Here is a 57,671-nt window from a genome sequence, read left to right on the forward strand (position 1 = left end):
TACAGCAATTGCTTAGCCACCGCTGCTATTTATCAAGCTATTACTAAAAACTATTGATCGTTCATTTCACTTTATGTTACTTTCCCGCGCAATCTCGGAATGAAAATGTTCAAGAAGAGCAACGATTGCTTCTGGGGGATACGCGTAGTGACCATTCTTGCTGATTGGGACATTACGTAGGGTAGGTATTGGCTAGTCCTTTAGCTGATAGACGGGATACTTATGGCGCAGTTCGTCATGTTAATGGGAAACCCAACATTGAACACACTAATTACAACATTGCTAATCAGCTCTGCATTTCCAAAGGGACCAGCTCCTCATAGCTGCCCGATCCTGCAAAAATGTCCAATTCTTCAAAACAGTAGCATTACTGAACCTTGAGCTCACGCTAACAATTTATCGCTGTCTTAAGACGGCTTAATTTCGTATTCGTCATTTGACTTATGCGAGCGTACAGCTATATCTCATTTCTAGACAATACGTGTACTTCACTATGAACTCTCTCCAAATTTAACGAGAGTTGGTGGGTAATTGCGTCTGATGGAGGTGAGTATGAACACATTCAAGGGGACTTTTATGACTACCGCCTTTGAAGTCGATATCAATACTATCGCAAATTCATTTTCAACTATGGTTCCTATCTTAGAGGGAACGTACGACCTAACACCTGACGCTATTTTGCTAGAGCAAGAACAGCATGAGTCGGATGTTCGCTCTTACCCAAGACGCCTGCCTATTGCTATTAAACGAGCATGTGGCGCTTTAGTTGAAGATACTCGTGGCCAACTCTTTCTCGATTGCTTAGCCGGTGCAGGTACACTTTCTCTGGGTTACAACCACCCTGAGATTAACCAAGCACTTAAAGACCAACTCGATTCTGGTTTGCCATACCAAACACTTGATATCACGACTCAAGCAAAAGAGACGTTTATCAAGCGAGTTAAAGCTTTTCTTCCTCAAGACTTTTCAAATAACTCGGTTCTTCAATTCTGTGGCCCATCTGGCGCTGACGCTGTGGAAGCGGCGATCAAGCTCGCCAAGCAAACCACAGGTCGCAACACCATGTTTGCTTTCCGTGGTGCTTACCATGGTATGACGAACGGCACCATGGGTATGATGGGTAACCTCGGCACTAAAGAGCGTCGTAGCGGCTTGATGTCTGATGTGCACTTCATGCCTTTCCCATACAACCTACGCTGCCCGTTTGGTATTGGTGGTGAAGCGGGTGCTAACGCGAGCATTCGTTACATCGAACGTATGTTGAATGATGACGAGTCTGGCATAATGAAACCGGCGGCGATGATCGTTGAGCCTGTGCAAGGTGAGGGCGGTGTGATTCCTGCTCCAGCATCTTGGTTACAAGGCCTACGTCGCATCTGTGATGAGCACGGCATCCTACTGATTTTTGATGAGATTCAGTGTGGTGTGGGCAAAACTGGCCATCGATTTGCGTTTGAAGAGTCTGGTGTTAATCCAGATATCTTATGTTTATCTAAAGCGATTGGTGGCGGACTGCCTATGTCGCTGCTTGTGTTCGATAAGAGCATTGATACATGGAAAGCGGGTGAGCACACCGGTACATTCCGTGGTAACCAATTAGCAATGGTCTCTGGCGCTAAGGCGTTGGAGATCATCGAACGAGATGGCTTAGTTGAGCACGCGAACATCGCAGGCCAATATTTACGTCACGGGCTTGAGAAGATTCAATCACGCGTTAGCTGTATTGCTGAAGTTCGTGGTAAAGGCCTGATGCTCGGTGCTGAGATCAAACAACCAAATGGTGAGCTTAACAAGTTTGGCGAACCACAATCAGACGGCGAACTAACCCTAGCGATTCAACGAGCAGCGTTAGAGCGTGGCTTGATGGTTGAAAAGGGTGGTCGTGATGGCTCGGTAATTCGTTTCCTTCCGCCAATGATTATCTCTTTTGAGCAGATTGACTTTGCACTCCGCGTAATGGAAGAAGCGATCATCGCAGCTGGTGGTGGCTTACAACAAGACCCAGCTTCAAGCGAACAAGCAAACCAAGAATGGAACAAGCATTTCATCCATACAGGTTTAGGCGGTAGCGACGAATTTGCTAACGTGATGAACCAAACCACTCAAGCGATGAAAGCGGTTTTTGAACAGGTTGAAACCCCTTATTCGGGTTTAGATCCAAAAGTGCTAGAAGCAGCTATCAATGCTGTCGACCTTGATAACAATCAACACGCTTTGGTTGATGTTGTAGATAGTACTGCAGACCTTGTCGCTGCAAACTCCATCTTCGTGCAACACCCAGATTGCATTGCACACCTTCACACTCCTCCTCTTATGGCTTCGGTAGCAGCGGAATCGATTATCGCGGCGTTGAATCAATCAATGGATTCATGGGACCAAGCATCGGCTGCGACTTATGTTGAGCAGCGCGTTGTGGATTGGATGTGTGACAAATACCAACTTGGCGCACAAGCTGACGGTGTTTTCACTAGCGGAGGCACGCAAAGTAACCTAATGGGTTTATTGCTTGCGAGAGACTGGGTTGCGGATAAGCACAATGGTCATTCTATCCAAAAGCTTGGCTTACCAGAATACGCGAGCAAGCTGCGTATCTTATGTTCAAAGAAATCTCACTTCACGGTTCAAAAGTCAGCCTCTCTACTAGGGCTAGGCGAAGCGGCAGTGTGCTGTGTTGATACCAATGCAAACGGCACTATCAAGCCTGACTTGCTAGACGCAGAAGTGAAAGCACTGAAAGCACAAGGTCTGATTCCTTTTGCTGTGATTGGTACTGCGGGCACAACCGATCATGGTGCTATCGATGACCTTGATGCGATTGCAGAAATCGCAAGTCAGCAAGGCCTTTGGTTCCATGTCGACAGTGCATACGGTGGCGCGCTTATCTTGAGTAGCCACAAGGCTCGCTTACAAGGCATCGAAAAAGCGGACTCTGTGAGTGTCGATTTCCACAAATTGTTCTATCAAACAATCAGCTGCGGCGCGGTATTGTTGAAAGACAAAGCGAACTTTAAGTACCTTCTACATCACGCAGATTACCTAAACCGCGAACACGATGAACTGCCAAATCTAGTCGATAAGTCTATTGCGACCACCAAGCGTTTCGATGCATTGAAAGTCTTCATGACGATGCAAAGCGTTGGACCAAAGCAGTTGGGTGATATGTACGACCATCTTCTTGAGCAAACGCTAGAAGTGGCAGACCTGATTCAAAACCAAGCTGACTTAGAGCTACTCGCAGAGCCGTCACTATCAACAGTGCTGTTCCGATCTAAGCCGTCAGCAAACGGCGAGCTAGATTTAGACAAATTGAATCAAACGCTAAGACTGGAAGCGCTGACTCGTGGTGTTGCAGTACTCGGTGAAACGGTCGTGGATGGTAAGAGTGCGCTTAAATTCACTATCTTGAATCCGTGCCTAAAGACATCAGATTTCAAATCTCTAATTAACAAAATTCAAACTCTAGCCACTGAGCTAGCAGAACAACAAGGGTAATTAATACTATGGCTATTCTACAAATTGGTGCAGGCGGCGTTGGTTGGGTTATTGCACACAAAGCAGCACAAAATAACGAAGTACTGGGTGATATCACAATCGCTTCTCGCACAATCGCGAAGTGTGAAAAAATCATCGAATCTATCAAGGGCAAAAACAACCTTAAAGATTCAACTAAGAAACTAGAAGCACGTTCAGTAGACGCTGATGATGTTGATGCGCTTGTTGCTTTGATTAAAGAAGTTCAGCCGGATCTAGTGATCAACGCTGGTCCTCCTTGGGTAAACATGGCAATCATGGAAGCATGTTACCAATCTAAAGTTTCTTATTTAGATACATCGGTAGCGGTTGACCTATGTTCTGAAGGCCAACAAGTACCACAAGCTTACGATTGGCAGTGGGGCTACCGTGAGAAGTTCGCTGAAGCAGGCATCACAGGTATTCTTGGTGCTGGTTTCGATCCAGGTGTGGTATCAATCTTTGCTGCATACGCGGTTAAGCACTTGTTCGATGAGATTGACTCAATTGATGTAATGGATGTGAATGCTGGTGACCACGGCAAGAAGTTTGCGACAAACTTTGACCCAGAAACCAACATGCTTGAGATCCAAGGCGATTCTTTCTACTGGGAAAATGAAGAGTGGAAACAAGTACCTTGTCACTCTCGTATGCTTGAGTTTGAATTCCCGAACTGTGGTTCTCACAAAGTTTACTCAATGGCGCACGATGAAGTTCGTTCAATGAAAGAGTTCATCCCAGCTAAGCGTATCGAATTTTGGATGGGCTTTGGTGATGCATACTTGAACTACTTCAACTGCATGCGTGATATCGGTCTTCTTAGCCCAGATCCGCTAACACTGCACGATGGTACTGTGGTTCAGCCTCTGCATGTTCTTAAAGCACTACTACCGGATCCAACATCTCTAGCTCCGGGTTACACTGGTTTAACGTGTATCGGTACTTGGGTTCAAGGTAAGAAAGATGGTAAAGAGCGTAGCGTATTCATCTACAATAACGCAGACCACGAAGTGGCTTACGAAGACGTAGAGCACCAAGCGATCTCTTACACAACTGGTGTTCCAGCGATTACCGCTGCACTTCAGTTCTTCCGTGGCGAATGGGCTGATAAAGGCGTGTTCAACATGGAACAGTTAAATCCAGATCCGTTCCTAGCAACTATGCCGGAAATTGGTCTAGATTGGCATGTTCAAGAGCTTGAAGCAGGCCAAGGTCTTCCAGTGATTCATGAGCTGAAAAAATAAGAACTGATTTCTTGTTTTGATTGCTAATTAAAGGGGACATGGATTGTTCCCTTTTCGATGATGATAGCCTTGAAGCTTTGGTATCATTTATTTTGATTTTGTAACTCACTGCGCTCGGACAGGACAAAATTAAAATAAATCACACCAAAATTGTTAATTTACCTTTCCATCTATAGATGCTGCTTGAGTGTTTACAAAAATGACGTTTAAGAAAGAAGAACTAAAAACCCCATATTTCATGATCAACGAAGACAAGTTGATTGCGAACTTAGAAAAAGCCAAGCAACTGAAAGAGATTTCAGGTGTGAAATTGGTACTTGCGCTTAAGTGCTTCTCGACTTGGGGCGTGTTTGACATCATCAAACCGTACCTAGACGGTACTACTAGTTCTGGCCCTTATGAAGTGAAATTAGGTCACGAAACTTTTGGCGGTGAAACTCATGCTTACAGTGTGGGCTACAGTGAAGATGACGTGAGAGAGGTTGCTGACATCTGCGACAAGATGATCTTCAACTCTCAAAGCCAACTTGTTGCTTACCGTCATATTGTTGAAGGTAAAGCTTCACTGGGTTTACGTTTAAATCCGGGCGTGAGCTACGCAGGGCAAGACTTGGCGAATCCAGCACGTCAATTCTCGCGTTTGGGCGTGCAAGCTGACCACATCAAACCAGAAATTTTCGATGAGATTAATGGTGTGATGTTCCACATGAACTGTGAGAACAAAGACGTCGATGCGTTTATCGGCCTGCTTGATTCAATCTCAGAACAGTTTGGTGAGCACTTAGATAAGTTGGACTGGGTGAGCATGGGCGGAGGTGTGTTCTTCACATGGCCTGGCTATGACATCGAAAAACTCGGTCTTGCGCTGAAAGCCTTCTCTGAAAAGCACGGTGTGCAGATGTATCTTGAGCCGGGTGAAGCGATCATCACTAAAACAACCGACCTAGTTGTGACAGTGGTCGATATTGTTGAGAACGTGAAGAAAACAGCGATTGTGGATTCAGCGACTGAGGCGCACCGCCTTGACACGCTTATCTACAATGAGCCCGCATCAGTATTGGAAGCATCAGAAACAGGCAGCCATGACTACGTGATTGGTTCGTGTTCATGTCTTGCGGGCGATCAGTTCTGCGAAGCGAGCTTTGATGAGCCACTTAAGATTGGTCAAAAGCTGCATCTGTTAGACAGCGCGGGTTACACAATGGTGAAATTGAACTGGTTCAATGGCCTTAAAATGCCTTCAATCTACTGTGAACGTAGCAGTGGTGAAGTTCAGAAGCTAAATGAATTCGGCTATGAAGACTTCAAACGCTCATTATCACAATGGTCAGTTAAGTAACTGAATCACAAGTTCAGAGCAATACAAAGAGCAGCTAATGAGCTGCTCTTTTTTGTTCTTTAATTTTGTTTATTTAGCTTTCAATCATCACACGAGTATCTTCACTGAGCGTTTCGAGTTCATTAACTACGTCGTCGATCTGTACTTCGATTGGCAGCTTAACGGCGATTTTTGATGTGAATAGACTTGAGCTAACACCGCCGCCACCAGCGATAAAGACGCGGTGACAATCCATATCGAGAATACTGATTCCTTGTCTATCCAATACATGAGTCACTTCGTTGACGATACCTGCTCGGTCGTTAGAGTCGAGTCTCAAGTGATGGACCGTGTCTTGAACATTGTGTGTATGATCGGAATCGACAAACTGCACGATGAGATCTGGATTGGCGCTGAACGCTTCTTTTACAATCGATTCGTTGATGGCTGGAAGTTGAACCTTTAGTACGCCTGCGACTTGGTCTTCAATAAAGTTCACTTTACTGATGAGCCATTTGCCGTCGTTTTCGTGAGTAACCGCAGCAAGCTGTTTGATTGTTGCTGGTGATGCTTTTCCGATAAAGTTTACGATAAATGTACTGTTCATATCAGCCCCCAAGGTTTCAATTATTCTTTGCTAATTAAATGTTTGATATCACGCGATAAAGTTCTTTAATTTCAGTGTAGAAGGTTACATCGAACAATGTTTGACCTAGGTCAATTTTTGAAACTAAGCTTCGATGCAAAAAAAAGAGAATGAAGAGTAGGGCACAAAAAAAGCGGCTAGAGAGCCGCTTTTTAGAAGAGTTGTCACTGTGATTGATGATTCAGCAACTTATATTCAATAACTTATATTGAGTAGTACTAGAGACGAATTAGAACGTTACTTTGAAGTTCATACCAACAAACTGAGAGTCGTATGGTGCGCCAGCATCGTAAGCAAAACGTGCAGCGTCTTGGTTATCCCACCAAGGGTTAGTATTCAGGTTAACTTCTGCATCACCGCCCCATGCGTCACTTACCCAGTAGTGAATGTGTCCAACAGGGTTAAGGAAAAATAGCGACACATCACCCATGGTTTGAGAGCCCATCACTTCGCCACCTGAAGCAATGATATCCTGCTCTGCTTCTAGCATCATTTCACCGACAACCGCACCGAAGAAAGGTGTGATGAAGAGATCTTGCCATGAAGGTACTTCTGCAAACGCTTCTACGCCGTATTCCCAGAAGAACGTCGACATAGTCCAAGAGTATAAGAATGACTCAAACTCGTCGTAACCTGCGTGTCGAGCTGCGGTGTAGTAAACACCACCGAAATATGGGTGCATTACGTAGTTTAGGAAGTGTTCGTCACGGTCCCATGTTGGACCAGCAGAAACGTTATCTTTCCACTTTTTACCTAATGAGCTGATATCACGTTGGTCATCATCCCACTTAGTAATACTTTCAGGGAGCAGAGTCATTAGACCCACTGTCGCGACACTCAAGCCAAGAATGGTGTAGGTTTGACCCATTAGGTAATCCCAATCTTTCTCCTGACTCACCAACATGTGTTTTGGTTGTTGGATTGAGAAGTCGTACTCATCACTCGATTCGCTCAGTGCGTAATTGGTACTAGGCTTGTAGGTGTACAAGTTGTCATTAAAACAGTAATCTTGAGCACATTCATCCGAGTAAGAAAGGTTGATTGGCTGGTCGAAGTCGTATTGGCTTGCAACCGAGTTAACTGACATTAGCATTGAAAATGCGGCAGTAACCTTTGCTAGTAACGGTGATTTGGCCACAAGGGTCTCCATGAGAAAGTTTGGAATTGATCAGGATCACAATTATCTATTAAATGCCTGATTTAGGGAACTAATAATTTATAGCTTTTCCTAAGAAAACCTTAGGTTTAACATTATTAATATTAGTGAAAAGGCGAATTGCTCCAAATTCAACCATAGACCAGTTTGTAAATAATGCAGTGTCTTTTTATGACAACAAGGGATAGAAATATGACGAAAATCGCAATGTTAAGCACAGGTGAAGAAGTTCTTCATGGAGACATTGTAGATACAAACGCAGCTTGGATGTCTGCTGAGTTTTATCAGCATGGTTTTGCGCTTGCTAAGCGCTCAACTGTGGGTGATCAAATGAATGCTCTTGTTGAAGAATTGCTGATGCTGAGCTTTAACTATGATGTGGTTATCGTTAATGGTGGTTTAGGCCCGACAACCGATGATATGAGTGCTGCTGCCGCTGCAGCTGCTTCCGAGCAGAAACTCGTCATGTTCCCTGAATGGCTTGCTCGTATGGAAGAGATGTTCTCTGGACGTGGCATGCCAATGCCAGACAGCAACCTTAAACAAGCTTTGTTACCTGCGAGTTCAGAGATTGTCGATAACCCTGTGGGGACGGCTTGTGGCTTCAAACTGAAAATTAACGATGCGACTTTCTATTTCACGCCGGGTGTACCAAGTGAATTCAAGCGCATGGTGACGTTTGAGATTCTTCCTGACTTGTCGTGTACCTACCCTCAAGTGGTTGCCTCTGAATGCAGTCGACTGTTTACGTTTGGTTTGTCTGAGTCCGGTATCTCTGATGTTTTGGATCAACTAAAGCTGCCAGAAGGTTATGAACTTGGTTATCGCTCTTATCTGCCGTTCATTGAGGTCAAACTGTTTGGTCCTAAGGCAGACTTAGAAACTCGCGTTAAGCTTCTGCAGATGGTTTACAAGCTGCTAGAGAGTAATGTCGTTAGTGTTGATGAGCCGATGATTGACCATATTGGACACATCATGGCGGAAAAAAAGAAGACGTTATCTGTGTCTGAAGTGTCGACCAAAGGTTCACTGTCAGCGTGGCTGCAATTGAATGAGCAGATAGAAGATTGCTTCGGACACTCATGGGTGATGGCTGAGCCAAAAGAGAGCGAACTTGAAAAGAGCGATCCATTAGCCGCGACCTTTGCGCTGGCTGGAGCAACAAGAGATAAGTGCGGAACTGAATTGGCTTTGGTGACTGGTAAGCTGGAAGGCAACACATTCAGCGTTGCATTGTCGACTGAAGCAGGCGAGTGGGGGCAGGTACTTGAGTTTTATCGTCAGTACTCGCGTGAAGACCAACGCAACGTGATTAAGACCGTTGCCGCCGATATGCTGAGAAGGCATTTAGATAACAAACCGATGTTTGGTATTTATTCTTCGGTTAAGCGATTAAAAGACATGTTTATTCCAGCGGCTATCATTAAGTAGCTATGTAAGCTAACGATGTAAGCGAACTCGCTAAGTCTGTATTAAAAACGCTAGAAAAAACGAAATAAAAAGGCCCAACATCTAAATAGGTGTTGGGCCTTTTGTTTATCTAGCCTTCTAGATAACCAAACAAGCAGCGATGTTTACACGCAACTCATGTCTGTAAGAACTCGATTACAAACCGCTTGTCATATGTAGGCTGTAGAACAAACCACGGCCGATTAACTCTGAAGCCAAGAACAATACTAGTGCTAAGCCAAGGTTAACTGGGTTCACTTTTGCTTTGTTCAGCATAGGTAGAATCCAAATCAACAAGCTTGCCATTAGCAGTGCCACTTGAAGAATCACATAGCTACCTAAACCATCGACTAACTCAGACGCTTTTGCCGCTGAAGTTTGGATGTCTCCGATTAGGTTCAGTTTTCCTACTGTCACAAGCAAGCTGATAGCAACAGCGATAACAGCCAACATGGTGATGTTACGGTCAACCGTAAAGCGGCTGTCGTTTGCGAATACAATCACGAACTGAGATAACAGCAAGCCACCCACAACCATCGTCATGATGAAGCTCAGTGGTGTGTAGATGTTGTCCCACGTCGGTACTGTGTTGATCATGTATACGTTGATCATCGCGTACATGAAGATAACACCCAGTACCATCGCGCCAACCATCAGTGCTTTCTGGATAGCAACGCCACCTTTCTTGACTACCGACAGTAACCATTGCAGGCCACCGACAGCGAAGAATGCCGCACCGAAGAACACTTCGTTAGACAACCAAGCCGAACCTAGCTGATTAAAAGCGTTAAACGCGCGCAGTGGAGAGCCAAGGTGCGTTGTCGAGAACATGAAGCCAAGACCCATCAGTACCCATAGGATAAACATTGGAACCTTGTAGCTGTTCAGCTTCTCTTCGTCATGACCAAGTACCAGTGCACGTGCGCCAATCAGTAAGTAACCACCAACCGCAGTTTGCGCCAGCACCGTAAAGAAGATTAAAGACCACTCATGAAAAATCATCTTACACCTCCTTCGGGTTTGCTAGGTGACCGCTGGTATCGCCAGTCGGCTTCGCGTTTTTGTTCAGCTTAATCACGATGTTTGGTAGCGTTTCTGTTGAAGATGGCAGTGGAGCCACATCCGCACCAGAGCCGTACTTCTCGCGAAGTGTATTGATTTCACCAAACTCCAATGCACGAAGTGGGCAAGACTCAACACAGATAGGCTGTTTGCCTTCAGAAACACGTTGGTAACAACCATCGCATTTCGTCATATGACCTTTCTTAGCATTGTATTGTGGTGCGCCGTAAGGACACGCATTGCTACAGTGCTGACAACCAATACATACGCTCTCATCAACCACAACCAAACCGTCTTCATCACGTTTGTGCATTGCGCCCGAAGGACACACTTTCACACACGCTGGGTTAGTACAGTGGTTACAAGCGATAGATAGGTAGTAAGAAAAGACATCTTTCTGAACCCAGGTATCACCATCTTGAGTGAAGCCACCACCGGCATATTCGTATACGCGACGGTAGTTCGTTTTGATGTCTAGATCGTTATAATCTTTACAAGCAAGCTGACAGGTTTTACAACCCGTGCATTTACTTGAATCAATGTAAAAGCCGTATTGTTTCATTCCAACCTACCTTATGCTTTCTTTAGCGCTTTGATTTGAACTAGGTTTGTATGCTGAGGGTTACCCTTAGCAAGTGGGCTCGGGCGCTGAGTCGTCAGCACGTTGATAGAGCCTGCATGGTCGATCTTCTGACCATCTGGTGCGTACCATGCACCTTCGCCTAGTGCCACAACTCGAGGAAGAATCCTAGGTGTCACTTTCGCTGGAATATGTACTTCGCCACGGTCGTTGAAAATACTCACCATGTCGCCGCTATCAATACCACGTTCTTTTGCATCGATTGGGTTGATCCACAACTCTTGCGGTGCTGCTGCTTTGATTTCTGCAACGTTGCCGTAAGTCGAGTGAGTACGAGCCTTGTAGTGGAAACCGGTTAGCTGAAGTGGGTACTTCTCTGCTAGTGGGTCGTTATGACCTTCGAAAGAGTCCGCGTAAATCGGAAGTGGGTGAATCACTTCGTCTTCTTTCAGCTTCCAAGTCTTCGCGATATCAGCCAGTTGCTCTGAGTAGATCTCGATCTTGCCACTTGGTGTGGTCAGTGGGTTCGCTTCAGGATCTTTACGGAAATCTTCATAAGCGATGTAGTGGTGGTCGTAGCTACGTTTGTAGATACCCAGCTCTTTCATCTCTTCGAAGGTTGGCAGTGTTGGATCGTTCTTACGAGTTTCTGCGTAAAGGTGCTCAATCCATTGCTCTTGAGTACGGCCTTCGGTGAACTCTTGTTCTACGCCCATTCGTTTCGCAAGCTGAGTACACATCTCGTAGATAGATTTTGCTTCAAACTGAGGCTCAATCGCTTTCTGCGCGTAGATGAAGTAAGGCATGTTCGCCGCTTTACCGTCCATACACCAGTCGTCTTGCTCAGACGTTGTTAAGTCTGGCAGGATGATATCGGCGTACTTCGCTGAAGACGTCATATGGTTATCAACCACGACAATCATTTCACACGCACTTTCATCTTGAAGAATCGCGTGAGTCTTGTTGATGTCTGAGTGTTGGTTAATGATGCAGTTACCTGCGTAGTTCCAGATCATCTTGATTGGGTTCTTAAGGCGCTCTGCACCGCGAACACCATCAGTGATGTCGGTCATTTCATGGTGACGGTAAATCGCGTCTGTCCACATGAACATTGAAATAGACGTTTCAACTGGGTTTGGCACAGTAGGGAAGCGCACAAATGGAATGTTGATGTCGCTTTCACGAGCGCCTGTTGAACCGCCTGATACGCCCACAGAACCAGTGAGCAGTGACAGCATCGCGATTGCACGACACGCTAGTTCACCGTTCGCAGTGCGTTGTAAGCCCCAACCTTGGTGAATCGCACATGGTTTCGCTGTGCCCATTTCACGGCCAAGCTTAACGATGGTGTCAACTGGAATACCCGTGATCTTAGAAGCCCATTCTGGTGTCTTCTCTACGCCATCTTCACCTAAACCTAGGATGTAAGATTTGTAGTCGCTGTTTTTAGGCGCTGATGCAGGAAGGGTCTTCTCATCGTAACCGACACAGTATTTGTCTAGGAACGGTTGGTCGACAAGGTCTTCAGTGATCATCACGTGTGCAAGACCCGCTACCAATGCCGCATCTGTAGAAGGACGAATTGGGATCCATTGATCTTCACGGCCACCGGCAGTATCGGTGTAGCGCGGGTCGATGATGATCGTTCTTGCGTTTGATTTGTTTTTGCTTTCAACGTAGTGGTGGATCTGGCCGCCACCAGACATACGCGTCTCAGCAGGGTTGTTACCAAACTGAATATTAAGTTTAGTGTTCTCTAAATCAGAGAAAGAGTTGTTGTTTGCCCAACCGCCGTAGGTGTAGCTCAAGCCTTTCGTGATTTGCGCTGTTGAGTAGTCACCGTAATGGTTTAAGTAACCACCACTTAGGTTCATTAGACGAGCAATCAGCGTTTGAGCTGGTGGCCAAGATTTAGTAACCGTGCCGCCCAGCGTACCTGTACCGTAGTTTAGGTAGATAGTGTCGTTACCGTAGTCTTTGATAAGGCGTTGCATGGTGCCAGCGACTTCATCATAAGCCTCTTCCCAGCTAATACGCTTAAACTTACCTTCACCACGTTTACCCACACGTTTCATTGGGTACTTTAGGCGATCTGGGTTATAAACACGGCGGCGCATCGAGCGACCACGTAGACACGCACGAACTTGGTGATGACCGTATTCGTCAGTGCCTGTGTTGTCTGTTTCTACGTATTTGATTTCACCGTTTTGTACATGCATACGCAGTGGGCAGCGAGAGCCACAGTTTACTGTACATGCACTCCATACGATTTTCTCATCCACATTTTCAGCAACTGCAGCCGCTACTGGTTTGGATTTGAAAGGTAATGCAATACCGCCCGCAAGTGCAGCTGCACTACCTACTGCAGAGGAAGCTTTCATGAAGCCTCTTCGAGTAAGATTCATTACCCCAGATTCTTTCTTATTCGTCATTCTAAGATGCCTTTTGCTATTGATAGCTAGCACTTTATAGGTAGTTTGTTCTTTATGTATTTATTTCGAATTATTGATTGATTGGCATCAAATAAGTGTGGAATTTAAAGTTTATGAATTGAATGTATAAAATAGATCAAAGAATGAAATGAGTTAATTAATATAATTATCTTTAAACCTATAACGGTATAAATAATAATGATTATCGATACGCATAAATTGTTGGGTTCGCTATTTTATCAAGCGACAAGTAAAGAACAGTTAATCACCATTGTCGAAGCTTTGGTTGAGAGCGAAGTACTCTCTGAAGAATGCTTGCAGGCATTAAGAAGCGAAGACGAAGATGCGCTCGCAGCAGAGTTCAGCCGCCTGTTTGAAGGCGTTGGAGACATGCCAGCTCCGCCTTGGGGTTCTGTGTACCTAGATAAAGACCGCGTTGTGTTTGGTGCTTCTACGGTTGAGTATCGCCAGTTTTTAGAATTGAATCAGATTGAATTAGACACTGGGTTAAGAGAGCCGGAAGATCAATTTGGTTTAATGTTATTCGCTCATGCGTATTTGTTAGAAAATAATAATATTAATTCAGCCGGTGAATTACTTGAGGGTCACTTATTAACTTGGTCTTCTGTTTATTTAGAAAAACTAAATAAAGCATCAGAGTTATCTTTTTATAAAAAGCTATCGGTTGATGTAATAGATTGGTTTAAGTACTTAATATCTGAATATAATTTAAACGTTGCTACTAAAAAGTTATATATCGACTAATGTCTGAACAAATAAATTCAAATAGACGCGGTTTCTTAACTCGACTTTCTAAACCGGTTAAAGCAGCCGCGAATTATGAAGAGATATCACAGCGCTTGCATGCAAGACCGCCAAGAGCGGTCGATGAGGTGCTGTTTGAGCGTCTTTGCGACGGTTGTGGATTGTGTGAACAATCGTGTCCAAATAGCGTTATTGAGATGCTAGAGGGCAGTGCGCTGCTGAATTTGGATTACAACAGTTGTTCTATGTGTAACAAATGCACTGAAGTGTGTCCGACCGGCGCACTTCATCCAACGGTCACGCCTTATATCGACCTCAAGCCGAGCTTTGCGGATAGCTGCAATAATTACATGCAAATGGACTGTTCAGCATGCCAAACGGCGTGTTCAGCTGGTGCAATACACATCGAAGTAGGAGAGTTGCCTACAGTGGACAAAGATAAGTGTAACGGCTGTGGAGAGTGCCGAAGCGCTTGTTATATTGGCTCTGTGACTCTTAACCTGACTCAGCAATAAACGTTTGGCTTTGTATGACACAAGCCAACAGGAAGATTTGGTTGAGTGATAGACGAGTCGCTTTAGATACCTAAAGACATAAATAGAAAAGGGTCCGCATTCCTAAAGGAAGCGGACCCTTTTTTGATTCTTATTGACGATATTCGAACAAAGTGACCTAAAGCCAGCTGGCTTATGCGCGTTTTTGCTTGTTTCTATGAATAACGTTACTCAGCGATAGCTCAGTCTTTGCTTTACAGATACAAGGCAATATCTCATTACCTTGCGTGTAAGCCATAGCAAAACCAACGTACTCGACCTCACCAGAATCCAACGTGCAGCGGCAAGCGCCACAGTGACCATCTCGGCAGTTGTATTCTGGCTCTAACCCAGCTTGTTCCATTGTTTCCAACAGAGTGTTTGAAGGGTTAGATTCAATTGAAGTCAGTTTGTTGATTTTGATTGTTGGCATTACAGCTCAAATCCTTCAAAGTCGTCAGCTTTTACTTCGTTGTCGATTTGGCCAACTAGGTAAGAACTGATTTCTGCTTCTTGTGGAGCAACTTGAACGTTATCTGAAGACAACCAAGCGTTGATCCATGGAATTGGGTTCGACGTTGCTGCTGGGTAAGCCGTACCTAGGCCAACAGCCTGCATACGGATGTTGGTAATGTACTCAACGTATTGGCAAAGAATGTCTTTGTTCAGACCAATCATAGAGCCATCTTTGAATAGGTATTCTGCCCACTCTTTCTCTTGCTCAGCCGCTTCTTTGAATAGGTCGAAACACTCTTGCTTACACTCTTCAGCGATCTGCATGAATTCAAAATCATCTTGACCATTGCGTAGCAAGTTGATCATGTGCTGTGTACCAGTAAGGTGAAGGGCTTCATCACGAGCGATTAGCTTGATGATCTTCGCGTTACCTTCCATTAGCTCACGCTCAGCGAATGCAAATGAACATGCGAAACTTACGTAGAAACGAATCGCTTCTAGTGCGTTTACAGACATTAGACATAGGTAAAGTTTCTTCTTCAGGTCGTGAAGTGAAATCTTGACGTCTTCGCCGTTGATGCTGTGGTTGCCTTCACCGTAGCGGTGGTAGTCAGCCGTTAGCTTGATTAGGTCGTCGTAGTAGAAAGCGATGTCTTTAGCACGCTTCAGAATCTCTTCATTTTCAACGATGTCGTCGAATACTACGCCTGGATCATTCACGATGTTACGGATGATGTGCGTGTAAGAACGAGAGTGAATCGTTTCAGAGAAAGACCAAGTTTCAATCCAAGTTTCAACTTCTGGTAGAGATACCAATGGAAGTAGGGCAACGTTAGGGCTGCGGCCTTGGATTGAATCTAGAAGCGTTTGGTACTTCAAGTTAGAGATGAAGATGTGCTTTTCATGCTCAGGAAGCTTGTTGTAGTCGATACGGTCGCTAGACACGTCTACTTCTTCTGGACGCCAGAAGAAAGAAAGCTGCTTCTCGATAAGCTTTTCGAAGATTTCGAATTTTTGTTGGTCGTAACGTGCAACGTTTACCGACTGACCCAAGAACATTGGTTCTTTTAGTTGGTCATTTTTTTGCTGAGAAAAAGTACTGTAAGCCATAAATGCCTCAAATCCTTTAAAGACCCGTAATAAAACGGACCCTGTTAATGCTTTAAACCCAGAGAAGATAACTCTTCTCTGGGGTCTTAATGTTTATTGCGGTTTAGATCTTACAACCGCCGCCTTCACAATCTTCTTCCGGCACTTGAACTGCATCTCCTTGGTCGTCTTTAGCACCATCACGAGTGTTATGGTAGTAAAGCGTCTTAACACCGTACTTGTACGCTGTTAGTAGGTCTTGAAGTAGCTGCTTCATTGGTACTTTACCGCTGTCGTAAACACTTGGGTCATAGTTAGTGTTTGCAGAGATAGCTTGGTCAACGAATTTTTGCATGATACCCACTAGGTGTAGGTAACCGTCGTTAGAACCAATGTTCCAAAGTAGCTCGTAGTTCTCTTTAAGATTTAGGAAATCTGGAACCACTTGCTTAAGGATGCCGTCTTTCGATGCTTTCACTGATACGTAACCACGTGGTGGCTCGATACCGTTAGTCGCGTTCGAGATTTGAGACGATGTCTCAGAAGGCATAAGCGCTGTTAGCGTAGAGTTACGCAGACCGTGCTCCATGATCTCTTCACGTAGAGAATCCCAATCGTAGTGCAGTGGCTCTTCACATACTAAGTCGATATCTTTTTTGTAAGTATCGATTGGCAGTAGGCCTTTCGCGTAGTTGGTCTCGTGGAAAGATGGGCAACGGCCTTGCTCTTTCGCTAGTTCAACAGATGCTTTTAGCAAGTGGTATTGAATTGCTTCAAAAGTACGGTGAGTCAGGCCATTCGCGCTGCCATCAGAGTACTTAACACCATTCTTCGCTAGGTAGTATGCGTAGTTGATTACACCTACACCTAAAGTACGACGGTTCATTGTCGACTTGTATGCAGCTGGAAGCGGGTAGTCTTGGTAATCAAGCAGTGCATCTAGGGCACGAACAACCAGCTCAGAAAGCTCTGCTAGGTCGTCCAGTTCATTGATTGCGCCAAGGTTGAATGCTGAAAGCGTACATAGTGCAATTTCGCCTTCGTCATCTTCTACGTTAGAAAGTGGCTTAGTAGGAAGCGCGATTTCTAGACATAGGTTCGATTGACGAACAGGTGCTACTTCAGAATCAAACGGGCTGTGTGTATTACAGTGGTCAACGTTCTGAATGTAGATACGACCAGTAGAAGCACGCTCTTGCATTAGCAGAGAGAAAAGCTCAACGGCTTTAACCGTTTCACGCTTCACTGAAGGATCGTTTTCGTACTTAACGTATAGCTCTTCAAAACGGTCTTGGTTTTCGAAGAACGCATCGTAAAGGCCAGGTACGTCTGAAGGTGAGAACAGGCTGATGTTGCCACCCTGAACTAGGCGAGAGTACATAAGCTTGTTCAGCTGTACGCCGTAATCCATGTGACGAACTCGGTTCTCTTCAACGCCGCGGTTGTTTTTCAGTACTAATAGAGACTGAACTTCACCGTGCCATAGTGGGTAGAATACCGTTGCTGCACCGCCACGAACACCACCTTGAGAACAACATTTTACTGCTGTTTGGAAGTATTTGTAGAAAGGGATACAGCCCGTGTGGAACGCTTCACCATTACGGATTTCAGAACCAAGCGCACGGATACGACCTGCGTTGATACCAATACCAGCACGTTGAGATACGTAACGAACAATTGAGCTTGCTGTCGCGTTGATAGAATCAAGGCTGTCACCACACTCGATCAGTACACAAGAACTGAATTGACGAGTAGGCGTACGTACACCAGACATGATCGGTGTAGGTAGAGAAATCTTAAACGTAGACGATGCGTCGTAAAAACGTTTGATGTAGTCAAGACGAGTCGATTTCGGGTATTTAGCGAATAGACACGCAGCAACTAAAATGTAAAGGAACTGAGCACTCTCGTAGATTTCTTTCGTTACACGGTTTTGCACGAAGTATTTACCTTCGAGCTGCTTAACCGCTGCGTAAGAGAAGTCTAAGTCACGTTTGTGGTCGATGTACTCGTCAAGCTCTTCGAATTCAGCTTTCGTGTAATCTTCCATAAGGTGGCTGTCGTATTTACCCATATCAACCAGTTTTGCAACGTGGTCATACAGTGCAGGCGGCTCGTATTCGCCGTACGCTTTTTTACGTAGGTGGAATACAGACAGACGTGCTGCTAGATATTGGTAATCAGGAGTCTCTTCAGAGATTAAATCCGCTGCTGACTTGATGATAGTTTCATGAATGTCAGTAGTGGTGATGCCATCGTAAAACTGAATGTGAGCTTTCAATTCTACTTGTGATACAGAAACATTGTGCAAGCCTTCAGCTGCCCATGTAATCACGCGATGGATCTTCTCTAGATCGATCGTTTCTTTGCGCCCGTTACGCTTGGTAACAGTAAGTTGTTGGTTCATTCTGCTTAATTTCCCTAACAAAACTGAACAAGGCCGTGTTTTTGTGTATTTCTGTGTAATTTTTGTAAATTACGTTTCGGCTTTGTGATCTTGGTCTACCCATACATTGTAGTTCAAACACAACATATAGGGGTCATTTGTTTGTTGGGTTACAAGATAGTGCTACAACTGATATTTTTCAAGGTAAAGAAATGGGGTTGCTTGTGGATAAGTGGTGGATTGAAAAAAAACTGTAAGTGACCACTAACTGATGAGGTTATATGTGACTTGATTGTATAAAAGTCGGCTTTTAATGATGCTTTATTTTTGCACGCCCATAAAAAAAAATTCCTTGATCTTTGGCCAAAATGGGCGATTGATTTTAGGCGATTAAATTTAAATCGAGGTGGTCAAAATGGAAGCTAGCGCACGAAATTTAGACTGAAAAAAGTCGCAAAGTTATGGTAATTGCAACTCTTTTCATTCGTCTTTTTTACAAAAGGTTTTACGGTAGGGCTACCGATATTTTTTAGCCAAAGTTTTGCGTGTGGACGATGTAGTTTACGTCTACATTTGTGCCTAAACGATAAGTGTCCGTAAGAGGATTGTAGTGCAGCCCTGTAATCCCTAGTTCTTGCAGCGGAGTGTTATCGACCATCTTGATAAGTTCTGCAGGGCGAATGAACTTCTCGTGCTCATGAGTGCCCTCAGGAACAATCTTAAGTAGCTTTTCTGCACCAACAATAGCGAACAGGTAAGATTTGAAGTTACGGTTCAAGGTAGAGAAGAACACGTGACCACCCGGTTTCACTAATTTTGAACATGCACTAATCACAGATTGTGGATCAGGAACGTGCTCTAGCATTTCCATACATGTCACCACATCGTAAGTTTGTGGATTCTGTTCTGCATGGTCTTCGATGGTGCTCTGGATGTAATCGAGCTTGGTGCCAGTTTCCAATGCGTGAAGACGTGCCACTTCTAGCGGTTCTTTACCCATATCTAGGCCAGTGACTACTGCGCCCTCAACCGCCATGCTTTCTGCAAGAATACCGCCGCCGCAGCCAACATCGAGGACTTTCTTACCAAATAGGCCTTCAGTCTTCTCTAATACGTAATTTAGTCGCAGTGGGTTGATTTGATGTAGTGGCTTAAATTCGCCTTCTAGATCCCACCAGCGTGACGCCATGTCTTCGAATTTCTTGATTTCTGCTGGGTCTACGTTCTGTGATTTAGTCATAATCGGCATTTCCAAGTTAAATAATGCATCCATGAAATTGCAGGCATTATAACTTGCCTTTTCGCGCTGACCAGAAGATCTACAATTTTGCTAGTTTATTGGATGTAAAGTGACCATGTTTCAGCAAGATATGATGCGGAGGTGCAATTTCTCATCAATTGATTGGCTACAAGGGTCACAAGATGGTAAAAGGAGAGGGAAAGTGATGCCTCCGTAGGTAAATTTGTGTTATATTTTTCGGTCTTATACGTATTCAAAAATACGATCTGACTATAGAGGGAAAATGGCTCTATGAGCGATCTAGCGAAAGAGATCACGCCCGTAAATATTGAAGATGAGCTTAGAGGTTCATACCTAGACTACGCGATGTCCGTCATCGTTGGTCGTGCCCTTCCAGATGTGCGTGATGGCCTAAAACCTGTACACCGCCGCGTTTTGTTCGCGATGAATGTACTAGGTAATGATTGGAACAAACCATATAAAAAGTCTGCTCGTGTAGTAGGTGATGTAATCGGTAAATACCACCCACATGGTGATAGTGCTGTATACGATACTATTGTTCGTATGGCGCAACCGTTCTCACTGCGTTACATGCTAGTTGATGGCCAAGGTAACTTTGGTTCTATCGATGGCGACTCCGCGGCTGCAATGCGTTATACCGAAGTTCGTATGGCGAAAATTGCTCACGAGCTCCTGGCTGACCTTGATAAGGAAACTGTGGATTACGTACCGAACTACGATGGTACAGAACAAATTCCAGCAGTACTTCCTACAAAAATTCCTAACCTATTGGTAAACGGTGCTTCTGGTATCGCAGTAGGTATGGCTACCAACATCCCACCACATAACCTTGGTGAAGTTGTTGATGGCTGTTTAGCATTTATCAATAATGAAGATATCACTATTGATGAGCTAATGGACTATATCCCTGGTCCTGACTTCCCAACAGCAGCACTTATCAGTGGTCGTAAAGGCATCGTAGATGCTTACAAGACTGGCCGCGGTAAGGTTTACATGCGTTCAAAAGCGGATATCGAAGTAGAGAAGAATGGTAAAGAAACCATTATCGTTACTGAGATCCCTTACCAAGTAAACAAAGCTCGTTTGATCGAGAAGATTGCTGAACTGGTTAAAGATAAGAAAGTAGAAGGCATCAGTGCACTGCGTGACGAGTCTGATAAAGACGGTATGCGTATTGTTATTGAATGTAAGCGTGATGCAGTAGGCGAAGTGGTTCTTAACAACCTATACGCTCAAACTCAACTGCAAACGACTTTCGGTATCAACATGGTTGCGTTGAATAACGGTCAACCACAGTTGTTCAACATCAAAGACATGCTTAAGTGCTTCGTAGACCACCGTCGCGAAGTTGTGACTCGTCGTACTATCTTCGAATTGAAGAAAGCACGCGACCGTGCACACATCCTTGAAGCATTGTCTCTAGCACTTGCTAACATTGATGAAATCATTGAACTGATCAAGAGCGCGCCAACACCAGCAGAAGCTAAAGTTGGTTTAGTGTCTCGTGGTTGGGATCTTGGTAACGTTGCTTCAATGCTTGAGCGTGCAGGTACTGACGCAGCTCGTCCTGATTGGTTAGAAGACCAATACGGCATCCGCGATGGTCAATACTTCCTAACGGAAACACAAGCACAAGCAATTCTAGAACTTCGTCTTCACCGCCTAACAGGCCTTGAGCACGAGAAGATTCTAGACGAGTACAAAGCCCTTCTAGAAGAAATCGCTGAGCTAATGCACATTCTTGCAAGCACTGAGCGTTTGATGGAAGTTATCCGTGAAGAACTTGAAGCAGTACGTGAAATCTATGGCGACGAGCGTCGTACAGAAATCACAGCGGCAGTTCATGACATCGACATGGAAGAGCTGATTGCTCAAGAAGACGTTGTAGTAACGCTTTCTAACGCAGGTTACGTTAAGTACCAAATCCTAAGCGACTACGAAGCTCAGCGTCGTGGTGGTAAAGGTAAGAGTGCAACTAAGATGAAAGATGAGGATTACATTGAGCGTCTGCTTGTTGCTAATACTCACGATAACATCCTATGTTTCTCTACTCGTGGTAAGACATACCGTCTGAAAGTTTACCAACTGCCATTAGCAAGTCGTACTGCTCGTGGTAAGCCTATCGTTAACATTCTTCCTCTAGAAGAAGGTGAGCGTATCACGGCTATCCTGCCTGTTTCTGAGTTCTCTAACGAGAAATTCATCTTCATGGCAACGGGTGACGGTACTGTTAAGAAGACATCACTGGATCAGTTCGCAAACGTACGTGCTAACGGCCTAATTGCAGTTAACCTACGTGACGATGATTCACTGATTGGCGTTGACATCACTAACGGTGATAGCGACATCATGCTGTTCTCTAAATCGGGCAAAGTTGTTCGCTTTAACGAGGACAAAGTACGTGCAATGGGCCGTACTGCCTCTGGTGTTCGTGGTATGAAGCTTCCAGAAGACGATCAAGTAGTATCGTTGATTGTTCCTTCTAACGAAGGCGATATCCTAACTGTGACTCAAAACGGTTACGGTAAGCGTACTGAACTAGCTGAATACCCAACGAAAGGCCGTGCAACGCAAGGTGTGGTTTCTATCAAAGTCTCTGAACGTAATGGCCCAGTTGTTGGCGCTGTTCAAGTTGAAGAAGGCGACGAAATGATGATGATCACCGACGCAGGTACGCTAGTACGTACTCGCGTTGCGGAAGTGAGCCAAGTTGGTCGTAACACTCAAGGTGTAACACTGATTCGTACTGCTGAAGACGAGAACGTTGTAGGTCTACAACGTATCGACGAAGTAGAAGAAGCTGAGATTGTAGAAGGCGAAGCTGAAGAGGCTGGTGCTGAAACTATTAACGCTGACGTTGCTGAATCAAGCGAAGAGCAAGCATCAGATGCTTCTGACTCTGAAAGTGATAGCGAGCAAGACACTGAGTAATCTCGATTACGCTAAGTAATTAAGCTTATCATTGAAAAAACCGAGCCTAAGTGCTCGGTTTTTTATTGCCTGTGGTTTGTGGAAAATCGTTAAATGCCAATAGCTATAACTTGATCAAGTTTGCTTTGTGGTGAAAGAGGTAGAGTGAATGGGCGGATAAAAAGGGAGAGTAAAATGGATATCTGGTTACTGGTTGCTTTGTTATTGATGAGCCTATTTTTGGTGGTGATTGTCGTTGCATCAAACAAAAACAGTCGTAGCCTTAAGGGGAACCTTCTTATATCACTCACCGCAGTGCTACTCAGTGGTATTATCTGGTTTCAAATGAAGCAAGAGCTGCCTCAGCCTCCTTCCAATGACAACGAAAATTACACCACAACAGATTTCGAAGATGAGCTGCAGCAAAGACTCAAGCAAGATCCGAATCAATCCGACTTGTGGTTTAAGCTTGGTGGTGTGTATATGCAGAAAGGGGAGTTTGATGCTGCATTTACCTGTTACGACTATGCGATTCGTTTAGACCCACAGGCGCCTTCAGGGCTTTATGCAGCTAAAGCGAGCGCCTTGTATTACCTAAGTTCACAGGCGATGAGTGATGATGTGAAAGTGCTCTTAAATCAATCCATGGAGCTTGATCCCAACGATCGTACGGCATTGATGTTGATAGCGACCGATCACTTCATCAGTATGCGCTACCAACAAGCGATCGATGCTTGGACTCAAATTCTCGATTCTAACCAGAAAGGCATTGATCGTGTCTCTATCATCCATTCGATCAACCAAGCTAAGCAAATGATCCGTTAAACGGGCACTATCTGTAATTTCGAGATTATTTGCTTTCTTGCATCTCAATTAAACCGCCAGCGTTGTGGATCTGTGTAAACCCTTGAGCTTTCAAATACTGGTAAGCTTGTCCTGAGCGGTTACCACTGCGGCAATACAAAACGATAGGTTGAGCTTTGTCTATGCTGGCAAAGTGCGTAGCGACTTCAGAAAGAGGGTAGTTAATCGCATTGTCCAGATGACCTTGCTTGAACTCTCCTGGTGTCCTGACATCAACGACCAGCGCACCTTCCTCAATCATTTCCCACCCTGTTTCTGCTCGTTCTGAGGCGTGAAGTCCTGAACTTGTTAATGCGATGCATAATGCCGAAAGCGAAAGTAAGTGCTTCATTCTTTGTTCCTTGAATTAGCTAAAAGGTAATGTGAAATTGGGACGGTTGAGTGCGCCCAAATCTAAAAAACCAGCCACACCTTTACAGTGTGACTGGTTTTATCTTATTGGTCTATTTGAAGGAACTAGTATTCGTAGTTAGCTTCACGCTTTTCAGCTTGCTCTTCCCACTTAGGAACCACGGTGTCTAAGAAGTGTTGCTTCTCAGCATTCATCTTATCCATGTCCATTCCTAGCGCTTTCTGAGCGGCTTCTTTGGTTGAGATATCTGGAATCTCGATTGGATCGGTAATGCCTTTCTTCGCAAGTAGACGAACAATCTTAGTTCGCGCGTCTGCTGCGCGGTCAACCGCCGTTCCAAGAACCTCTAGGGCTACTTCAGGCGCGTGCATATGAACACCATGAGATGCGATAGCGTAGTCCCAACGCCATTGCGCATGACGAATATCTTGTAAGATAGGTGCCATCTCTTGTTCTGTTGCGCCTGCTTCCCATGCTGCGCCTGCTTCAAAGTGAGCGGCTACGATTTGTTTCTCAGCGGTCAGCTTCATGTTTAGTACTTGAGCTTTGCGGCTTGAAACGATGTTACGCATGGTCTCTTTAGATTGAGTATGGCAGTTAGCACAAGTGTCTTCGAAGCGGTCAAACGGGTTACCTACTTTATGGTCGGTGTAAACGGTACCGTCTTCTTTCGTCACTTTAGGCATGTGGCAGTCAACACAAGCGACGTTGTTCTTACCGTGAATACCTTCACGCCAAGTTTCGTAACCTGGGTGCTGAGCCTTTAGCATTGGTGCTTTAGAGACTTTATGTGTCCAATCTTTAAAACCAATCTGATCGTAGTACTCTTCCATCTGTTCAACACGCGTCCCTTTATCCCAAGGGAATTTCACACCTTTTGTTGGACCCGTGAAGTAGTATTCCACGTGACACTGAGCACACACAGAGGCTTGCTGATCAAAGCGACCTTGCTCTTCGAAGTTCTTCCCAATCGCATCGAACGCACGTTCAACATAAGGACGCGTCACCTTCAGTGCTGGCTCACCATTTTTAAAGCCTTCGCTTTGGGTATCGTGACAGTCTGCACAGCCAATAGGATTCACAATCTCGTTGCCAAGACGTGCCCATTTACCTTCAAAGTAACCGTCTTCGCCACGCTCTTCGATAACACGTGCTACGTCTGGGCTTTTACAGCTCCAACACGCCATTGGCATAGGGCCTGAACTTTCGTCCGTTGGGCCGCCAGTACGAAGTGTTTGTCGCACATCGTCAATCGCATAAAAGTGACCACGTGCCTTGTTGTAATCTTTTGCGAAGCCGTAGCCAGCCCACATGATAACCATGTTGGGATCTTCTTTTAGTGCGTCTTCAATGGTTTCGCTTTCTGAAGTTTGTCTCCATGAATGATATTGATCTGGGTGGTTTTGCTCGAACTGATCGTTACGAGGATCGCCAATTTCTTTTTGTTCAGACGCAGCAAAACTGGTCGCGCTTGCTAATGACGCGCTAACCATTAATAGTGCTGTGACCGAATTACGTATCCAATGCTTTTTCACAGTGATATCTCCAATATACTGATTTTTATACCAAGCGTTGTGAGTTTGCTATTCAAATTAAGAACTGGAGAATTCCTGTTTATATTAATTCATAAACAAACACATTTTGTTACGTGTTGGATATAGATTGTCCCAGATCAATTAATGGCAGTGACCTTAGTCACGTTGAAGTTTATATACCCCTAAAGGGGTATTGGTGGTTAGTTTAATTAGAATTTAACTGAGAATTATTATCATATATAACAATCAATTACCTAAATTGACCATGATATAAATAGGGTGATTGCGTTCACAGATTAACCTATCGAAATTTCGTATTACCCAATTAGAGGTATATTCTAACTATAGAAAGCGTTGTGGCTTATCCAAAATAAGAATTGATATCATTTAAACGGTAATAATATCGTTTAAGGGTACTTTTGTTTAACCGGAATATTATTTAGTTGAGAGTTAAATAATGCCGGTATAAGGAAAGGATAAAATGGGCAATATTAAATTGGCCATAGTCATAATGCTTAAATCCCTTCTAGCATTCTGCCTCTATGGTTATTCCATTCATGCTGTTGCTGAGCCTGCTGTTACGCCAGTAGGGGAATCAACAAGACATGAAGTCGAATTAATCCGTGACAAAGACTACAAGTGTGTTCAGTGCCATAAAGATTCAAAAGAAACGGTATTGGGTTCACATGGTGAAAGTGCACACGCTTTGCTTGGCCGTGAAGTAAATTGTACCGACTGTCATAGTTCTATTAGCCCCGACCACCGCGAAGGCGCGCCTAAAGTGGTGAAGTATCGTGAGGCTCAATCACAACCAGGTACCGACAAGGTTTACCTAGATCCTAGCTTAATTTTAGATGCCAATAGCCAGTGTATCGATTGTCACAAGCCTGATGATCTGCGCGAAGCGAGCTGGACCCACGACGTTCATGCGCAAAACTTAACGTGTTCAAACTGCCATGATGTTCATGCGACAGAAGCAAAGGTGTTGGGCTTAGATAAAAAGCAAACCATCAAGCTGTGTGTGGATTGCCATTCAGACTTCAACCAGAAGAAAGAAGGGGAGTAATCTATGAGCTGCTCAAGAAGAAACTTTTTAGCTGGCGCGGGTGCCGTTATTTTTACTACAGGTGTTGCGGGAACCGCAGCGGTGACAAGTCGTAAAACGTTGGCCAATGTTCAAGAGGATGGGGCTAAACGTTATGGAATGATTCATGACGAAACCGCGTGTATTGGTTGCACAGCTTGTACAGAAGCTTGTCGTGAAGTGAACAAAGTGCCTGAAGGCGTATCGCGCTTAGAGATTATTAAGAGCGAACCCCAAGGCGAATATCCCAATGTTGATTACCGTTTTACTCGTAACTCTTGCCAACATTGTGATAACGCGCCCTGCGTGATGGTTTGCCCAACAGGGGCGGCCTACAAAGATGAAAAAACCGGCATTGTCGATGTTCATCAAGAGAAGTGTGTTGGTTGTGGTTATTGCTTATTAGCTTGTCCGTATCAAGTGCGCTTTTTCCATCCAGAGAACAAATCCGCAGATAAATGTAACTTCTGCCGTGATACCAATCTTGCACAAGGGAAGTTACCGGCTTGTGTCGAATCTTGCCCGACCAATGCGTTAGTATTTGGCGATCTAAATGACCCTAAGAGTGAGATAAATCTGGTGCTTAAATCTGAGGTGGTTTACAGAGATAAAGCTTATCTCGGTACTCAGCCAAAACTCTATAAAGTGCCACACCAAAAAGGGGAGATCTGATTATGAGTGCATGGGACACAGCTTTTCAGTCTGGTACCGTGGTATGGGACTGGATTATAGCTATCTATCTATTTCTCGCGGGGATGTCGGCGGGTGCCGTAATGATCTCCATTTACCTAAAACGTAAGGTCATTGAAGGCGATCCTGCTCATAATGGTGTGTTAAAGGCGACCGCTTTTCTTGCGCCATTTGGGATCATTTCAGGCCTACTGATCTTGGTTTTCCACCTGACAAAACCGTTATCTTTTTGGAAGATCATGATCTTCTATAATCCGACGTCTGTGATGTCGATGGGTGTGATCTTATTCCAAGTGTATATGGTGATCTTATTTCTTTGGATCGGCATTATATTTAGAGATCAAATCGTCGTATTTTTAAATGACCAAACATGGTTAAAAGGACGACTCGATTTCGTCAGTAACTGGATTGGCAAATTAGAAGTGTTTGAGAATGCTTTGGAAATATTCTTAGCTGTTCTTGCTCTAATGCTTGCCGCTTATACCGGATTCTTGCTTTCAGCTTTAAATACCTTCCCACTGTTGAATAACCCAGTGTTGCCGATTTTGTTCTTATTCTCGAGCTTATCTTCGGGAGCGGCGGCGTGTATTTTATTTGGTGTGTTGGTCTTTAAAGAATCACCTCATAGCCCGAGTATTTCATGGATCCACGGGTTCGAACGTCCGGTCGTGATGTTTGAGTTGTTTGTTCTGATTACTTTCTTTACTGGGCTTATCTTCGCTGGTGGCCAAAGTGAGCAAGCCGTATGGAACGCAATCGGCAGTGGTTTCTGGGCGAGTTGGTTCTGGTATGGCGTAATCGGTGTTGGCATGGTTCTACCGTTGTTGCTGAATGCCGTTACACCAACCTCAATCCGCCATAGCTCGGTGTATATTTTCTCGGTGACTTCACTAAGCCTAATGGGCGTATTAATGCTGCGAACTTTTGTCCTTTATGCAGGGCAGTTAACGATAGCTTAATTTCGCTCAAGTTTATTAGTGAGCAGATGTTGGATACTAAATATCTGCTTATTAATGAACATGTTCTTAATAAACATGAGATGCGTGTTTAGATCGGCTCTGCTCAGGTAGAGCCTTATTGAGGTGATATGGTCGGTTCTTTGGGGCTGTTTAGTTTGGTTTTTGTTGCTGTACTCAGCAGCGTTATTGGTGTGCATTCGTTTTACCAAATGCTAAATAAACGGACGCAAAATCTAGGTTTAATCCGCAGTTTCTCTCTTTTAAGTGCGCTGTTTTCTCTCACTTCTGTCGCATTGCTTGGCTATGCCTTTGTCAGTGATGACTTCTCTATCTTATACGTCGCTGATCATTCAAATACTCAATTACCCTCATTTTTTAAGCTCGCAGCCGTATGGGCAGGTCATGAAGGTTCCTTGTTATTTTGGGTACTGACGATCAGCGTCTGGTCTGGCGTTATCGCCTTACAAAAACACTATTCGGATGAATACCAAAGTCGTGTGTTGTGGGTCATGAACCTACTGCTCGCGATATTTGCTTGGTTCACCTTGTTCGCATCAAACCCATTTGAAATGAACACGACATTGCCGCTAGAAGGGCGTGACCTTAACCCAATGCTGCAAGACGTTGGTTTGATATTCCATCCGCCTCTGTTGTATTTGGGTTATGTTGGTTTCTCTGTGGTCTTGGCATTTGCTGTGGCCGCTTTGCTGGTGGATCCGATTGAGTTCGATTGGGTCGCTCATTGTCGCAGTTGTTGTTTGGTCGCTTGGATCTTTTTAACCGCAGGGATCATTCTTGGTTCTTGGTGGGCATACTACGAGTTAGGGTGGGGTGGTTGGTGGTTCTGGGACCCGGTAGAAAATGCCAGCCTATTACCTTGGCTAACATCAACCGCTCTATTGCACAGTTTGGGTGTTGCTAAAGGCAAGCAACAGTTGCTGAAGTGGTCACTTAGCCTTGCTTTCATTACGTTTTGTTTAAGTATCCTCGGTACTTTTATTGTTCGATCTGGCGTCCTCACTTCCGTTCATGCTTTTGCTGTTGACCCAACCAAAGGTATCGCGCTGTTGCTGATACTGGTTTTGGTGTTAGTGAGTTCGTTTTCTCTTCTTATTGTTCGTGGTGAATCTTTCGAGTCGAATCCAATCACTAGCTTTGCGAGTAAAAGTTTTTTGAGTTTAGTGGCGGTACTTATATTTGTACTGGGTACGGCGGTGGTGGTGTTTGGTACCTTCTACCCAATGGTTTTTGAATTACTTGGCCTTGGAAATATCTCTGTGGGCGCACCTTACTTTAATCTTCTTATTGCGCCATTGGCTCTGCTTGCGATGGGAGTGATAGGGTTAGCGCCATTGCTCAGTATCAAACCTCAAGCGTCGAAAGGTGTGATTGGAATTATTGCCTTATTGTCTCTCTGTCTTGGCTTTGTAACTTATGTTTTGCAAGTTGAAGCGATCCAAGTGATGGTGCTGATGACATGGTCACTCGCGTTTTGGGTTTTACTCACTCATGTTTATGGCTTAGTGGTGACGCGCAGCTCCAAGTTCCAACGCAAAGTCTGGGTGATGACCTTTGCTCATGTCGGGGTTGCAGTACTCGCTGTAGGTGCTGCAATGAATAGCTATCACTCATTTGAGCGCAGCTATAAACTAAGCCCGGGCGTAGAAGTAGAGTTCATGGATTGGACGCTTTCTCATCGTGATACTGAGCTTTATGTCGCCTCAAATTTTACCGCAGAGAAGGCGATACTAAACTTAGATACTGGTGAGAAAAGCTTTACCATCGCGCCAGAAAGAAGACACTACCAAGTTCGAGTCATGAACATGAGTGAGCCTGCAATGAAGTGGTTCTGGCATGGAGATGTTTATATCACCATGGGCGAGAAAGTCGATTCCACCGCTTATGCGTTTCGAGTGCAATACAAGGCGTATGCGCGCTGGATCTGGTTTGGTGGGTTGTTTTCCATTCTTGGCGCTTTACTCTCATTGACTCATCGTAAAAAGAAAACCGTTAAGGCGTCACAGTATGCATACCAGCGTTCGTAACAAGCTCATCACGTTAATTATCTCGGCATTAACGGTGGTGTTGGGTTTTGCCTTTGCGCTCAATAATAAGCAGCAATCGACGATTGTGTCGGAGCAAAAAAGGGCATTCCCAGAATTCATATCTACTGCGTTAGCGAATAGTGAAGGCATCAGTAGTAAGCAGGAAATTACGTTGGCTGATGTCACTCAGCATCCTTATCAACTGGTTAATGTATGGGCTTCGTGGTGCGGTATATGTAAAACTGAGCACGCTTTTTTGCTCAAACTTCATGATAAAGGTATTCCAATTGTTGGGCTCAATTATCGAGATAACTCCGGGGCAGCGATCAATGTGTTATCGAGCGATGGCAATCCGTACTCAACGGTGATCAGTGATCCTCAAGGTAAGCTAGCGTTAGAACTCGGCGTAATTGGTACTCCTGAAACGTATCTGGTCGACGCTGACGGCCAAATCATTAAGAAGTTACTGGGCGTGATCAACGAATCAGTGTGGCAAGAAGAACTTGCGATGTATTTTGATGGTGCGAATGGATGATGAAGCCTTTAATACAAGCACTCGTTGTGCTGTCTACGCTTATGGTTATTAGTTTTCCGACTTTGGCAGAAGATCTGTTTACAGCCAGTAATAAGGACACGAGTATTCAAGTTGAACTGTTTGAGTTTGAAAACCCAGAACAACAGCAGCGCGCTATTACATTGGCAAAAACCCTACGTTGCCCGCAATGCCAGAATCAAAACCTGATTGAGTCGAACTCTCCAATTGCAAAAGACTTACGCCTCGTTGTATTCAATATGGTGAAAGCAGGGAAGAGTAATAATGAGATTACTCAATATATGACGGAAAGGTTCGGTGAATTTGTGCTCTATAAACCAGCAATGAGTGTTTCCAACTTATTACTTTGGCTACTTCCGAGCGTATTATTTCTCTTATTTATATATCTATCAGTAAAAAGTGTTAGAAAGAGCTCATAAAAATTATGTATTACTGTTTACCAATTGACCTGTATTTTGTAACATTAAAGGATTATAAAGGCTAAGCACTGTTATATAAGGATGTATCTGTGGATAACGTAATCTCAAATTTAAAGAAAGAGTTCCATACTCGTGTCCGATCTGACAAATGGGCAGAAAAATACAGTGCAAAGTCGAGCATTTCTACGCTTACTCAAGAAGAGTTAAACGAATTAGAGAACGCTTGGGTTCAGCTTGTCATCTGGAAGCAAACTCAAGTAAGTTGATCGTTCTGTAAAAAATCGTAGCTTTAGCCGCAACTGATTAATTTATAACCCCATGTTGGTCATTCCAATGTGGGGTTTTTTCTTACCTGAAAAATTATTGTTATAATATAACAATTAGTGCATGGTCGACCTTGAAAAAAATTGTTAACAGCCTCATAGTGTCTATCATTAGATAGTTAGCTACAAAATATTGCCTAGACATATAATGTAGTGTTGTTAAATACATCGAATTTTCAAGTGAGTATAGCTATGGCGGAAGTGCGTGCCAGAATAGATTTCAAAGTAGGGGTAACAAGCAGTATTGATGCTGAACTTCTGTCTTTTCATGGATTGAAAACAGATAAAGAGCATGTTGCTGTGATATTTAAATCAGCAGACAAGACACAAGACATACCTCTTGTTCGTATGCACTCTGAGTGCCTGACTGGTGATGTTTTCCATTCCTCTCGCTGTGACTGTGGCGAGCAGCTAGACGAAACCATTAGAATTATGGGTGAGACGGGTGGAGTGATTCTTTACTTACGCCAAGAAGGTCGTGGTATTGGTTTATACAATAAAATCGATGCATACCGCCTGCAAAGTGAAGGTATGAACACTTACGAAGCCAATAACCATCTAGGTTTCGGTGATGATTTGCGTGATTTTACTGAAGCGGCAGAAATGCTTCGTGCTTTAGGAACCACAAAAATTCGCCTAGTCACTAACAACCCAAAGAAAATCAATGAGCTGAAATCTTTTGGTATTGAGATTGAAGAAGTGGTGAACACCTCTGCTCATGTTAAGTCGGGTAATGAAAGCTACCTGAAGGCAAAAGTCTCACACGGTAAGCATAATCTGGATATCTGATTAGCCTCTTTGTTGCGTTTAACATAAAAATGTTTAAAGACCTCACATATGTGAGGTTTTTTTGTATTTATCTTGCAATAAAATTGTAAGTTTGTATTATTCCAATCCGTAGTGCAAATGATAATGGTTTGCACTATTACTACGAATAATAATTTAAAGCTCAACAAGGATGCTTCATGACTATTAAATCTTTAGTGACAAAAGCCGTAACTTCGTCACTCCTTTTTGCCTCTGCTTCTTCTTTCGCAGCAGTAACTCAAGATCAAGTTGTAGAACATTACGCAGATATTGCTCATGCCGTGTTTGCAGATTCAGTAATTACAGCAAAAGCGTTGAACTCTTCTATTGATACCTTCTTAGCTTCTCCTTCTGCTGGCAATTTCGAACAAGTAAAACAAGCTTGGCTTGAGTCTCGCGTACCTTACCAACAGTCAGAAGTATTCCGCTTTGGTAACGTTGTTGTTGACGATTGGGAAGGCCAATTGAACGCATGGCCACTTGATGAAGGCCTAATCGATTACGTTTCGACTGATTACCAATATGAGCTTGGTAACGAAGGCGCTAGCGCAAACATCGTTGCTAATAAAACTTTCCAAATTGGTCAGACAACGGTAGACGCAACCAACATTACTCCAGAACTAATTGCAGATCTCAACGAGATCGGTGGCTCTGAAGCAAACGTAGCGTCTGGCTACCACGCGATTGAATTCCTACTTTGGGGCCAAGATTTAAACGGTACAAACAGCGGTGCAGGTGAGCGTGCTTACACTGATTTCGTTGTTGGCGCTGAGTGTACTAACGGCAACTGTGACCGTCGTGGCGCATACCTAAAAGCATCTGCTGAGCTACTTATCCAAGACCTAGAATGGATGGAAAAGCAGTGGGCTGAAGGCGAGAAAGGCAACTACCGTCAAGAGCTTCTTTCAGAATCTAGCGAGAATGGTCTTCGTAAAATGCTGTTTGGCATGGGTTCACTGTCTCTAGGTGAGCTAGCGGGTGAGCGTATGAAGGTTGCACTAGAAGCAAACTCTACTGAAGACGAGCACGATTGTTTCTCTGATAACACGCACAACTCTCACTACTACAACGAGCAAGGCATCTACAACGTTTACACGGGTCTATACAAGCGTGAAGACGGTACTCTGCTTTCCGGCCCAAGCTTGTTCGACCTAGTAGAGCAAAAAGATGAGCAAGCTGCGAAAGAGATTCAAAAGCAGTTTGACCTAGCACGTGCACAAGTAGGCGAATTAGTAACGTCTGCAGAGAAAAACAACCAGCACTTCGATCAGCTAATCGCTGCTGACAACGCTGCGGGTAATGCACTAGTAAACAAAACAATTGTTGCGCTAGTGTCTCAAACAGCGGCTATTGAGCGTGCTGCGGGTGTGATTGGCATTGATAGCCTAAACCCAGACACAGCGGATCACGAGTTCTAAGAACCCGAGCCGACACAAATGTAAGGGCTCTGATTGAGCCCTTAATTGTTTGATCCTCAAGAAAGCCACACCCACATAAAAACTAAAATCAAAAACACAGCAAGGCAATGTATGAAGTCGTATCTCTCAGCCTCACTATTAACCGCACTGTTTTTCGTATCTCCATTACACGCTCATGAAACCTACTCTGGCGGCAAAACGACCGTGAAGAAAGAAGGAGCGAACGCTTTTTCCCTTCCCGCAGCCAATCTACCAATGAGTAAGCGCTTGGATTTCAGCGTAGGTAATAGCTTCTTTAGAAACCCTTGGGTTCCTGCACCGTCATCAACCGATGCTCGTGATGGGTTAGGACCACTATTTAATACTAACGGCTGTCAAAACTGCCACATCAAAGATGGTCGTGGTCACGCGCCAGAAGAAGGAGATGAGAACGCAGTATCCATGTTGGTTCGTTTAAGCATTCCGGCTGAAACGCCTGAGCAGCGACAAGCCTTCATTCGAGATGGTGGAATTCCAGAGCCGACGTACGGCGGTCAGCTACAAGATTTTGCGCTTCAAGGTGTAAAACCAGAGGGCAAAGTGAACATTAGCTACACGGATGTTCCTGTTGAATTCAAAGACGGCACCGTCGTTACTCTGCGTAAACCCACTTTAAATATTACTGAACTTGCTTTCGGCGAGATGCATCCTAAGACCGAGTTTTCAGCTCGAGTGGCGCCGCCAATGATTGGTCTTGGTTTGCTTGAAAGTATCCCACAAGAAACGATTCTTGGATTTGCAGAGCAGCAATTGGCAGACAAACAAGGTATTTCAGGTAAAGCCAACTATGTTCTTGATGTTCAAACCAATGAAATGGCGCTAGGTCGTTTCGGTTGGAAAGCCGGGCAGCCAAACTTAATGCAGCAAAACGCGGCGGCATTTAACGGTGACTTAGGCCTGACAAGCAGCTTATTTCCGAATGAAAACTGCACATCAGCGCAATCAACCTGTGATGATTTTCCAAATGGTGGCGAGCCAGAAGTCAGTGACAACATCTTAGATTTTGTTGAGTTCTATTCGCAGCATCTCGCGGTACCTGTTCGTCGTAATGTCGATAACCCAGCGGTTGTTCAAGGTAAAAATCTGTTCAAAGAGATTGGTTGTCAAAGCTGTCACCAAGCTGAAATTCGCACAGCAGAACGTGAAGGCTTACCTGCGTTGTCTAAACAGCTAATCAGCCCATATACCGATATGTTACTGCACGATATGGGAGAAGGCTTAGCCGACAATCGCCCAGAGTATCTAGCAAACGGTCAAGAGTGGCGCACCACGCCATTGTGGGGATTAGGCTATACCAAAGAAGTGAATGGTCACACCTTCTTACTTCATGACGGTCGTGCGAGAAATGTTATGGAAGCTGTGCTTTGGCATGGCGGTGAAGCAGAAATGGCGAAACAAAACGTTTTAGATCTTAGTAGCAGCGAGCGTGAAGCACTATTGGCGTTTTTAAACTCGTTATAAGCTGAGTTGAATTCAGTTTAGTTAACGGCTAATGACTTAAGAAAGCCGCTATTAAACCACTTAGCACCGCTGAACTTGTAGCAATACGAGGCCAGCGGTCGTTTCATATTTATTGAACTCATATAATTAAAAGAAAAACTAGGAAGTAAGGTAACAGCATGGCACATAAATTTTTGTTAATGCCCTTGTCGGTATTAATCATGGCAGGCTGCCAGTCATCGGGTGAGCAAACGGCTTCATCTGAGGTTAACGGTGTGTCTTATCAAGCAGACACGACCGACCACATCAGTCGCAGTGTCTATCAACAAGAGTTTGATTCAGCGGTGCTATTCGCGAAGCAATCGAGCGAATTAGAAGCTCTGATGCAAGGTTACTGTGAAACGGATAACGTTGAGTTAGACGCTTTGAAAGATCAATGGCAGATCACAATGAACAGCTGGATGGCACTACAAGGCCAAGAAAGAGGTCCAACAGCAGCGCTTGAAGAGAGCTGGAATGTTCAATTCTGGCCAGACAAAAAGAACACGACGGGTCTTAAGATGCGTCAGTTAACTCAGCAGAACAAAGCTTGGACTCAAGACGAAATCGCGCAGCAGAGTGTGACGGTTCAAGGGCTAGGTGCGTTGGAGTGGTCTCTGTACGACGAGCAATCTCCATTACTGCAAGACAAAGCGTCTGGTTGTCTATCTTCACAAGCGATCGCACAAAACTTGGCAATGAAATCGGCCTCTATTGCTGAGGCATGGCAGGTTAACCCTTGGTTAGCGCTAGACGAGACTCGTTGGGAGTCTGAATACATCGCTTTATTGACCAACCAACTTGATTACAGCATGAAAAAGCTGAGTCGCCCGATGGCGAAAATTGGTCATCCGCGTCCTTACTTCTCAGAATCATGGCGTGCACAAACCTCGATGACTCAACTAAAAGCCAATGTAGCAGCACTTCAGAATTTGTACCTTGCCGGTGGCAATGGCCTAGACGGCTTGTTGAGAGAGAAGGGCTTAAACGACCTAGCTGATAGCGTTGCTGACCAGTTCACATTGACGCTAGATACTTGGCCTACAGACTCAAGCTTGTTTGAGTTATTGCAGAGCAAAGAGGGCTACCGCGAGGTGCTGACTCAATACAACAAACTAGAACGTTTGAAGTACCTGATTCATGAAGAAGTGGCGATAGAGCTTGGCGTGGTAATAGGATTTAATGCTACCGATGGTGACTGATACTACACGAAGAACCTTACTGAAAGCAGCACTTGGGTGTGCTGCTGTGCCTGTGCTGCCGTTCGGATGTGCTAGCCGCTCTGGTGCTGTGAGCTCATCTAGTGAGCCTCAATTAATCGGTTGTGCGCTGAATGGGCGAGGTCAATATTCAGCGGTTGTGGCTGACGAATATGGAATGCCATTGAGTCAACTGCCGATCCCAGATCGTGGTCATGGCGTCGCGATTTGCCCAACCTCATCGCATGCGGTGGTTTTTGCTCGTCGTCCTGGTGACTATTTTATGGTGTTTGACTATAAAAACGGTCAGCAGATCAAAATGGTCGTCAAAGGTAACAACCGCCACTTCTATGGTCATGGGGTTTACTCATTAGATGGCAAGTTACTGTATGCCACCGAAGGGAAAACGGACACCAGCCAAGGCGTGATTGGCGTTTACGATGTCGCGCAAGGCTATCGTAAGGTCGAAGAGTTCACTGGTTTCGGTATCGGCCCACATGAAGTGATCATCATGCCGGATGGTAATCTCGCGATCGGCGTTGGTGGCGTTCATACTGATGGTAGAACACCGAAAAACCTCGATTCGATGCTGCCGAGCTTGAGTTATGTTTCTCCTGAAGGTGTGTTACTTGATCAGGTTGAATTGTTGGATAAGAAGCTGAGCATTCGACATTTAGCCCATGATGGTGCTGAAACGATACTTTGTGGCCAGCAATATCGTGGTGAACCAGATGAGTATCCTTCGCTATTGGCGATGCATACTAAAGGCGGCCAGTTTGAATCACTGAACGCAGAGCCTGAGCAATGGGCAAGGTTCAATCACTATATCGCCAGTATTGCGGCGTCAGACGATTGGATTATTGCGACTTCGCCAAGAGGCAATTGCTACGGTATTTGGTCGAAAGAGACCAAAGAATTAGTAGAACTGTCTGCATTATCTGACGCTTCTGGTGCTGTGCTGTTTGATGGTGAGTTTCGATTAAGCTCTGGGGCGGGCAGTGTGGTTAGCCAGCGCAAGCCTTATGAGAAATCAACTCAGCAATCATCGGTCCAGTGGGATAATCACTGGAGTGCAATTTGATTCATAAATCCCTTAAAAAATAACATGCTTACTCCCGTTTCTTTGCCATACTTATGGAATTGTTGGTGACGGAGTTAAGCATGTTAGCAAAATACTTCTGTGGATTATTGGTGTTAGTTTCCGTGCATGCATGGAGCTATGCGAGTTCTGACGAGAGCCGTTTCATTCCGGCGGAATCAGAACTCTCTTTCATGCTTATATATCCAGAGCTCACACAGAGTATCTATCAAGACACTTCTCTGCCTATCCTTTGGGATTCTCCTGAGCTGGTTAAAGCGTTTGAGTTCCAATTGTCGCTTCTTGAACAAGCGCAAATGGCACCACTCTTCGAGCGACAACTCAAGCAAATCCGTCACTATCAATCCCATGCTCAATGGCAAGAGTTGGACATATTACTTACCGATACTTTTATCTACTACCTGAGCTACGTTGAAAATGCGCCGCTTGCCGGTAAAGATTGGTACTTCTCGGGCAAGTTGCATTCCAAATTACCTGCGCCTTCTCCGCATATTCTGATGAGCTTAAAAAGCAGCGTTGCCAATGATTACTTATTGGAGATGGTGTTGTCTTACGCGCCGCCTGTTGGGGATTTTGACCAATTCAAAGCAACCTATTCGGTGTTAGAAACCGCCTCTGAACTCAATATTGAACGATATAGACAGAAAGGTTTGAAGCGCTTGGGTGACGAGCTTTCAGACAAGACGGTTCTTGTTGAGCGCATTGCTTTGGTTGGTGTTGATACCTCGATGATCGCGGTCGATTTTCCCAAGTTCGATCGAGATCTGCAAAAGGCGATTAAATCTTTCCAACGCATGCACGGTCTTACGGATGATGGGATCATCGGGCCAGACACGATCAAATGGATCAATATGGGCTTTGATGATCGATTAACCTCATTGGCTCTGAATGCTGAACGTGTTCGTTTGTGGCCAAGAGACCGAGATTCTCTCATCGTCGTTAACGTGCCGAGTTTTGACATGAAGTACTGGGAAGATGGCGAAGAGGTGTTTGAGTCTAAAGTCGTCGTGGGAAGAAAATCGCGAAAAACACCGCTTTTAGAGATAAACCTAGATTCTGTCATTCTAAACCCGACTTGGAATGTGCCATGGAAAATCATGGTCAAAGACATACTGCCTAAAGTAAAAGCGGACGAAAGCTACCTTGAAACGAACAACTTCCAAGTGATTGACGGTTGGCGTTCAATGGAAACGGTCGACACCACAGAGATCGATTGGCAGACAATCAACTTCAGTTCGTTTCCATATCGGATGCGTCAGCAGGCTGGCTCGCGAAATGCATTAGGTTTGTATAAGTTCAACACACCTAATAAGCGAGCCATTTACCTGCACGATACACCAAGTAAAGGCCTGTTTAATGACGACTTCCGTGCTTATAGCTCAGGTTGCATACGTGTTGAACACGCAGAAGAACTGGCTGAGTTATTGTTTGCCACTAAGGTAAGGAAAGTCCCGAACCAAAATGCTGACCTCGCTCCGAATACTAAGGTTCCCCTCAAGAAGCGGATTCCAGTGCATATCATCTATCAAACCGTGTTGTTTGAAGAGGGCGGCATACAATACCGCGGTGATATCTACCAATATGATAAAGAGGGCGGTTGATTGAAATATGGTCAAGAAAGGTGATCTTGACTGAAAAATGACAACCAAGCTTCTATTGATAAAATTATAATGAGTATCAATAACTAACCGTGCAAAGGTTACAAATACTAACGTTTTGCACGGTTTTTGTACGTTGACGCAGCAAATTCCATTATGTATCGTGCATTTTTCGTTCGATCTAATTGGTTTTTTTGCTGTATGTCTCAAAGTTTATTTTCACGCCGTCAGTTTCTGACTTACGCTGGTGGTACTGCTGTAGTCGCCTCTCTTACTCCTTCTATCGCTTTCGCTTCATACCCGGATCAACCAAGAACGATTAGAATGAACAATCTTCACACTGGTGAACGATTAGAGACTTGTTATTTCGATGGCACTAACTATGTTGGTGACGAGATGGCACGCCTTAGCAAACTGTGCCGTGACTTCCGCCGCAATGAGATTCATCCAATGGATAAGAACCTGTTTGATCAGATCACTCAGATTCAAAATGTACTGGGTATTCAAAAAGAAGTTCAAATCATCTCTGGCTACCGCTCTCCAGCAACCAACGAAGCGTTGCGCTCTAAGTCGAGTGGTGTCGCTAAAAAGAGCTATCACATGCTTGGTAAAGCGATCGATTTTCGTATCGATGGTGTTGATTTAAAGGAACTGAGAGACGTAGCTAAAAGTCTGCAAGCAGGTGGTGTTGGTTATTACGCTCGTAGTAACTTCATCCACATTGATACTGGTCCAGTTCGCAGCTGGTAGAGCTAAGCTGAGTTATTGAGTGATACGGTAGGCACTTGTCAAAGTAGACATCCAATGTCATAGTTTGCCCAAATTTCAGTTTGTTCTAATAATTCGGTTTATTGCTGCTCAGTTTGTTGCTGTTTAGTTTGTTATTGTTGGGTTTGTTGCCAATAACATAGCGATATTCGAGTTGTTCACCAGATTCGCTCTTTAAGGTTTGTATATGTCTCTTAAGTATCAAGTTGTACCTGTTACCTCTTTTTCTCAGAACTGCTCGATTGTGTGGTGTGATGAAACCATGGAAGGCATCGTTGTCGATCCGGGCGGTGATGTTCAACAACTCGCGGCTATCATTGAAGAACTCGGTGTTAAGGTTGTGAACTTGGTACTGACGCACGGTCACTTAGATCATGTTGGCGGTACGGTACCACTTGCTGAGATCTTGAAGGTTGAAATTGTGGGCCCGCATAAGGCAGACAACTTCTGGCTACAAGGTCTAGAGAATCAAAGTCAGATGTTTGGTTTCCCACTGTGTAAAGCTTTTGAACCAAACACTTGGTTAGAAGAGGGCGACAAAGTCACTTTTGGTAATCAAGTGATTGATGTGATTCACACGCCGGGCCACACGCCAGGTCACGTTGTACTGTTCAGTGAGCAAGCTCGTTTAGCGTTTGTGGGTGATGTGTTGTTTAACGGCGCAATTGGCCGTACTGACTTCCCACAAGGTGACTTCAATACGCTTATCGCTTCAATCAAGACTAAGCTTTGGCCACTAGGCAGTGACGTAACATTCGTTCCGGGCCATGGTCCTGAATCGACATTCGGTCGCGAGCGTGCATCAAACCCGTTCGTCGCAGATGAAATGCCTCTGTACTAATTAAATCTTTGATTTTACAACCGATTATTTGTGTCGATTGATTGAAAATGAAGCTTAGCTTTTGTCCTGAAAGCTAAGCTTTTTTATTGTGTGTGAACTTACTGGTAAACCTTAATCAGAAAGACGTTCAGCGGCAGCCAAGTAGCGTCGAGCCAGCCCCACAAACTCTTCTCCACTCATATTCAAATCATGGGTTGATATGAAAATGTCATAACCGTGGAAGCCCCTTTGATATTTCATTCTGTTGGCAAGCATCGCCTGCAATCCAGAATAGTTTTTAATCACCGCGTTTGGACTGTTTGTCTCATTCGGTGAATCAAGGTTGTCCTGTGATTGGTTATCGTTGAAATTTACGTTGTCGGTATTCTGCGACTCTTTGTATTGGCTTAGTTCGACACAGCCACTTTCAGTACAACGCGCATGGTAATGCGATGAGTCGAGAACCATATCCTCAAAGTTGGACTCTTTGCCTGCTTGTTTGGCTCCTAAGTACAAAAGTGCTCGTTGGCTGAGCAATAATTCACAAGTTATTTTAGGGCAAATCGAATCGAGGTAGGGCGAGTAATCTTTTACTTTAATTCCGACCCAGGGCAGAGGTTGATGCCAACCATCTTGTTCATAAGTGCAAAGACCAATTTTTTGGATGTTACTCCATTTTAAAACCCAACCCCCTTTGTAAAAGTGCTGCTGAAAATGAGTCGGGGTAAGTGTGAACATCACTCGGCTGCGCAGCATCAAATAGTAGCCAGTTCCCAGAAGCGCAATACTGCAAAAAGCACCCACGATCAGTAACTTTGGATTGTCACTGTAGAGCGAAACGATCAAGCAAATGAAGCCTAAAATAATGGCGAGGATACGGTACGAGCGAGTGAATGAAGGCAAAGAGAAATTACTAAGGTGACGAGTGTCCATAGGTAACACCAAGTTTTCATATTTTTGTCTGGATGGATAACCAGTGTATATGACCCTGAATTGATAAGTCGATGTTTAAATAATAGACGCTAGTAGACAATATCGGTATTTTTCGTCGACTTTCGACGCTTCACTCTACAAATAGCTCCTGTTTTTTGGTATAAATCGCGCTTCAAATTTTCACCACTGCGAAAAGAGCAGTGAACTGGAGAAATATTCAATGAGACTTGCTCATAAGCGTAAGGTGCAGGCTAAACTGCAGAAACGCACTAAAGCGGCTGTAGTTAAAGCAGTGGCAACGCCGAAAAAAGCGAAGCCTGTCGCAGAGAAAGTTGTAGCAGAAAAAACTGTAGCAGCAAAACCAGCGGTAGAGAAAGCAGTAGCAGCAACTAAAGAAGTTGCAGTAGCACTGACTCCTAAGCAACAACAAGTTCTAGACATCGTTGTTAGCAATGCTGAAGGCATTAACCCTAAAGGTATCGGCCTAGAAGCTGGTCAAGAAGACGCGAAAGCAGCTTCATGGGCAACAGGCGCATTGAAAAAACTTCTTGAAGAAAACCTAGTAGCGAAAGAGCAGCTAGCAGGTAACAAGGTTATCTACAAAGCTATCTAATCCTGTGGGATTACATTCGCTTCGTTAAGTTTTTAAGCCTCGATTTTCGAGGCTTTTTTGTATCTGGCACATTATGCCAAGTCCGAGCCCAAATCCAAGCCTAAACCTAGGCTCTATAATCTCAATTCCAATTCGATATACGGCTTAACTGATTAGTGTTGTCTCGTGTCAGAGCTTCGAATCAGCAAGCACTAAATTAGGGCGTTAGCTAGGTAGATCAAGAGAGCAAAGCCTTGATTTTTTTCCCTAAAATACAGCAATGAATAGAGCTTCATCACGAAATGGCAATCAATTGTTAAGAGTATTTAATTATTAATACTTAGGTATTTATCAATACGCATTGCCTTGGTGAATATCCAAACTCCTTTGAAATCGACACTATTCAATCATCTCCTACGTAGTTCTACTTAATCCTTTGGTCTAATACGTAACTTTGTTAACGCCATGCGTGCGTGCTCTCCCTGATATCTTGTTGCCTCATCACGGTGCACTCTTATGTTGAATCATAAAAAATGCTCATAGAAAGAGTGTTAACCCAACAAAGGACGTGAACATGAGTCTCATTTCTAACTCCCTCACACGAGTTTTTAAAAACGTTGCAGTAACTGCTGCGGCTTGTTTAGCTTTGGTCGCTACTGGTGCTACAGCCGCTGATAAGGTTTACCGTTTAAAACTTGCGGAAACTTGGGGACCAAACTTCCCAGTTTTCGGTGATGCAACCAAAAACATGGCGGCGATGGCTGAGAAGATGTCGAATGGTCGACTGCAAATCAGAATCGATTCAGCAAACAAACACAAAGCACCTCTTGGCGTTTTTGACATGGTTAAGTCTGGTCAATACGACATGGGTCACTCAGGCTCTTACTACTGGAAAGGTAAAGTTCCAAACACTCTTTACTTCACTTCTATGCCTTTCGGTATGACGCCAGCAGAACAATACGCGTGGTTCTATCACGGTGGTGGTATGGAGTTAATGGAGCAGGTTTACTCTCCACATAACTTGATGTCTTTCCCTGGTGGTAACACGGATATCCAGATGGGGGGGTGGTTTCAAAAAGAGATCAACAGCGTTGAAGATCTACAAGGTCTGAAAATGCGAATCCCGGGCTTTGCAGGCGAGATTCTTGCTGAGCTAGGTGCTAAACCGACGAACATTGCCCCAGGTGAACTTTACACGTCTCTAGAGCGTCGCACGATTGATGCACTAGAGTGGGTAGGTCCATCGCTGGATTTACGAATGGGCTTCCACAAAATCGCGCCTTACTACTACACAGGTTGGCACGAGCCGGGTTCAGAGCTTCAATTCCTAGTGAACAAGCGTACATGGAACAAGCTGCCTGAAGACCTACAAGAAATCTTACGTGTTGCAATGCGTACTGCGGCTTACGACATGTACACACAAGCAACGCACGAAAGTGGTAAGAACTGGGTTTCAATGAAGACAGAATACCCAGATGTACAAGTGAAAGATTTCCCACCAGAGGTTATGTCTGCTCTGAAAGAAGCGAACGATCGCCTACTGGCTGCACATGCTGAGAAAGATGAGCTAGCAAAAGAGATTCAAGCTTCACAAGCAAGCTACCTAGAGCAAGTACGTTCATGGACGGATATTTCCCACAGAGCTTACCTAAATAGCCAAGCGAAATAATCGACAGTTGTTGAACTGAATCTAAATGAACCCGAAGCTTTTCTTATTGAATATTTGAGAGTGAATAAGCCGAGGGTTCATTTAAAACATAATAACTAAGCAGGATAAATCCTGTATTACGCTCAAGAACCCTTTCTACGTCGTGCCTATTGCTAGCTATAAACTGAATCGTTTTTAGTTGGGTTAGCTGTACTGCAAGATGTCTTTTCAAATTCCATGGAGTCGGGAATGCGAAGTCTAATTTATATTGAACGCCTGTTTAATCGTATCGGTGACGCACTGGGATGGCTTTCCAGTATGTTGTTTATTTTACTTATCGCCAACGTCGTGTATGACGTTGTCATGAGATATGCCTTCAACGATGTCTCTATCGCCTTCCAAGAGATGGAATGGCACCTTTTCTCCGCCGTTTTCCTACTCGGTGTTCCTTATGCCATCAAGGCTGGTGGCCATGTTCGAGTTGACGTGTTCTATGAGCAACTGAGCTTTAAAGCACAAGCGATTATTGACCTGCTTGGCACGCTTATCTTTCTACTTCCGTTTTGCCTGCTGGTGGCTTGGTTTGGTATCGATGTTGCCAAAGAGAGTTATGAACTGGGTGAAACCTCAGGCGATCCCGGTGGCCTGCCGTATCGCTGGATCATCAAAGCTATGATCCCGCTGTCATTCTTTTTGATGGCATTCAGTGGCGTAGGTTTGATCCTGCATTCACTGAATAAGATTTTTAATCCGCATCTTATCCATGCAAACAATATTCATACAAAAAACAAGTAGAGGCTGAACATGATTGGAATAGTAATGTTTTTCGTAGCCTTGTTTGCGCTTTTACTTGGCTTCCCAGTGGCGTTTACCTTTGGTGGTATCGCGTTAATCTTTGGTGTTTGGGCTGAGGGCATTGAAATGTTTGCCTTCATGCCATATCGAATTCAATCCATTATGGAAAACACGGTTCTGATGGCCGTTCCATTGTTTGTTTTTATGGGGCTCGTTCTACAAAAGACCAAGCTTGCTGAGCAGTTGCTTGAGTCTATGGGGCGACTGTTTGGCGGCGTTCGTGGTGGTATCGCGATTTCAACCGTATTAGTAGGTTCACTACTTGCGGCTTCTACTGGCGTGGTTGGTGCTTCTGTTGTTGCTATGGGACTTATCTCCCTACCTGTAATGCTCAAGTACAATTACGACAAAGGCTTAGCCTGCGGCACTATTTGTGCGTCTGGTACGCTAGGGCAGATCATTCCACCCTCCATCGTATTGATTCTATTGGGTGATGTTCTAGGTGTTCCAGTAGGCGACTTGTTCCAAGCGGCGATTTGGCCGGGCGTGATGCTGGTCGGCGCGTACATCGTTTATATCTTGATATACGCAAAGCTACACCCTGAAGCGGCTCAACCTATTGAACGTGATGACTCCATCAGCCGTAAGCAGGAAGTGTTTAATGCACTGAAAGCGATTCTTCCGCCTCTAGCGTTAATCATTGTTGTACTGGGCTCTATCTTCGCAGGTGTTGCTACGCCAACAGAGTCAGCCGCATTAGGTGGCGCGGGTGCGATGATACTTGCACTGCTTTACGGTCAATTTAGTTGGTCGATGGTGTACGAGGCGTCGAAAGAGACGGTGAAAGTAACGGCGATGGTATTTGCTATCTTGTTGGGTGCAACGGCATTCTCAATGGCGTTTACCTACACTGGTGGCGACTATCTGGTTGAAGAGTGGATGCTACAACTGCCAGGTGAAAAATGGGGCTTCCTGATCATTACCATGCTTGTGATTCTGATTCTGGGTTTCTTCATCGACTTCGTAGAGATCTGTTTCATCATCGTGCCGATCATTGCGCCAGTTGCTGAACTGATGGGCATCAACATGACATGGTTCGCTATCCTTATTGCGATGAACCTACAAACTTCCTTCTTAACGCCGCCATTTGGTTTTAGTTTGTTCTATTTAAAAGGCGTAGCACCGAAAGGCGTGACGACTAAGGACATCTACCGAGGTGTGATGCCGTTCATTCTGATTCAAATCCTCGTACTTGGATCACTTCTCGCTTTCCCATCTTTCTATGGAATGTGAGTGAAGCCAAGAATGTGAATGATATGTTTCGACGGCTATCTATAAATTGCTAAAGTAAAACGGCTTATTGATGTTCAGTAAGCCGTTTTTTGTGAGGGAAAGGAATGCCTCTAAAAGCCAAGCTGATTTTGCTGACGTTGCTCCCGTTGCTGCTGGTAACGGCGAGTATTAGTTGGATCTCGCTGCACCAGACTAAGACGTTAGGCGCTAAAGAAGTCGAGATCTTTAGAGACAGCTTAATCAAGTCGCGTGAAAACGCCCTCAAAGACACGGTCGACCTCGCATTCGACGCCATTGAACATATCTACAACGACCCCGATATCAAAGAAGCACAAGCCAAAAAAGAAGTTCGAACCATATTGTCTAAACTTAGATATGGCTCTGATGGTTATTTCTTCGCATATGATCGCCACGGAACCAATTTGGTTCATCCAATACAGCCGGAATTGATTGGAAAAAATCTGCTTCAATTGCAAGATGAAGATGGCGACTTTCTGATAGAAGCTCTGCTAAGAGAGGCGCAAACCGGAGGAGGATTCCACCAGTATTTGTGGCAAAAACCGTCGACGGGTGAGGTGGTGTCAAAGCTGAGCTACGCCGCTTGGTTAGAGCGTTGGGACTGGATGATTGGCACCGGCTTGTATATTGAAGACGTACACCAAGAAGTGGCTTCGATGCAGGCTGCGATAAATAAGAATATTGAAACCACGTTCTTTTCGATTGTGGTGATTTTGAGCGTAACGGTCGCGGTCATCATCGTGCTGACCTTGGCTATTAACATGCATGAACATCGGATTGCTGATAACAACTTAAAGGAGCTGGCGCATAAGACGGTGATGTTCCAAGAAGACGAGAAGAAGCATCTAGCGCGTGAGTTGCATGATGGTATTAACCAATTATTAGTGTCGAGTCGTTGCCATTTGGAACTGCTCGGTAATAAGCTACAAAATGAAGACCTTAAAGCACATTTGAATAAGTCGCAGCATTCACTGATGCGAGCGATCGAAGAAGTGAGGCACATCTCGCATCAACTTCGTCCAAGTTCATTGGATGACATAGGCTTAGAAGCGGCATTGTCTTCATTACTGTTAGATTTTCAGGCGCACTCGGGCATAGAAGTCGAGACCATGTTTGCTACTCAACCTGGTAAGTTAAAATCAGAGGCGGCGACGACCCTATATCGAGTCGTGCAAGAGTCGCTGAATAATATAGAAAAACATGCACAAGCGACCAAAGTAACGGTTATCGCTCAGCAAATTGGTAATGTGTTGCAACTACTGATTCAAGATAACGGTGTCGGTTTCAACACCTATAAAGCGATGGAAAAACGAGGGATCGGGCTGCGTAACATGAGAGAGCGAGTGGAGTTCATCGGTGGTGACTTTGAATTGATGAGTGAGATTGGCCTCGGAACGGAAATTACAGTGTTACTGACACTAGAGGGATTAATGAATGAGTGAAGTTATTCGAGTTGTGATTGCTGATGATCACCAAGTGGTACTGGATGGCTTTATGGCGAGATTGGAACTCGAGCCAGATATTAGCGTGATAGGTACGGCCAGCAATGGACTAGAAGCGGTAGAGGTCGTTAAGTCTCTGCGCCCTGATGTGGTGTTGATGGATATCAGCATGCCTATCATGAATGGCATTGATGCCACCCATCTGATTAAAGAAGAAGACCCAGAAGCCAAGGTCCTGATGCTGACCATGCATAACAACCGTGAATACATCATGAAGGTGATGCAGTCGGGTGCTGTCGGTTACATGTTGAAAGAGATTTCGGCTGAAAAAATGGTACAGGCAATCAAAACGGTCAATCAAGGATCGACCTATTTCTGTGAAAAAGTCACGCAGAATTTGTTTACTCAGCCGATTACTCCCACGCCATCTGTCAAGAATCCATTGAGCAGACGTGAAGAGGCTGTGCTGAAATTAGTCGCAAAAGGGGAGAGCAGTAAAGAGGTCGCAAAGGCGCTGAATATCAGCTATCGAACGGTAGAAACCCATAGGCAAAATATTAAGCATAAGCTCGATATTCACTCTACGGCAGAGCTTGCTAAATATGCGGTCAGCTCCGGGCTTGTGGACTGATCTTACGCTAAATAACGTTAAATGTGTAATTTAATTACTAAATGTGTAATTTACGCCTCCTTTATGGAGGTTTTTTTAGTATTTTTGCGACAGGTTGATATTCTTCTTTTCGAAATTTAAGCGCCGAATGCAATGTTGCAAACTGTGCGCTGCAAATTAGAGAGGAAGCATGGAGCCTGTAAAAGATAGGTATAGTATTGAAAATACCGATTATACAGTAGGACAAGATAACGTTCAGAAATGGGGTTTTGATGTTCATAACCCAGTATTTGGAATCAGTGCAGGGGCGATCATTATCTTCCTGTTGGCACTTCTAGTCGCAGACCCTGAAACCGCAAAAGCGGCGCTTGATGGAATCAAATGGAAAGTCATTGGTAACTTCGATGGTTTCTTCATGTGGGCAGCAAACATCTTCGTAATTTTCTGTTTTGCCCTCATTGTCTCCCCGTATGGCAAGATACGTATTGGTGGCAATGATGCCAAAGCAGAGCACTCAAACCTATCTTGGATGTCGATGTTATTCGCCGCAGGAATGGGTATTGGCTTAATGTTCTGGGGTGTTGCTGAGCCAGTAGCTTATTTCACTGGCTGGTATGAAACACCACTAGGTGTTGAAGCTTACTCTCCTGAAGCGGCGAAGTTGGCTCTTGGTGCAACCATCTACAACTGGGGTCTGCACGGTTGGGCGATTTACGCGGTTGTTGCTCTAGCGCTTGCCTTCTTCACCTTCAATAAAGGTTTACCTCTATCAATCCGCTCTATTTTCTACCCTATCTTGGGTGATAGAACTTGGGGTTGGTTTGGTCATATTGTTGATATCGTCGCTGTGCTTGCAACGCTATTTGGCCTTGCAACTTCATTGGGCTTAGGTGCTCAACAAGCAACAAGTGGTATTAACCATGTATTTGGTACCGATGGCGGTATTGGCATGCAGCTGATTGTTATCGCTGTGGTTACTTTCTTAGCGACAATGTCCGTGGTTCGTGGCATCAACGGTGGTGTAAAGCTTCTGAGTAATGTGAACATGCTGGTTGCTTTGGGCTTACTTATCTTCGTTACCATCGCTGGTGGCATGGCGGGTATTAAAGCAATCCCAACCGCGCTAATGGGCTACATTGAAAACTTCATTCCCTTAAGCAATCCTCACGGTCGTGATGACGAAACGTGGATGCAAGGTTGGACGGTATTCTACTGGGCATGGTGGATGTCTTGGTCACCATTCGTAGGCATGTTCATCGCTCGTATCTCTAAAGGTCGAACGATTCGTGAATTCATCGTTGCTGTATTGTTCATCCCAACGACAGTAATCATCATCTGGATGGCTATTTTCGGTGGCATCGCGATTGATCAAGTGGCGAACAAGGTGGGCGAGATTGGTGTGAATGGTCTGCAAGATATTACACTTTCTCTTTTCCATACTTACGATGCTCTGCCAATGAGCTCTGTGCTTTCAGTGGTATCGATTGGTTTGATTATGGTGTTCTTTATCACCTCTTCTGATTCAGGCTCATTGGTTATCGATAGCATTACCTCTGGCGGTAAAGTGGATGCACCGGTTCCACAACGTGTATTTTGGGCGTTGATGGGCGGCGCGATTGCAGCGGTTCTACTATGGGTTGGTGGTACGGAATCTATTCAAGCACTGCAAGCTGGAACGGTATCGATGGCGCTACCATTTGCCTTCATATTATTGCTTATGTGCCTAAGCTTATTGCTAGGTTTACGAACTGAAAATCAATTGGTTAAGCACCAAAATGCTTTGAGTTAAAAGTATTTTTGATAAAAAGGTCGACAGGGTCGACCTTTTTTTCGTCATAAACTTGAGTAATTACGTGAATATTGTTTGAAATTCCATCGAGCCGATTCTAGTTTACTGAAAACAACAAGTTAACCTGCTAAACTTCAGACATCCAAGTATTTGAATTATTGTGACAACAGCTTGTACTACTTGGATCGTAGGTTCGAGTTTGTAATTAAGTCGCAGGTAAGTAAGGAATACGAGGTCAATAGACCCTAATAGAATTCCGTAGAGAGGGATAATGACTAAAGGTATAGATAAATACAGTATCGACAGTACGGATTACACTGTCGGTCAAGATAACGTCCAAAAATGGGGTTTTGATGTTCATAACCCAGTATTTGGTATTAGTGCGGGACTTATCGCTTTGTTCCTGATCGGTGTTCTTATTACAGATACCGCTTCAGCAAAGGCTGCGCTAGATGGCGTTAAAGGCCAGATTATCAATTCGTTTGATTGGCTTTTCATCTGGTCGGGTAATATTTTCGTAATTTTCTGCTTAGGTTTGATTGTTTCTCCGTACGGCAAAATCCGCCTTGGTGGTGTTGATGCGACGGCAGATTACTCATTCTTCTCTTGGCTATCGATGCTGTTTGCCGCAGGTATGGGTATCGGCTTGATGTTCTGGAGTGTGGCAGAGCCAGCGGCTTACTTCACGGGTTGGTTTGAAACTCCGTTAGGTGTTGAACCAAACACACCAGAAGCTGCAAAACTGGCATTGGGCGCAACCATGTATCACTGGGGTCTACACCCTTGGGCGATTTATGGCGTAGTAGCACTGTCACTTGCGTTTTTCTCTTACAACAAGGGATTGCCTCTTTCTATCCGTTCTATCTTTTACCCAATTTTAGGTGATAGAGCTTGGGGCTGGGCAGGTCACATTGTTGATATTCTTGCTGTACTTGCAACGCTATTTGGTCTGGCGACATCGTTAGGTCTTGGTGCACAACAAGCGGCAAGTGGTATTCAGCATGTATTCGGCATTGAAGCGGGCCTAGGTCTGCAAGTTATTGTGATTACAGCGGTGACTTTATTGGCGGTAGTATCAGTACTTCGTGGTATTGATGGTGGCGTTAAAGTTATCAGTAACATCAACATGTTGGTGGCTTTCCTACTGCTTATCTTAGTGGCTCTAATCGGCTACGCGGTGACTTTAGGTTCTATCCCAACGACATTGATGGCATACATTGAAAACATCATTCCGTTGAGTAACCCTCACGGTCGTGAAGATGAAACGTGGATGCACGGTTGGACTGTATTCTACTGGGCTTGGTGGATCTCATGGTCTCCATTCGTAGGTATGTTTATCGCACGTGTTTCTAAAGGTCGTACGGTTCGTGAGTTCATCACAGCAGTACTGATTGTACCGACTACAGTGACTATCATTTGGATGTCAGTATTCGGTGGCATGGCGATTGACCAAATCGTGAATAACGTTGGTATTCTTGGTCAAGACGGCCTAACAGATGTATCACTAGCAATGTTCCAAATGTTTGATGCACTGCCGTTCGGGACTCTGCTTTCAATCATTGCGGTTGTATTGGTTCTAGTATTCTTCATTACATCGTCTGACTCAGGCTCTCTAGTAATCGACAGCATCACCGCGGGTGGTAAAGTTGATACGCCTGTGCCTCAACGTGTGTTCTGGGCGTTCCTAGAAGGTGCGATTGCTGTGGCTCTATTGTGGGTTGGTGGTACTGAAGCAGTACAAGCTCTACAAGCGGGTGCAATCTCTACAGCATTGCCATTCACCATCATTCTATTACTGATGTGTGTGAGCTTGCTAATGGGTATGCGTACAGAAAAACGCTAGGCTTTGTAAGCTGAAATCTACTGCAATTTATACGCAGTAGAGTGGTAAATAATATGAAGGCAGAAGAGGAAACTCTTCTGCCTTTTTTGTTTCTTCTTTACCGTGTTTTCTTGTCTCTTTTTAACATGTGAAGTGCGATAAAAATACTAATAACCGTAGAGATAATGCCGCCTTAAATTTGGCGACAAGCCAAGGAATTGACATTAGGTAAGCTTATGGTTTGCTTAAAATTATATTCCGATATTAAATTATAAAATTGCTCGAATTTAATACTGATATTGGGTAGTATGCGCGAGATTTCCCACCACTCGTGAAACTTTGACATGAAACTAACACTAAAGCAGAAGTTGATAGGCGCTAGCCTATCTGCTGTTGTCGTTATGGCTACAGCGTTGACTTGGTTGTCAGCAAACCAATTATTTGAACAGACTCGTAATGGCGTATACCTACGAGCTGAAAGCGTATCTGAAGCAGCATCTGAAGGTATTAAAAACTGGATTGATATCCGTACTGATATCGCATCAGCATTTAATGACTTTTCACGAGAGGATGATGTTGTTCCTTTCCTTAGACAAGCTCGTGTAGCGGGTGGCTTTGACGATATCTTTTTAGGTACTCCAGAAGGTGGAATGTACCGTTCACATCCTGAACGTAATCGTGCAGATTACGATCCTCGTCAACGTCCTTGGTACCAAGAAGCAAACGCTGCAGGTAAGCAAATCATTACTACGGCTTACCAAGATGCAATCACCAAAGCACTTCTAGTAACGATCGCAGAACCTGTTCGCCACAACGGCCAACTTGTTGGTGTTGTTGGTGCAGACGTACTGATCGACCAGTTGGTTAACGATGTAATCAGCCTTGATGTTGGTGACAACGCTTACGCAATGCTAATTGATGCCTCTGACGGCACATTCCTAGCACACCCAGATTCAGCACTAAGCTTGAAGCCGGTAAGCCAACTTTCAAACGATATCTCTATGCCTATCATCGAAAACGCAGTGCGTACGGGTAGCATCGAGATCATCAAAGAGCGCGGCGCAGACAAGCTGCTTTACTTCACGAAGGTGCCTAACACTAACTGGATCTTCGCGGTTCAGATGGACAAAGCAACAGAAGAAGCGAACCACTCAACGCTACTTACTCAGCTGATCATCACTGCTGTCATTATTACGCTCATCGTAATCGTACTTGTGTCTTGGTTAGTAAGCTTCCTATTCCGCGACCTAAACCGCGTTTCAGCAGCACTTGAAGAAATTGCTTCAGGTGAGGGCGATCTTACTCAACGCCTTGAGCCTAAGAGCGACGACGAAATTGGTCAGCTTGCAGCAAACTTCAACCGCTTTGTGGGTAACATGCACACCATGGTGATCAAGCTAAGCGAAGTATCTGCTGCGCTAGGCAACCAAGCACGTCAAACGGCTTCTCAAGCTGAAGAACGTAGTGCTCGTATCCAAATGCAACAAGACGAGATCAACATGGTAGCAACAGCCGTTAACGAAATGGCTGCAGCAACACAAGAGATCGCAGGTAACGCAGACCACACTGCACAGAACTCATCTGAAGCGGTTGGCGCGTGTGAGCACGGTACTGGTCAAGTAACACAGACTCAAAGCTCTATCCAAAACCTTGCTCAAGAAGTTCAAATCGCAACTAACGTGATTCTCGAGCTTGAAGAGCACGGCAACAGCATCAACGCTATCTTGTCTAACATTCAAGGTATTGCAGAACAAACGAACCTACTTGCACTTAACGCCGCTATTGAAGCAGCACGTGCCGGTGAGCAAGGTCGTGGTTTCGCAGTAGTAGCGGATGAAGTTCGAGTTCTGAGCCAACGTACACACGGTTCAACGCAAGAAATTCAACAAACGATTGAGTTGCTGCAAGGTACAACAGGCAAAGCGGTTAACATCATGAACGATAGCCGTACACTTGCTGAAACCAGTGTTGATGACGCGAACTCAGCGGCTGCAAGCCTAACGCAAATCCATGCTGCTGTTGAACGCATCAGTGACATGGCAACACAGATTGCTTCTGCTGCAGAAGAGCAAGCGTCAGTAACGTCTGAGATTACTCGTAACACTGAAGGAATCCGTGACGTATCTAACGAGCTAGCAGACGAAGCACACCAAGCTGCAGAGCAAGCTGCGCAGCTTTCTGAACTGTCTCACGAGCTAGAAAGCGAAATCAGCCGCTTCAAGCTGTAAGCGAAGCCAATATAACAAAGCCCCGACTTAGGTTGGGGCTTTGATGTATCTGTACAATCTAGACTAACGAGTTATTTAAACTCAAACTTGCCCTTCATGATTGCCCAGTGGCCCGGGAATGAACATAGGAAAGAGTAGTCGCCACCGGCTGTCATTTTCTCTGTGCTGAAAGTGATTGAGGTTGACTCGCCACCACCAATAACACGAGTGAAGGCGTAAACGCGGCTGTCGTCAGGTTTTACGTAGTTATTGTCGATACCTGCCGACATACCATCGATGCCTACTGCTTGTAGCGACGCAGTGTCTGTTATAACGACGTTGTGACCCATTGATTGGGCTGGCATAGAACCAGTATGGTTTAGCGTCAGCTTCACTTCTTTACAGCTCGCTGGAACGCTTAATGTGTCAGTTGAAAATTTCATTTGATCACTAGCATCAATCGATACTTCACATTCCGAGCTCGCTTGAGCGGTAAAGCTAGCACCTACAAGCGCTATCGTTGTTGCGATTAATCGTAAAGACATACACTGTTCTCCATTATTTTAGGGGGAGGTTATTCCATGAGGTTGATTGATACGTATTATCCTAGAAAGATGATCATAGTAATGTGCTACGACTTGAATTGTGTGCAACTCGTTGCTTTGTAAATGGTAAGTTTTTGTAGGAAAGGGTAAAACTAATCAGCGCATGAACAACCGTTTAGGGGGGAATGGTTGCTCGAGACTAGAATCGCAGACAACAAAAAGCCCGAGCATAAACTCGGGCCTTGAATAGTTTTCTTTATAGCTTAAGGGGAAGCTAGATTGCCTGACGAAGTTGGAAATAACGTCCTTCTTCGTTTAACAGCTTCTCGTGAGAGCCGTTTTCAACAATCTCGCCTTGTTCAATCAGAACGATAGAATCCATCGATTCCAGACCAATCAAACGGTGTGTAATGAAGATAACCGTCTTGCCTTCGAAGTGCTTCTCGAACAGCGTCATGATGCTTTGCTCTGTTTGCTTATCTAAGCCTTCTGTTGGCTCATCAAGAAGCAGGATAGGGGCATCATGAAGGATTGCACGTGCAATACCAATACGGCGCTTCTCACCACCAGACAGTTGACGACCACCGTCACCCAACCAGCTATCAAGCGCGTTATTCTCCAGCAGCTTTTCTAGACCAACATCTTTTAGGATATTCGCTAAGTGATCATCGGTCGCTTCTGGTCTTGCAATCAACAAGTTGTCACGCAAAGTACCATTTAGAATGTCGACACGTTGGCTTACCACACTGATTGATTCACGAAGCTGTGATTCGTTCCACTGAGTCAGTTCAATGCCCGAGATTGAGATGTAACCCTTTTTAGGATCCCAGTAGCGAGTCAGAAGCTGAATCAGTGTCGATTTACCAGAACCCGTTTGACCAACAATCGCAACCTTGTGCGTGGCAGGGATCGTTAGGTCAACAGCGTTCAGAACACTGCGCTCAGAGTCAGGGTAGTTGAACGTCACGTTTGAGAACGTAATATCAAGCGGCTTGTTGATGTCGAGTTTCTCTTCAGCAAACTGAACTTCAGGCTCCGACAAAATAACTTCGTTCAAGCGACGTGCTGAAGACAGAGTTTGACCTAAATGCTGGAACGCACCTGCAATTGGCATTAATAGCTCGAAGCTTGCCATGGTTGCGAATGCCATTAGCGCGATGAACGGGTCTGGTGCATTACCACCCACACCGTCAGCCGCAAGCCAAAGCATAAGAACAAGTGTCAAACCGTTGAACAGCATCAGTGCTGCTGACGCCATACCGGTTAGGTTGGCATTCACAAACTGATTCGCCATCAGCTTCTGTTGTGTCTCTAGAATCGCATTACGGTAACGTTCTTCCGCACCAAACAGAGTCAGTTCGCTGTAGCCTTCAATCCAATCTAACGTAGTCACACGAAGATCAGCTTTGTTCTGTGTCAGTTCACCGCCGTTACGTTTACCTAGCTTGTAAAACAAGATTGGCCAAACCAACAGCATGATCAGAAGGATAGAACCCAAGATCAAACCTAGTGAGCTATCGAACCACATCAAGAAAATAGTAAGGAAGAAGATCCCGAACACACCAACCGTCACTGGGCTTACTAAGCGCAAGTAAACGTGGTCCATTGCATCGACATCAGCAACCAAACGGTTGAGAAGGTCAGCATCACGAAGGTTCGAAATACGGCCTGGGATCAACGGAGCCAGCTTCTTGAAGAAGAAGATACGCAGATCAGTCAGTAGCTTGAATGTCGCATTGTGGCTCACAACACGTTCACCCCAACGACCCGCAGTACGGCTCATTGCCAAACCACGTACACCACCACCCGGCAGCATGTAGTTGAAGGTTTCACGCGCAATCGTAAGGCCAGCAACCGCAGAAGCTGAAATGAACCAACCCGATAGCGTTAACAAGCCAATAGAAGCCGACAGAGTAGCAAAAGCCAGTAGCATGCCTAGCGATAGGCCAAACCAATGCTTTTTATAGAGTTTCAGGTAAGGCAGTAAATCACGCATCTAAATTACCCTTATTGTCTTGTTGAGCTAAGTTCGCGTTAAGCATCTCTTCGAATAAACCACCCGCAGTCGAAAGCTGAGAGTAATGACCTTGTTCAACAAGACCACCATCGCGCATAACCAGAATGTTATCGACCGATTGAAGCGGAGCGAGTTGGTGCGTCACAAGTAGGGCAGTGCGGCTTTCGATGTTGCTATTGATGCCTTTCATTACCAACTGTTCGCTACGAGTATCTAGGCTGGCAGTGGGTTCATCGAGCAACCAGAACTGACCGTCTTGGATCATTGCGCGAGCCAGAGCCAAACGCTGAGATTGACCCACAGACAGACCGCCAGAGCGATCAGAAATCATGTAATCCAAGCCGTGCTCATTTACGAATTCGTTAGCAAAAGACTGCTCAAGTGCGTTCTCGACAACTTGGTCAGTGATATCGTGCTTACCTAGAGTGACGTTGTCACGAATTGTGCCGTGCAGTAGCAACGGGTTTTGACCAACCCAGCTAATGGTTTTACGCCAAGAGGCTAAGTCTAGGTCACGCAGTTCAATGCCATTGATTTTCAAGCTTCCTTCATAAGGCATGAAACCAAGAATAGCGTTGATCAAACTTGTTTTACCTGCACCACTTGGGCCAACTAACGCAGTCGATTGGCGAGTGTTAAGCGCGAACGAGATAGGACCAACCAGTTGAACACCTTCAGGGCTCAATACTTTCAGATCTTGAGCTTCAATATTGATGCCTTGAGCCGGGTCTAACTGAGTGTCGCCTGATTTAACTTTAGTGATGTCTGTTTCTAGGAACTCGACAATACTTTCCGCTGCGCCAACCGCTTGTTGTTTCGCATGGTAGAAAGTACCTAAATCACGCAGAGGTTGGTAAAACTCTGGCGCCAAGATAAGGATAAACAAACCTGCGAATAGCGTAATGCCAACGCCGTAGTGGCCGAAGTTAAGCTCGCCGATGTAAGTGAAACCAAAGTAAACCGCCGTCATCGCAATCGAGATAGACGTGAAGAACTCAAGTACTGCAGACGACAAGAAAGCGATCTTCAATACATCCATGGTGCGCGTTCTGAACACCTCAGATGCACCTTTCAATACTTCTGTTTCAGCGTTTGTGCGGTCAAATAGACGG

At 44.7% G+C, this 57,671-nt stretch carries 47 protein-coding genes (1 of these 47 only partly in view); 32 read left to right on the forward strand and 15 right to left on the reverse strand.

Annotation, left to right across the window (positions count from 1 at the left end):
* The first annotated feature begins 552 nt into the window (after nucleotides 1–552).
* From AB4384_RS12780 to nspC, 3 genes are all read left to right on the forward strand, one after another.
* Nucleotides 553–3,492 (forward strand): pyridoxal phosphate-dependent class III aminotransferase, encoded by a 2,940-nt coding sequence (locus AB4384_RS12780; RefSeq protein WP_170962429.1) that lies wholly within the window; start codon nucleotides 553–555, stop codon nucleotides 3,490–3,492.
* 8 nt (nucleotides 3,493–3,500) lie between these two features.
* Nucleotides 3,501–4,754, forward strand: coding sequence for a carboxynorspermidine synthase (locus AB4384_RS12785; RefSeq protein ID WP_372129633.1), 1,254 nt, complete (start codon nucleotides 3,501–3,503; stop codon nucleotides 4,752–4,754).
* Between the two features lie 199 nt (nucleotides 4,755–4,953).
* Nucleotides 4,954–6,093 (forward strand): carboxynorspermidine decarboxylase, encoded by a 1,140-nt coding sequence (gene nspC, locus AB4384_RS12790; protein WP_372102925.1) that lies wholly within the window; start codon nucleotides 4,954–4,956, stop codon nucleotides 6,091–6,093.
* A gap of 73 nt (nucleotides 6,094–6,166) precedes the next feature.
* Here the strand turns inward: nspC and AB4384_RS12795 are convergent, their stop codons facing one another.
* Together AB4384_RS12795 and AB4384_RS12800 are read right to left on the reverse strand one after the other, a co-directional pair.
* On the reverse strand, nucleotides 6,167–6,679 hold the full coding sequence (locus tag AB4384_RS12795) for a glycine cleavage system protein R (protein ID WP_017061000.1): 513 nt from the start codon (nucleotides 6,677–6,679) through the stop codon (nucleotides 6,167–6,169).
* Between the two features lie 268 nt (nucleotides 6,680–6,947).
* Nucleotides 6,948–7,856, reverse strand: coding sequence for a DUF3943 domain-containing protein (locus AB4384_RS12800; RefSeq protein WP_017069173.1), 909 nt, complete (start codon nucleotides 7,854–7,856; stop codon nucleotides 6,948–6,950).
* A 210-nt stretch (nucleotides 7,857–8,066) separates the two neighbouring features.
* Between AB4384_RS12800 and AB4384_RS12805 the strand changes: the two genes are divergently transcribed.
* Nucleotides 8,067–9,305 (forward strand): CinA family nicotinamide mononucleotide deamidase-related protein, encoded by a 1,239-nt coding sequence (locus AB4384_RS12805; protein WP_372129634.1) that lies wholly within the window; start codon nucleotides 8,067–8,069, stop codon nucleotides 9,303–9,305.
* Nucleotides 9,306–9,479: 174 nt separating this feature from the next.
* On the opposite strand, the gene AB4384_RS12810 is transcribed toward AB4384_RS12805, so the two are convergent.
* From AB4384_RS12810 to AB4384_RS12820, 3 genes are read right to left on the reverse strand one after another with little or no spacing between them, the layout of a single operon-like run.
* On the reverse strand, nucleotides 9,480–10,325 hold the full coding sequence (locus AB4384_RS12810) for a DmsC/YnfH family molybdoenzyme membrane anchor subunit (RefSeq protein WP_017060997.1): 846 nt from the start codon (nucleotides 10,323–10,325) through the stop codon (nucleotides 9,480–9,482).
* Between the two features lies 1 nt (nucleotide 10,326).
* Nucleotides 10,327–10,947, reverse strand: coding sequence for a DMSO/selenate family reductase complex B subunit (locus AB4384_RS12815; protein ID WP_004733360.1), 621 nt, complete (start codon nucleotides 10,945–10,947; stop codon nucleotides 10,327–10,329).
* Between the two features lie 11 nt (nucleotides 10,948–10,958).
* A complete protein-coding gene (locus AB4384_RS12820; protein WP_372129635.1) occupies nucleotides 10,959–13,397 on the reverse strand; it encodes a DmsA/YnfE/YnfF family dimethyl sulfoxide reductase in 2,439 nt (812 codons plus the stop codon).
* A 198-nt stretch (nucleotides 13,398–13,595) separates the two neighbouring features.
* On the opposite strand from AB4384_RS12820, the gene AB4384_RS12825 reads away from it, so the two are divergent.
* Nucleotides 13,596–14,162: a molecular chaperone gene (locus AB4384_RS12825; RefSeq protein WP_017060995.1), complete on the forward strand. Its 567-nt coding sequence runs from the start codon at nucleotides 13,596–13,598 to the stop codon at nucleotides 14,160–14,162.
* A complete protein-coding gene (napF, locus tag AB4384_RS12830) occupies nucleotides 14,162–14,677 on the forward strand; it encodes a ferredoxin-type protein NapF (protein ID WP_017060994.1) in 516 nt (171 codons plus the stop codon). The genes AB4384_RS12825 and napF overlap by 1 nt, the downstream gene beginning before the upstream one ends.
* A gap of 172 nt (nucleotides 14,678–14,849) precedes the next feature.
* On the opposite strand, the gene yfaE is transcribed toward napF, so the two are convergent.
* The 4 genes from yfaE to ubiG all read right to left on the reverse strand — a co-directional run bounded on the left by yfaE (nucleotide 14,850) and on the right by ubiG (nucleotide 19,899).
* Nucleotides 14,850–15,128, reverse strand: a complete 279-nt coding sequence (gene yfaE / locus AB4384_RS12835; protein ID WP_010438115.1) for a class I ribonucleotide reductase maintenance protein YfaE — start codon at nucleotides 15,126–15,128, stop codon at nucleotides 14,850–14,852.
* Nucleotides 15,128–16,261: a class Ia ribonucleoside-diphosphate reductase subunit beta gene (gene nrdB / locus AB4384_RS12840; protein ID WP_017063554.1), complete on the reverse strand. Its 1,134-nt coding sequence runs from the start codon at nucleotides 16,259–16,261 to the stop codon at nucleotides 15,128–15,130. Before nrdB ends, yfaE begins: the two co-directional genes overlap by 1 nt.
* 103 nt (nucleotides 16,262–16,364) lie before the next feature.
* Nucleotides 16,365–18,647, reverse strand: coding sequence for a class 1a ribonucleoside-diphosphate reductase subunit alpha (gene nrdA / locus AB4384_RS12845; protein WP_372051911.1), 2,283 nt, complete (start codon nucleotides 18,645–18,647; stop codon nucleotides 16,365–16,367).
* Between the two features lie 508 nt (nucleotides 18,648–19,155).
* Nucleotides 19,156–19,899, reverse strand: coding sequence for a bifunctional 2-polyprenyl-6-hydroxyphenol methylase/3-demethylubiquinol 3-O-methyltransferase UbiG (gene ubiG / locus AB4384_RS12850; RefSeq protein WP_017063556.1), 744 nt, complete (start codon nucleotides 19,897–19,899; stop codon nucleotides 19,156–19,158).
* A gap of 258 nt (nucleotides 19,900–20,157) precedes the next feature.
* Between ubiG and gyrA the strand changes: the two genes are divergently transcribed.
* Nucleotides 20,158–22,818 (forward strand): DNA topoisomerase (ATP-hydrolyzing) subunit A, encoded by a 2,661-nt coding sequence (gyrA, locus tag AB4384_RS12855; protein ID WP_102398204.1) that lies wholly within the window; start codon nucleotides 20,158–20,160, stop codon nucleotides 22,816–22,818.
* Nucleotides 22,819–22,992: 174 nt separating this feature from the next.
* Nucleotides 22,993–23,622: a tetratricopeptide repeat protein gene (locus tag AB4384_RS12860; RefSeq protein WP_372102915.1), complete on the forward strand. Its 630-nt coding sequence runs from the start codon at nucleotides 22,993–22,995 to the stop codon at nucleotides 23,620–23,622.
* Nucleotides 23,623–23,647: 25 nt separating this feature from the next.
* On the opposite strand, the gene AB4384_RS12865 is transcribed toward AB4384_RS12860, so the two are convergent.
* Both AB4384_RS12865 and nrfA read right to left on the reverse strand, forming a co-directional pair.
* Entirely contained in the window at nucleotides 23,648–23,992 is a 345-nt protein-coding gene (locus tag AB4384_RS12865; RefSeq protein ID WP_017063559.1) for a rhodanese-like domain-containing protein, read from the reverse strand.
* A 125-nt stretch (nucleotides 23,993–24,117) separates the two neighbouring features.
* The gene (gene nrfA / locus AB4384_RS12870; protein WP_372129636.1) at nucleotides 24,118–25,548 is read right to left on the reverse strand and encodes an ammonia-forming nitrite reductase cytochrome c552 subunit; all 1,431 of its coding nucleotides are present in this window, start codon (nucleotides 25,546–25,548) and stop codon (nucleotides 24,118–24,120) included.
* A 481-nt stretch (nucleotides 25,549–26,029) separates the two neighbouring features.
* Here nrfA and nrfB point away from each other — a divergent pair, with 481 nt between their 5' ends.
* The 15 genes from nrfB to AB4384_RS12945 all read left to right on the forward strand — a co-directional run bounded on the left by nrfB (nucleotide 26,030) and on the right by AB4384_RS12945 (nucleotide 40,869).
* A complete protein-coding gene (gene nrfB / locus AB4384_RS12875) occupies nucleotides 26,030–26,614 on the forward strand; it encodes a cytochrome c nitrite reductase pentaheme subunit (protein ID WP_019822323.1) in 585 nt (194 codons plus the stop codon).
* A gap of 3 nt (nucleotides 26,615–26,617) precedes the next feature.
* Entirely contained in the window at nucleotides 26,618–27,304 is a 687-nt protein-coding gene (nrfC, locus tag AB4384_RS12880) for a cytochrome c nitrite reductase Fe-S protein (RefSeq protein WP_372129637.1), read from the forward strand.
* 2 nt (nucleotides 27,305–27,306) lie between these two features.
* Entirely contained in the window at nucleotides 27,307–28,281 is a 975-nt protein-coding gene (gene nrfD, locus AB4384_RS12885; RefSeq protein WP_372129638.1) for a cytochrome c nitrite reductase subunit NrfD, read from the forward strand.
* Nucleotides 28,282–28,409: 128 nt separating this feature from the next.
* Nucleotides 28,410–30,326 carry a heme lyase CcmF/NrfE family subunit gene (locus tag AB4384_RS12890; protein ID WP_372129639.1) on the forward strand — a complete coding sequence of 639 codons (1,917 nt, stop codon included), beginning with the start codon at nucleotides 28,410–28,412 and terminating at the stop codon, nucleotides 30,324–30,326.
* Nucleotides 30,307–30,861, forward strand: coding sequence for a DsbE family thiol:disulfide interchange protein (locus AB4384_RS12895; RefSeq protein ID WP_102548927.1), 555 nt, complete (start codon nucleotides 30,307–30,309; stop codon nucleotides 30,859–30,861). Before AB4384_RS12890 ends, AB4384_RS12895 begins: the two co-directional genes overlap by 20 nt.
* Nucleotides 30,858–31,298 (forward strand): heme lyase NrfEFG subunit NrfF, encoded by a 441-nt coding sequence (gene nrfF / locus AB4384_RS12900; RefSeq protein WP_004733377.1) that lies wholly within the window; start codon nucleotides 30,858–30,860, stop codon nucleotides 31,296–31,298. Before AB4384_RS12895 ends, nrfF begins: the two co-directional genes overlap by 4 nt.
* An 89-nt stretch (nucleotides 31,299–31,387) precedes the next feature.
* The gene (locus AB4384_RS12905) at nucleotides 31,388–31,564 is read left to right on the forward strand and encodes a hypothetical protein (RefSeq protein WP_004733378.1); all 177 of its coding nucleotides are present in this window, start codon (nucleotides 31,388–31,390) and stop codon (nucleotides 31,562–31,564) included.
* A 249-nt stretch (nucleotides 31,565–31,813) separates the two neighbouring features.
* The gene (gene ribA / locus AB4384_RS12910; protein WP_004733379.1) at nucleotides 31,814–32,410 is read left to right on the forward strand and encodes a GTP cyclohydrolase II; all 597 of its coding nucleotides are present in this window, start codon (nucleotides 31,814–31,816) and stop codon (nucleotides 32,408–32,410) included.
* A 176-nt stretch (nucleotides 32,411–32,586) separates the two neighbouring features.
* The gene (locus AB4384_RS12915; protein WP_372129640.1) at nucleotides 32,587–33,846 is read left to right on the forward strand and encodes an imelysin family protein; all 1,260 of its coding nucleotides are present in this window, start codon (nucleotides 32,587–32,589) and stop codon (nucleotides 33,844–33,846) included.
* A 111-nt stretch (nucleotides 33,847–33,957) separates the two neighbouring features.
* Nucleotides 33,958–35,346, forward strand: a complete 1,389-nt coding sequence (locus AB4384_RS12920) for a di-heme oxidoredictase family protein (RefSeq protein ID WP_372129641.1) — start codon at nucleotides 33,958–33,960, stop codon at nucleotides 35,344–35,346.
* A 158-nt stretch (nucleotides 35,347–35,504) separates the two neighbouring features.
* On the forward strand, nucleotides 35,505–36,566 hold the full coding sequence (locus AB4384_RS12925; protein ID WP_102398212.1) for an imelysin family protein: 1,062 nt from the start codon (nucleotides 35,505–35,507) through the stop codon (nucleotides 36,564–36,566).
* Nucleotides 36,556–37,644: a DUF1513 domain-containing protein gene (locus AB4384_RS12930; protein WP_372129642.1), complete on the forward strand. Its 1,089-nt coding sequence runs from the start codon at nucleotides 36,556–36,558 to the stop codon at nucleotides 37,642–37,644. Before AB4384_RS12925 ends, AB4384_RS12930 begins: the two co-directional genes overlap by 11 nt.
* An 80-nt stretch (nucleotides 37,645–37,724) precedes the next feature.
* The gene (locus tag AB4384_RS12935) at nucleotides 37,725–39,263 is read left to right on the forward strand and encodes a murein L,D-transpeptidase (protein ID WP_372129643.1); all 1,539 of its coding nucleotides are present in this window, start codon (nucleotides 37,725–37,727) and stop codon (nucleotides 39,261–39,263) included.
* A gap of 198 nt (nucleotides 39,264–39,461) precedes the next feature.
* Nucleotides 39,462–40,010: a YcbK family protein gene (locus tag AB4384_RS12940; RefSeq protein WP_017066830.1), complete on the forward strand. Its 549-nt coding sequence runs from the start codon at nucleotides 39,462–39,464 to the stop codon at nucleotides 40,008–40,010.
* 205 nt (nucleotides 40,011–40,215) lie between these two features.
* A complete protein-coding gene (locus AB4384_RS12945; RefSeq protein WP_017060954.1) occupies nucleotides 40,216–40,869 on the forward strand; it encodes an MBL fold metallo-hydrolase in 654 nt (217 codons plus the stop codon).
* Nucleotides 40,870–40,980: 111 nt separating this feature from the next.
* Here the strand turns inward: AB4384_RS12945 and AB4384_RS12950 are convergent, their stop codons facing one another.
* Nucleotides 40,981–41,781: a DUF2982 domain-containing protein gene (locus AB4384_RS12950; RefSeq protein ID WP_017060955.1), complete on the reverse strand. Its 801-nt coding sequence runs from the start codon at nucleotides 41,779–41,781 to the stop codon at nucleotides 40,981–40,983.
* 220 nt (nucleotides 41,782–42,001) lie between these two features.
* Here AB4384_RS12950 and AB4384_RS12955 point away from each other — a divergent pair, with 220 nt between their 5' ends.
* The 9 genes from AB4384_RS12955 to AB4384_RS12995 all read left to right on the forward strand — a co-directional run bounded on the left by AB4384_RS12955 (nucleotide 42,002) and on the right by AB4384_RS12995 (nucleotide 54,018).
* Nucleotides 42,002–42,394 carry a hypothetical protein gene (locus AB4384_RS12955; RefSeq protein ID WP_017060956.1) on the forward strand — a complete coding sequence of 131 codons (393 nt, stop codon included), beginning with the start codon at nucleotides 42,002–42,004 and terminating at the stop codon, nucleotides 42,392–42,394.
* 553 nt (nucleotides 42,395–42,947) lie between these two features.
* On the forward strand, nucleotides 42,948–44,042 hold the full coding sequence (locus AB4384_RS12960) for a TRAP transporter substrate-binding protein (protein ID WP_017060957.1): 1,095 nt from the start codon (nucleotides 42,948–42,950) through the stop codon (nucleotides 44,040–44,042).
* Between the two features lie 228 nt (nucleotides 44,043–44,270).
* The gene (locus AB4384_RS12965; protein ID WP_137001102.1) at nucleotides 44,271–44,816 is read left to right on the forward strand and encodes a TRAP transporter small permease subunit; all 546 of its coding nucleotides are present in this window, start codon (nucleotides 44,271–44,273) and stop codon (nucleotides 44,814–44,816) included.
* Nucleotides 44,817–44,825: 9 nt separating this feature from the next.
* Entirely contained in the window at nucleotides 44,826–46,109 is a 1,284-nt protein-coding gene (locus AB4384_RS12970; protein ID WP_029235146.1) for a TRAP transporter large permease subunit, read from the forward strand.
* A 104-nt stretch (nucleotides 46,110–46,213) separates the two neighbouring features.
* Nucleotides 46,214–47,569 (forward strand): cache domain-containing protein, encoded by a 1,356-nt coding sequence (locus tag AB4384_RS12975; protein WP_086049630.1) that lies wholly within the window; start codon nucleotides 46,214–46,216, stop codon nucleotides 47,567–47,569.
* Complete coding sequence (locus AB4384_RS12980; protein ID WP_017060961.1) at nucleotides 47,562–48,200, forward strand: response regulator transcription factor; 639 nt, start codon at nucleotides 47,562–47,564, stop codon at nucleotides 48,198–48,200. Before AB4384_RS12975 ends, AB4384_RS12980 begins: the two co-directional genes overlap by 8 nt.
* A 169-nt stretch (nucleotides 48,201–48,369) precedes the next feature.
* The gene (locus AB4384_RS12985) at nucleotides 48,370–49,968 is read left to right on the forward strand and encodes a BCCT family transporter (RefSeq protein ID WP_017066829.1); all 1,599 of its coding nucleotides are present in this window, start codon (nucleotides 48,370–48,372) and stop codon (nucleotides 49,966–49,968) included.
* 271 nt (nucleotides 49,969–50,239) lie between these two features.
* Nucleotides 50,240–51,811: a BCCT family transporter gene (locus tag AB4384_RS12990; RefSeq protein WP_017060963.1), complete on the forward strand. Its 1,572-nt coding sequence runs from the start codon at nucleotides 50,240–50,242 to the stop codon at nucleotides 51,809–51,811.
* Nucleotides 51,812–52,134: 323 nt separating this feature from the next.
* The gene (locus AB4384_RS12995; RefSeq protein WP_017066828.1) at nucleotides 52,135–54,018 is read left to right on the forward strand and encodes a methyl-accepting chemotaxis protein; all 1,884 of its coding nucleotides are present in this window, start codon (nucleotides 52,135–52,137) and stop codon (nucleotides 54,016–54,018) included.
* Nucleotides 54,019–54,089: 71 nt separating this feature from the next.
* Here the strand turns inward: AB4384_RS12995 and azu are convergent, their stop codons facing one another.
* From azu to cydD, 3 genes are all read right to left on the reverse strand, one after another.
* A complete protein-coding gene (azu, locus tag AB4384_RS13000) occupies nucleotides 54,090–54,542 on the reverse strand; it encodes an azurin (protein WP_017063577.1) in 453 nt (150 codons plus the stop codon).
* 274 nt (nucleotides 54,543–54,816) lie between these two features.
* Entirely contained in the window at nucleotides 54,817–56,538 is a 1,722-nt protein-coding gene (gene cydC / locus AB4384_RS13005; RefSeq protein ID WP_372129644.1) for a heme ABC transporter ATP-binding protein/permease CydC, read from the reverse strand.
* On the reverse strand, nucleotides 56,531–57,671 hold the 3' portion of the coding sequence (cydD, locus tag AB4384_RS13010; RefSeq protein ID WP_017059751.1) for a heme ABC transporter permease/ATP-binding protein CydD. The gene runs 644 nt beyond the window's last position; 1,141 of the gene's 1,785 nt are visible here — the last part of the coding sequence; its start codon lies off the right edge, out of view — the gene reads right to left on this strand; it ends in the stop codon at nucleotides 56,531–56,533. Before cydD ends, cydC begins: the two co-directional genes overlap by 8 nt.

The sequence above is a fragment of the Vibrio sp. 10N.261.51.A4 genome, assembly GCF_041471945.1.
In the GTDB taxonomy this organism is placed as follows: domain Bacteria; phylum Pseudomonadota; class Gammaproteobacteria; order Enterobacterales; family Vibrionaceae; genus Vibrio; species Vibrio crassostreae_C.

What these genes read in the sequence shown, in the direction of transcription:
- AB4384_RS12780 (WP_170962429.1), top strand. Translation starts at nt 553, where the DNA reads ATGAACACATTCAAGGGGACTTTTATGACTACCGCCTTTGAAGTCGAT.
- AB4384_RS12995 (WP_017066828.1), top strand. Translation starts at nt 52,135, where the DNA reads ATGAAACTAACACTAAAGCAGAAGTTGATAGGCGCTAGCCTATCTGCT.
- AB4384_RS12985 (WP_017066829.1), top strand. Translation starts at nt 48,370, where the DNA reads ATGGAGCCTGTAAAAGATAGGTATAGTATTGAAAATACCGATTATACA.
- AB4384_RS12975 (WP_086049630.1), top strand. Translation starts at nt 46,214, where the DNA reads ATGCCTCTAAAAGCCAAGCTGATTTTGCTGACGTTGCTCCCGTTGCTG.
- AB4384_RS12810 (WP_017060997.1), bottom strand. Translation starts at nt 10,325, where the DNA reads ATGATTTTTCATGAGTGGTCTTTAATCTTCTTTACGGTGCTGGCGCAA.
- AB4384_RS12940 (WP_017066830.1), top strand. Translation starts at nt 39,462, where the DNA reads ATGTCTCAAAGTTTATTTTCACGCCGTCAGTTTCTGACTTACGCTGGT.
- AB4384_RS12895 (WP_102548927.1), top strand. Translation starts at nt 30,307, where the DNA reads ATGCATACCAGCGTTCGTAACAAGCTCATCACGTTAATTATCTCGGCA.
- gyrA (WP_102398204.1), top strand. Translation starts at nt 20,158, where the DNA reads ATGAGCGATCTAGCGAAAGAGATCACGCCCGTAAATATTGAAGATGAG.
- AB4384_RS12970 (WP_029235146.1), top strand. Translation starts at nt 44,826, where the DNA reads ATGATTGGAATAGTAATGTTTTTCGTAGCCTTGTTTGCGCTTTTACTT.
- AB4384_RS12860 (WP_372102915.1), top strand. Translation starts at nt 22,993, where the DNA reads ATGGATATCTGGTTACTGGTTGCTTTGTTATTGATGAGCCTATTTTTG.
- AB4384_RS12965 (WP_137001102.1), top strand. Translation starts at nt 44,271, where the DNA reads ATGCGAAGTCTAATTTATATTGAACGCCTGTTTAATCGTATCGGTGAC.
- AB4384_RS12805 (WP_372129634.1), top strand. Translation starts at nt 8,067, where the DNA reads ATGACGAAAATCGCAATGTTAAGCACAGGTGAAGAAGTTCTTCATGGA.
- AB4384_RS12795 (WP_017061000.1), bottom strand. Translation starts at nt 6,679, where the DNA reads ATGAACAGTACATTTATCGTAAACTTTATCGGAAAAGCATCACCAGCA.
- napF (WP_017060994.1), top strand. Translation starts at nt 14,162, where the DNA reads ATGTCTGAACAAATAAATTCAAATAGACGCGGTTTCTTAACTCGACTT.
- yfaE (WP_010438115.1), bottom strand. Translation starts at nt 15,128, where the DNA reads ATGCCAACAATCAAAATCAACAAACTGACTTCAATTGAATCTAACCCT.
- AB4384_RS12820 (WP_372129635.1), bottom strand. Translation starts at nt 13,397, where the DNA reads ATGACGAATAAGAAAGAATCTGGGGTAATGAATCTTACTCGAAGAGGC.
- AB4384_RS12990 (WP_017060963.1), top strand. Translation starts at nt 50,240, where the DNA reads ATGACTAAAGGTATAGATAAATACAGTATCGACAGTACGGATTACACT.
- nrfB (WP_019822323.1), top strand. Translation starts at nt 26,030, where the DNA reads ATGGGCAATATTAAATTGGCCATAGTCATAATGCTTAAATCCCTTCTA.
- nrdB (WP_017063554.1), bottom strand. Translation starts at nt 16,261, where the DNA reads ATGGCTTACAGTACTTTTTCTCAGCAAAAAAATGACCAACTAAAAGAA.
- AB4384_RS12865 (WP_017063559.1), bottom strand. Translation starts at nt 23,992, where the DNA reads ATGAAGCACTTACTTTCGCTTTCGGCATTATGCATCGCATTAACAAGT.
- nrfF (WP_004733377.1), top strand. Translation starts at nt 30,858, where the DNA reads ATGATGAAGCCTTTAATACAAGCACTCGTTGTGCTGTCTACGCTTATG.
- AB4384_RS12945 (WP_017060954.1), top strand. Translation starts at nt 40,216, where the DNA reads ATGTCTCTTAAGTATCAAGTTGTACCTGTTACCTCTTTTTCTCAGAAC.
- AB4384_RS12920 (WP_372129641.1), top strand. Translation starts at nt 33,958, where the DNA reads ATGAAGTCGTATCTCTCAGCCTCACTATTAACCGCACTGTTTTTCGTA.
- nrfD (WP_372129638.1), top strand. Translation starts at nt 27,307, where the DNA reads ATGAGTGCATGGGACACAGCTTTTCAGTCTGGTACCGTGGTATGGGAC.
- nspC (WP_372102925.1), top strand. Translation starts at nt 4,954, where the DNA reads ATGACGTTTAAGAAAGAAGAACTAAAAACCCCATATTTCATGATCAAC.
- nrdA (WP_372051911.1), bottom strand. Translation starts at nt 18,647, where the DNA reads ATGAACCAACAACTTACTGTTACCAAGCGTAACGGGCGCAAAGAAACG.
- AB4384_RS12925 (WP_102398212.1), top strand. Translation starts at nt 35,505, where the DNA reads ATGGCACATAAATTTTTGTTAATGCCCTTGTCGGTATTAATCATGGCA.
- AB4384_RS12950 (WP_017060955.1), bottom strand. Translation starts at nt 41,781, where the DNA reads ATGGACACTCGTCACCTTAGTAATTTCTCTTTGCCTTCATTCACTCGC.
- AB4384_RS12825 (WP_017060995.1), top strand. Translation starts at nt 13,596, where the DNA reads ATGATTATCGATACGCATAAATTGTTGGGTTCGCTATTTTATCAAGCG.
- nrfC (WP_372129637.1), top strand. Translation starts at nt 26,618, where the DNA reads ATGAGCTGCTCAAGAAGAAACTTTTTAGCTGGCGCGGGTGCCGTTATT.
- cydC (WP_372129644.1), bottom strand. Translation starts at nt 56,538, where the DNA reads ATGCGTGATTTACTGCCTTACCTGAAACTCTATAAAAAGCATTGGTTT.
- AB4384_RS12930 (WP_372129642.1), top strand. Translation starts at nt 36,556, where the DNA reads ATGGTGACTGATACTACACGAAGAACCTTACTGAAAGCAGCACTTGGG.
- AB4384_RS12935 (WP_372129643.1), top strand. Translation starts at nt 37,725, where the DNA reads ATGTTAGCAAAATACTTCTGTGGATTATTGGTGTTAGTTTCCGTGCAT.
- AB4384_RS12915 (WP_372129640.1), top strand. Translation starts at nt 32,587, where the DNA reads ATGACTATTAAATCTTTAGTGACAAAAGCCGTAACTTCGTCACTCCTT.
- ubiG (WP_017063556.1), bottom strand. Translation starts at nt 19,899, where the DNA reads ATGGATGCATTATTTAACTTGGAAATGCCGATTATGACTAAATCACAG.
- ribA (WP_004733379.1), top strand. Translation starts at nt 31,814, where the DNA reads ATGGCGGAAGTGCGTGCCAGAATAGATTTCAAAGTAGGGGTAACAAGC.
- AB4384_RS12815 (WP_004733360.1), bottom strand. Translation starts at nt 10,947, where the DNA reads ATGAAACAATACGGCTTTTACATTGATTCAAGTAAATGCACGGGTTGT.
- AB4384_RS12955 (WP_017060956.1), top strand. Translation starts at nt 42,002, where the DNA reads ATGAGACTTGCTCATAAGCGTAAGGTGCAGGCTAAACTGCAGAAACGC.
- AB4384_RS12980 (WP_017060961.1), top strand. Translation starts at nt 47,562, where the DNA reads ATGAGTGAAGTTATTCGAGTTGTGATTGCTGATGATCACCAAGTGGTA.
- azu (WP_017063577.1), bottom strand. Translation starts at nt 54,542, where the DNA reads ATGTCTTTACGATTAATCGCAACAACGATAGCGCTTGTAGGTGCTAGC.
- AB4384_RS12785 (WP_372129633.1), top strand. Translation starts at nt 3,501, where the DNA reads ATGGCTATTCTACAAATTGGTGCAGGCGGCGTTGGTTGGGTTATTGCA.
- AB4384_RS12890 (WP_372129639.1), top strand. Translation starts at nt 28,410, where the DNA reads ATGGTCGGTTCTTTGGGGCTGTTTAGTTTGGTTTTTGTTGCTGTACTC.
- AB4384_RS12960 (WP_017060957.1), top strand. Translation starts at nt 42,948, where the DNA reads ATGAGTCTCATTTCTAACTCCCTCACACGAGTTTTTAAAAACGTTGCA.